Annotated in this window: 51 protein-coding genes (1 of these 51 running past the window's edge); 18 read left to right on the top strand and 33 right to left on the bottom strand. The window is 34.3% G+C overall.

The genetic code is table 11. The features are described 5' to 3' along the window. Positions 1 to 38: 38 nt before the first annotated feature. Both AC1Q5Z_RS04945 and AC1Q5Z_RS04940 read right to left on the bottom strand, forming a co-directional pair. Complete coding sequence (locus tag AC1Q5Z_RS04945) at positions 39 to 1,058, bottom strand: LLM class flavin-dependent oxidoreductase (protein WP_492443966.1); 1,020 nt, start codon at positions 1,056 to 1,058, stop codon at positions 39 to 41. Between the two features lie 150 nt (positions 1,059 to 1,208). Then, positions 1,209 to 2,825, bottom strand: a complete 1,617-nt coding sequence (locus AC1Q5Z_RS04940) for an arylsulfatase (protein ID WP_492443965.1) — start codon at positions 2,823 to 2,825, stop codon at positions 1,209 to 1,211. Between the two features lie 241 nt (positions 2,826 to 3,066). Here AC1Q5Z_RS04940 and AC1Q5Z_RS04935 point away from each other — a divergent pair, with 241 nt between their 5' ends. Both AC1Q5Z_RS04935 and AC1Q5Z_RS04930 read left to right on the top strand, forming a co-directional pair. Continuing rightward, a complete protein-coding gene (locus AC1Q5Z_RS04935; protein WP_343587792.1) occupies positions 3,067 to 4,065 on the top strand; it encodes an aldo/keto reductase in 999 nt (332 codons plus the stop codon). 18 nt (positions 4,066 to 4,083) lie between these two features. Further along, positions 4,084 to 4,983 (top strand): helix-turn-helix domain-containing protein, encoded by a 900-nt coding sequence (locus tag AC1Q5Z_RS04930; protein ID WP_492443964.1) that lies wholly within the window; start codon positions 4,084 to 4,086, stop codon positions 4,981 to 4,983. A 153-nt stretch (positions 4,984 to 5,136) separates the two neighbouring features. Here the strand turns inward: AC1Q5Z_RS04930 and AC1Q5Z_RS04925 are convergent, their stop codons facing one another. Beyond that, positions 5,137 to 5,985, bottom strand: coding sequence for an SIR2 family NAD-dependent protein deacylase (locus AC1Q5Z_RS04925; protein ID WP_492443963.1), 849 nt, complete (start codon positions 5,983 to 5,985; stop codon positions 5,137 to 5,139). A gap of 12 nt (positions 5,986 to 5,997) precedes the next feature. Next, on the bottom strand, positions 5,998 to 6,930 hold the full coding sequence (locus AC1Q5Z_RS04920) for an NAD-dependent epimerase/dehydratase family protein (protein ID WP_492443962.1): 933 nt from the start codon (positions 6,928 to 6,930) through the stop codon (positions 5,998 to 6,000). A gap of 170 nt (positions 6,931 to 7,100) precedes the next feature. Here AC1Q5Z_RS04920 and AC1Q5Z_RS04915 point away from each other — a divergent pair, with 170 nt between their 5' ends. Further along, positions 7,101 to 7,919 carry a helix-turn-helix domain-containing protein gene (locus tag AC1Q5Z_RS04915; protein WP_492443961.1) on the top strand — a complete coding sequence of 273 codons (819 nt, stop codon included), beginning with the start codon at positions 7,101 to 7,103 and terminating at the stop codon, positions 7,917 to 7,919. Here the strand turns inward: AC1Q5Z_RS04915 and AC1Q5Z_RS04910 are convergent. The 6 genes from AC1Q5Z_RS04910 to AC1Q5Z_RS04885 form a co-directional block, all read right to left on the bottom strand. After that, complete coding sequence (locus AC1Q5Z_RS04910; RefSeq protein WP_492443960.1) at positions 7,916 to 8,368, bottom strand: YybH family protein; 453 nt, start codon at positions 8,366 to 8,368, stop codon at positions 7,916 to 7,918. The two genes, AC1Q5Z_RS04915 and AC1Q5Z_RS04910, sit on opposite strands and share 4 nt — an antisense overlap. A 442-nt stretch (positions 8,369 to 8,810) precedes the next feature. Then, positions 8,811 to 10,235 (bottom strand): SusD/RagB family nutrient-binding outer membrane lipoprotein, encoded by a 1,425-nt coding sequence (locus AC1Q5Z_RS04905; protein ID WP_492443959.1) that lies wholly within the window; start codon positions 10,233 to 10,235, stop codon positions 8,811 to 8,813. A gap of 12 nt (positions 10,236 to 10,247) precedes the next feature. Further along, a complete protein-coding gene (locus AC1Q5Z_RS04900; RefSeq protein WP_492443958.1) occupies positions 10,248 to 13,439 on the bottom strand; it encodes a SusC/RagA family TonB-linked outer membrane protein in 3,192 nt (1,063 codons plus the stop codon). Positions 13,440 to 14,104: 665 nt separating this feature from the next. Further along, a complete protein-coding gene (locus AC1Q5Z_RS04895) occupies positions 14,105 to 14,548 on the bottom strand; it encodes a hypothetical protein (protein WP_095929165.1) in 444 nt (147 codons plus the stop codon). A 173-nt stretch (positions 14,549 to 14,721) separates the two neighbouring features. After that, positions 14,722 to 15,357, bottom strand: coding sequence for a hypothetical protein (locus AC1Q5Z_RS04890; RefSeq protein ID WP_198855858.1), 636 nt, complete (start codon positions 15,355 to 15,357; stop codon positions 14,722 to 14,724). Between the two features lie 178 nt (positions 15,358 to 15,535). Further along, positions 15,536 to 15,739 (bottom strand): hypothetical protein, encoded by a 204-nt coding sequence (locus AC1Q5Z_RS04885; protein ID WP_308070064.1) that lies wholly within the window; start codon positions 15,737 to 15,739, stop codon positions 15,536 to 15,538. Positions 15,740 to 15,943: 204 nt separating this feature from the next. Here AC1Q5Z_RS04885 and AC1Q5Z_RS04880 point away from each other — a divergent pair, with 204 nt between their 5' ends. From AC1Q5Z_RS04880 to AC1Q5Z_RS04870, 3 genes are all read left to right on the top strand, one after another. Next, entirely contained in the window at positions 15,944 to 16,927 is a 984-nt protein-coding gene (locus AC1Q5Z_RS04880; RefSeq protein WP_492443957.1) for a hypothetical protein, read from the top strand. 57 nt (positions 16,928 to 16,984) lie between these two features. Further along, positions 16,985 to 18,400 (top strand): FAD-dependent oxidoreductase, encoded by a 1,416-nt coding sequence (locus AC1Q5Z_RS04875; protein ID WP_492443956.1) that lies wholly within the window; start codon positions 16,985 to 16,987, stop codon positions 18,398 to 18,400. Positions 18,401 to 18,590: 190 nt separating this feature from the next. Beyond that, positions 18,591 to 18,794, top strand: a complete 204-nt coding sequence (locus AC1Q5Z_RS04870; protein WP_492443955.1) for a hypothetical protein — start codon at positions 18,591 to 18,593, stop codon at positions 18,792 to 18,794. A 47-nt stretch (positions 18,795 to 18,841) separates the two neighbouring features. Here AC1Q5Z_RS04870 and AC1Q5Z_RS04865 read toward each other — a convergent pair whose 3' ends face one another. The 7 genes from AC1Q5Z_RS04865 to AC1Q5Z_RS04835 form a co-directional block, all read right to left on the bottom strand. Next, positions 18,842 to 19,090, bottom strand: a complete 249-nt coding sequence (locus AC1Q5Z_RS04865) for a hypothetical protein (RefSeq protein WP_198855863.1) — start codon at positions 19,088 to 19,090, stop codon at positions 18,842 to 18,844. A 173-nt stretch (positions 19,091 to 19,263) separates the two neighbouring features. After that, positions 19,264 to 20,280: a cytochrome-c peroxidase gene (locus tag AC1Q5Z_RS04860; protein WP_343587819.1), complete on the bottom strand. Its 1,017-nt coding sequence runs from the start codon at positions 20,278 to 20,280 to the stop codon at positions 19,264 to 19,266. Positions 20,281 to 20,482: 202 nt separating this feature from the next. Beyond that, complete coding sequence (locus tag AC1Q5Z_RS04855) at positions 20,483 to 21,349, bottom strand: MbnP family protein (protein WP_492443954.1); 867 nt, start codon at positions 21,347 to 21,349, stop codon at positions 20,483 to 20,485. A 175-nt stretch (positions 21,350 to 21,524) separates the two neighbouring features. Continuing rightward, positions 21,525 to 21,893, bottom strand: coding sequence for a hypothetical protein (locus tag AC1Q5Z_RS04850; RefSeq protein WP_198855866.1), 369 nt, complete (start codon positions 21,891 to 21,893; stop codon positions 21,525 to 21,527). Positions 21,894 to 21,899: 6 nt separating this feature from the next. Further along, a complete protein-coding gene (locus tag AC1Q5Z_RS04845; RefSeq protein WP_492443953.1) occupies positions 21,900 to 23,879 on the bottom strand; it encodes a TonB-dependent receptor plug domain-containing protein in 1,980 nt (659 codons plus the stop codon). Between the two features lie 4 nt (positions 23,880 to 23,883). Next, complete coding sequence (locus tag AC1Q5Z_RS04840; protein ID WP_492443952.1) at positions 23,884 to 24,807, bottom strand: hypothetical protein; 924 nt, start codon at positions 24,805 to 24,807, stop codon at positions 23,884 to 23,886. Between the two features lie 297 nt (positions 24,808 to 25,104). Next, the gene (locus tag AC1Q5Z_RS04835) at positions 25,105 to 25,482 is read right to left on the bottom strand and encodes a hypothetical protein (protein WP_233074072.1); all 378 of its coding nucleotides are present in this window, start codon (positions 25,480 to 25,482) and stop codon (positions 25,105 to 25,107) included. 245 nt (positions 25,483 to 25,727) lie between these two features. Between AC1Q5Z_RS04835 and AC1Q5Z_RS04830 the strand changes: the two genes are divergently transcribed. From AC1Q5Z_RS04830 to AC1Q5Z_RS04795, 8 genes are all read left to right on the top strand, one after another. Beyond that, positions 25,728 to 26,711: a hypothetical protein gene (locus AC1Q5Z_RS04830; RefSeq protein ID WP_343589969.1), complete on the top strand. Its 984-nt coding sequence runs from the start codon at positions 25,728 to 25,730 to the stop codon at positions 26,709 to 26,711. Positions 26,712 to 26,714: 3 nt separating this feature from the next. Then, complete coding sequence (locus AC1Q5Z_RS04825) at positions 26,715 to 27,344, top strand: hypothetical protein (RefSeq protein ID WP_492443951.1); 630 nt, start codon at positions 26,715 to 26,717, stop codon at positions 27,342 to 27,344. Positions 27,345 to 27,670: 326 nt separating this feature from the next. Then, entirely contained in the window at positions 27,671 to 28,486 is an 816-nt protein-coding gene (locus AC1Q5Z_RS04820) for an alpha/beta fold hydrolase (RefSeq protein WP_198855872.1), read from the top strand. A gap of 108 nt (positions 28,487 to 28,594) precedes the next feature. Beyond that, on the top strand, positions 28,595 to 28,885 hold the full coding sequence (locus AC1Q5Z_RS04815) for a GNAT family N-acetyltransferase (RefSeq protein WP_492443950.1): 291 nt from the start codon (positions 28,595 to 28,597) through the stop codon (positions 28,883 to 28,885). A 65-nt stretch (positions 28,886 to 28,950) separates the two neighbouring features. Beyond that, a complete protein-coding gene (locus AC1Q5Z_RS04810) occupies positions 28,951 to 29,571 on the top strand; it encodes an alpha/beta hydrolase (protein WP_198855874.1) in 621 nt (206 codons plus the stop codon). Further along, positions 29,571 to 29,921: a cupin domain-containing protein gene (locus AC1Q5Z_RS04805; RefSeq protein WP_492443949.1), complete on the top strand. Its 351-nt coding sequence runs from the start codon at positions 29,571 to 29,573 to the stop codon at positions 29,919 to 29,921. Before AC1Q5Z_RS04810 ends, AC1Q5Z_RS04805 begins: the two co-directional genes overlap by 1 nt. A gap of 280 nt (positions 29,922 to 30,201) precedes the next feature. Beyond that, positions 30,202 to 31,140 (top strand): ring-cleaving dioxygenase, encoded by a 939-nt coding sequence (locus tag AC1Q5Z_RS04800; protein WP_492443948.1) that lies wholly within the window; start codon positions 30,202 to 30,204, stop codon positions 31,138 to 31,140. Between the two features lie 273 nt (positions 31,141 to 31,413). Then, positions 31,414 to 31,803 (top strand): hypothetical protein, encoded by a 390-nt coding sequence (locus AC1Q5Z_RS04795; RefSeq protein ID WP_492443947.1) that lies wholly within the window; start codon positions 31,414 to 31,416, stop codon positions 31,801 to 31,803. A 185-nt stretch (positions 31,804 to 31,988) separates the two neighbouring features. Here the strand turns inward: AC1Q5Z_RS04795 and AC1Q5Z_RS04790 are convergent, their stop codons facing one another. The 8 genes from AC1Q5Z_RS04790 to AC1Q5Z_RS04755 all read right to left on the bottom strand — a co-directional run bounded on the left by AC1Q5Z_RS04790 (position 31,989) and on the right by AC1Q5Z_RS04755 (position 43,462). After that, the gene (locus AC1Q5Z_RS04790) at positions 31,989 to 32,771 is read right to left on the bottom strand and encodes a hypothetical protein (protein WP_492443946.1); all 783 of its coding nucleotides are present in this window, start codon (positions 32,769 to 32,771) and stop codon (positions 31,989 to 31,991) included. Positions 32,772 to 32,851: 80 nt separating this feature from the next. Further along, the gene (locus AC1Q5Z_RS04785; protein WP_488753764.1) at positions 32,852 to 34,261 is read right to left on the bottom strand and encodes an efflux transporter outer membrane subunit; all 1,410 of its coding nucleotides are present in this window, start codon (positions 34,259 to 34,261) and stop codon (positions 32,852 to 32,854) included. 2 nt (positions 34,262 to 34,263) lie between these two features. Next, complete coding sequence (locus AC1Q5Z_RS04780) at positions 34,264 to 37,419, bottom strand: efflux RND transporter permease subunit (protein WP_492443945.1); 3,156 nt, start codon at positions 37,417 to 37,419, stop codon at positions 34,264 to 34,266. Positions 37,420 to 37,446: 27 nt separating this feature from the next. Then, complete coding sequence (locus tag AC1Q5Z_RS04775; RefSeq protein WP_343586033.1) at positions 37,447 to 38,580, bottom strand: efflux RND transporter periplasmic adaptor subunit; 1,134 nt, start codon at positions 38,578 to 38,580, stop codon at positions 37,447 to 37,449. 516 nt (positions 38,581 to 39,096) lie between these two features. Continuing rightward, a complete protein-coding gene (locus AC1Q5Z_RS04770) occupies positions 39,097 to 39,852 on the bottom strand; it encodes a LytR/AlgR family response regulator transcription factor (protein ID WP_343586031.1) in 756 nt (251 codons plus the stop codon). 5 nt (positions 39,853 to 39,857) lie between these two features. Further along, positions 39,858 to 40,952, bottom strand: coding sequence for a sensor histidine kinase (locus tag AC1Q5Z_RS04765; RefSeq protein WP_198855881.1), 1,095 nt, complete (start codon positions 40,950 to 40,952; stop codon positions 39,858 to 39,860). A 38-nt stretch (positions 40,953 to 40,990) separates the two neighbouring features. After that, on the bottom strand, positions 40,991 to 42,037 hold the full coding sequence (locus tag AC1Q5Z_RS04760; protein WP_198855882.1) for a beta-ketoacyl-ACP synthase III: 1,047 nt from the start codon (positions 42,035 to 42,037) through the stop codon (positions 40,991 to 40,993). 591 nt (positions 42,038 to 42,628) lie between these two features. Further along, positions 42,629 to 43,462: a universal stress protein gene (locus tag AC1Q5Z_RS04755; protein WP_198855883.1), complete on the bottom strand. Its 834-nt coding sequence runs from the start codon at positions 43,460 to 43,462 to the stop codon at positions 42,629 to 42,631. Between the two features lie 221 nt (positions 43,463 to 43,683). Here AC1Q5Z_RS04755 and AC1Q5Z_RS04750 point away from each other — a divergent pair, with 221 nt between their 5' ends. Together AC1Q5Z_RS04750 and AC1Q5Z_RS04745 are read left to right on the top strand one after the other, a co-directional pair. Next, complete coding sequence (locus AC1Q5Z_RS04750; RefSeq protein ID WP_492443944.1) at positions 43,684 to 44,739, top strand: NAD(P)H-dependent flavin oxidoreductase; 1,056 nt, start codon at positions 43,684 to 43,686, stop codon at positions 44,737 to 44,739. Positions 44,740 to 45,200: 461 nt separating this feature from the next. Next, positions 45,201 to 45,596: a DoxX family protein gene (locus AC1Q5Z_RS04745; RefSeq protein WP_343586025.1), complete on the top strand. Its 396-nt coding sequence runs from the start codon at positions 45,201 to 45,203 to the stop codon at positions 45,594 to 45,596. A gap of 207 nt (positions 45,597 to 45,803) precedes the next feature. On the opposite strand, the gene AC1Q5Z_RS04740 is transcribed toward AC1Q5Z_RS04745, so the two are convergent. The 8 genes from AC1Q5Z_RS04740 to AC1Q5Z_RS04705 form a co-directional block, all read right to left on the bottom strand. Next, the gene (locus tag AC1Q5Z_RS04740; protein WP_338839065.1) at positions 45,804 to 46,571 is read right to left on the bottom strand and encodes a LytR/AlgR family response regulator transcription factor; all 768 of its coding nucleotides are present in this window, start codon (positions 46,569 to 46,571) and stop codon (positions 45,804 to 45,806) included. Next, positions 46,552 to 47,568: a sensor histidine kinase gene (locus AC1Q5Z_RS04735; RefSeq protein WP_278021855.1), complete on the bottom strand. Its 1,017-nt coding sequence runs from the start codon at positions 47,566 to 47,568 to the stop codon at positions 46,552 to 46,554. Before AC1Q5Z_RS04735 ends, AC1Q5Z_RS04740 begins: the two co-directional genes overlap by 20 nt. Before the next feature lie 221 nt (positions 47,569 to 47,789). Further along, entirely contained in the window at positions 47,790 to 48,524 is a 735-nt protein-coding gene (locus AC1Q5Z_RS04730) for a DUF1223 domain-containing protein (RefSeq protein ID WP_492443943.1), read from the bottom strand. Between the two features lie 117 nt (positions 48,525 to 48,641). Then, on the bottom strand, positions 48,642 to 49,052 hold the full coding sequence (locus AC1Q5Z_RS04725; protein WP_343586016.1) for an organic hydroperoxide resistance protein: 411 nt from the start codon (positions 49,050 to 49,052) through the stop codon (positions 48,642 to 48,644). A 92-nt stretch (positions 49,053 to 49,144) separates the two neighbouring features. After that, entirely contained in the window at positions 49,145 to 50,131 is a 987-nt protein-coding gene (locus AC1Q5Z_RS04720; protein WP_492443942.1) for an alpha/beta fold hydrolase, read from the bottom strand. Between the two features lie 410 nt (positions 50,132 to 50,541). Next, positions 50,542 to 50,952: a cupin domain-containing protein gene (locus AC1Q5Z_RS04715; protein ID WP_492443941.1), complete on the bottom strand. Its 411-nt coding sequence runs from the start codon at positions 50,950 to 50,952 to the stop codon at positions 50,542 to 50,544. 731 nt (positions 50,953 to 51,683) lie between these two features. Then, positions 51,684 to 52,940: an aspartyl protease family protein gene (locus tag AC1Q5Z_RS04710; protein WP_492443940.1), complete on the bottom strand. Its 1,257-nt coding sequence runs from the start codon at positions 52,938 to 52,940 to the stop codon at positions 51,684 to 51,686. Positions 52,941 to 53,112: 172 nt separating this feature from the next. Continuing rightward, positions 53,113 to 55,629, bottom strand: a complete 2,517-nt coding sequence (locus tag AC1Q5Z_RS04705; protein WP_492443939.1) for a dermokine domain-containing protein — start codon at positions 55,627 to 55,629, stop codon at positions 53,113 to 53,115. 548 nt (positions 55,630 to 56,177) lie between these two features. On the opposite strand from AC1Q5Z_RS04705, the gene AC1Q5Z_RS04700 reads away from it, so the two are divergent. Both AC1Q5Z_RS04700 and AC1Q5Z_RS04695 read left to right on the top strand, forming a co-directional pair. Further along, positions 56,178 to 56,411: a hypothetical protein gene (locus AC1Q5Z_RS04700; RefSeq protein WP_095931884.1), complete on the top strand. Its 234-nt coding sequence runs from the start codon at positions 56,178 to 56,180 to the stop codon at positions 56,409 to 56,411. A 176-nt stretch (positions 56,412 to 56,587) separates the two neighbouring features. Next, positions 56,588 to 57,671 carry the start of a hypothetical protein gene (locus AC1Q5Z_RS04695; RefSeq protein ID WP_492443938.1) on the top strand. Its footprint extends 2,462 nt past the window's final position, so 1,084 of the gene's 3,546 nt are visible here — the first part of the coding sequence; it begins with the start codon at positions 56,588 to 56,590; its stop codon lies off the right edge, out of view.

The raw sequence follows: 57,671 nt of genomic DNA, 5'->3' as shown, positions 1-57,671 counted from the left end.
CCATAAACAGAGGGCTTTTTTATTCTTTTTTATCAAAACTATCGCCAACCTAATGCAGGTGCAACGTGTTCTAAAATAGACGATAAAATATGAATATTGTAATCGACTCCAATGGTATTCGGAATAGTTAACAACAAAGTATCGGCTTCTTGAATCGCTTCGTCTTGAGCCAATTCTTCAATTAGTTTATCAGGTTCTGCAGCATAGCTTTTACCAAAAATTGCTCTTTTATCTTGCTCGATATAACCAAAGCTGTCATTGCCTTTAGCTTGTCCGCCAAAGTAATATCTATCTTGCTCATTGACCAATGCAAAAATCGAACGGCTTACAGAAACTCTAGCTTCACGCTGATGTCCTGCTTTTTTCCAAGCTTCTTTGTATATTCTTATCTGCTCGGCTTGCTGAACGTGAAAAGGTTTTCCGTTTTCATCGTATTTAAGCGTCGAACTCTGAAGATGCATTCCGTTTTCGGCAGCCCAAACCGCCGTTGCATTAGATGCTGCTCCCCACCAGATTCTTTCTCTTAAACCTTCAGAATGAGGTTCAATACGTAACAATCCAGGCGGATTTGGAAACATTGGATACGGATTTGGTTCTGCAAATCCCCCTTTAAGCTTATCCAAAAATTCTAGCGCTTTTTTACGTCCCATATCGGCATCGGTTTCACCCTTATCAGGTTCGTAGCCAAAATAACTCCAACCGTCAATAACTTGTTCTGGAGATCCTCTGCTTATTCCCAATTGTAAGCGTCCTTCTGATATCAAGTCGGCAGATCCAGCATCTTCAACCATATATAATGGATTCTCATAGCGCATATCAATTACGCCCGTTCCGATCTCAATTTTACTAGTCTTAGCACCAATAGCTGAAAGCAAAGGAAAAGGCGATGCTAACTGCTGCGCAAAATGATGCACGCGAAAGTAAGCACCATCAATGCCAATTTCTTCAGCAGCTACAGCCAAATCAATAGACTGCAATAATGTATCTGCCGCTGTACGAGTTTTATATGATGGATGATTAGCCCAATGCCCAAATGATAAAAATCCTATTTTCTTCATAATGGCTTTATTTTTTTATTCTCTCAAATATACGCATCACAATTGAGTAATACTAGATTTTACTGCATAATTGCCTCGTAAATTAATTTAATGTTTTAAGAACTTTTCGTGCTCTAAAAAAGAAAGTCGGACAGTTGTCCGACTTTCTTTTTATTGTTTAGAATCAACACTCAAAGGAGGAAGACTAACTTTCTTTTCATTCATCATTTTTTTCACCTGTTCAATAGTTCTATAGCGTTCTATCTGCATCTCGCCAGTAAATGTTTCGCTCTGCGGAGCTCTTGGCGGTATTTGAGCATACGTTTTCATCAAATCGGCAATAGCCTGATTAAAAATTATGGCCGTCCAAGTTTTTTCTGTCCAGCTGTTCATAAACAAATCATAGCGTTCCTGCGGATCCTGCCACAAATTGTAAATGGCTGGTACGGTAGCTACGTAAGTTTCGTCGCCTCTCCATCCTAACTGTTGTCCTGGTGCATCACTACCTGCAATAGCGCCATTATCTCCTCGAGTATTAAATACCGCTTTAAATTTACCAATACGAACCGCACCTGGAGAAAGTTCTGCTTCTGTAAAATAGAACCATCTGTCGCGAAGCGGCGTTCCTTTTTTAAACAATACATTAGACATATCGTAACTGTCAAATACCATATCAGCACCTGCTCTATCTTTTTTAGGAAGTTCAACTCCTGCAAGGCTGGCAAATGTTGCCATAAGGTCTAGCCCTCCTACAATATCGTGGCTTTGACTTCCTGCTTCAATTTGTCCTGGCCACCAAGCAATTGCAGGCACACGGCTACCGCCTTCTCTATCAGTTCCTTTGGTACCTCTAAACGGAGTATATCCAGAATCAGGATGTACATCTTGCCAAGCACCATTATCTACTGTATAAATAACAATAGTATTCTCGGCAATGCCTAAAGAACGAATCTTATCCATAATACGGCCTACATTATAATCCATCTCTACTACAGCATCAGAGTATTTACTTTTTCCTGGTGATTTTCCAACAAATTGTTTTGAAGGAAGGTTTGGCTGATGATTTTTAGCAAAATTAATGCACATAAAGAACGGATCTTTGCTTTTTCCATATTCATCAAGCTGTTTCAGATTGTTCTCTACCATCATCATATCTAGCTCGGCAATATTCTCTTCTGTAACTTTACTAACTTCACGGGCTTTGCCACCTGCTTCACCTTCAAGTATTCCGGTCGTTACTTTTTTGAAAAGATCTAGCATTTCTGGAGACATCTCTGGATTCCAAGACTGAAAAGCATAAGTATAAGCATTCAAATGATACAGCACCACATTCTGCATTTTATCAAAACCGTGTGCTATGGGCATAGAATAATCTGCTTCTCCTAGATGCCATTTTCCAGAAAAATAGGTTTTATAATTGGCTTTTTTTAGCACAGAAGCCAATGTCCATTCTTCTTTCGGTAATCCGCCTCCTTGCCCCTGAAAAGCAACAGTAGTCATACCGCTACGATTTGGGATACGTCCTGTAAGCATGGCAGCTCTTCCGGGAGTACAGCTTGGCTGTCCGTAAAACGACCAAAATTGCATGCCTTCTTTTGCCATTCTATCTAGATTTGGTGTTGGCATACCGCGACCAACTCCTCCTCCATAAACTCCTAAATCTCCCCAACCCGTGTCGTCTGAGATTACCATTATGATATTGGGTTTCTTTTTAGTTTGAGCTTCTATATCAGAAAATACCAATAAAGTTAAGCCTGTTAAAAGTACTGCTAGAGCATTTTTCTTCATAATTTCTAATTTTTAGTATGAGTATTGATACTAAAATTAATTTTTTGCCTTCTAACTCTACGGTATATTTATTTGTTTGATGTTCCATTTTATAACATGAAACCAAGTTGTTCAAATGAAACAGTAGTAATCAATTGAAACCAATCTAATCATATGTAATTTAAATACAATCTTCCGTAATTAGCAAACCTATATGTCTTCAGTCTTTCTCGAAATTTGTATGCAACTAAAATTATAAAAGATGAAACAGATTAAATTAGGAAATCAAGGATTAGTTATTCCGCCAATTGGTTTGGGGTGTATGGGAATGACAGGTTTTGAAGAAGGAAATATGTACGGTCTTGCAGACGAAAAAGAAGCGATTCAAACGATTCATCGTTCACTTGAATTGGGTGGTAATTTTTTGGATACAGCAGATTTGTATGGTCCTTTAAAAAACGAACAGCTTATAGCTAAAGCGATCGGAAAAGAACGTGATAAATATATAATAGCTACAAAATTTGGCTGGGAAATAGATGATAGCGGAAAAGTAACTTGGGCCATAAACGGAAGCAAAAAGTATATCAAAAAGGCAGTAGAACGTTCACTTAAAAATCTAAATACAGATTATATCGATTTGTATTACATGCATCGTTTAGACAAAAACACTCCTATAGAAGAAACTGTCGACGCGATGAGTGATCTTGTTAAAGAAGGTAAGGTAAAATATATTGGACTATCTGAAGTATCTTCTGAAACCATTAAAAAAGCACATCAAGTTCATCCCATAACGGCTGTGCAAAGTGAGTATTCTTTATTTGAAAGAACCGTAGAAGAAAGAGGAATCTTAAAAACATTAGAAGAATTAAAAATAGGTTTTGTCGCTTATTCGCCTTTGGGGCGCGGGTTTTTATCTGGGCAGATTCGTTCTATTGATGATCTTCCTGAAAATGATTTCCGCAGAGCTATTCCTCGTTTTCAGGAAAACTATTTCCATAAAAATATTGAATTGGTAAAAGCGGTTGAAAAAATGGCTGAAGAAAAAAATGTCAATTCATCTCAACTGGCTTTAGCATGGATTATCAGTAAAGGAATTGTACCTATTCCTGGAACTAAACGCAGAAAGTATCTTGAACAAAATATTGGCTCTACTGCTATAGAATTGAGCCAAAACGATCTTTTAAAATTAGAAAGTATTGTACCTTTGGGAACAGATACTGGGGCTCCGTATGATGAGTTCAGTATGGGACTTCTTGACTAAACTAAAAAATCCGTTGTTATGAATACTATAGTATCTGTATCTGCTTTTCACCGTTTACTTTCTCTTCCAGAACCTAAACACCCAATGGTTAGTGTTATCAATTTATCTCAAAGTGTTTTTCTTGATGATGAAATCTGGAAAGGATTTACGAATAAATTCTATTGTGTTGCTTTAAAAAAAAATGCAAAAGGAAAAATCAGATACAGTCAGGGACATTATGACTATGATAAAGGCGTATTAAGTTTTACGGCACCCAACCAAGTCCAGTATTTGGATTTTCATACAATGGAATGTGGCGAAGGCTCTCTTCTTATATTTCATGAAGATTTTATTTTAAAACATCCTTTAGCACAGAAAATATTTGATTTTGGATTTTTCTCGTATGCCGTCAATGAAGCACTGCATTTATCTGAACAAGAAGAAAATTATCTGATTGAAATTTTAGATAGAATTGACAAAGAATGCCAGCATATTGATCACCATACACAAGATATTATTCTGTCACAAATTGATTTACTTTTAAACTATTCGAGCCGTTTTTACGAAAGACAGTTTATAACCCGAAAAAACAGCAGTCATGCTCTGCTTACAAAATTCGAAAGGTTTATTAATGAATATTACAATGATGACTCAACAGAAAAAGGTCTTTTAAGCGTTGGTCTAATCGCCGAAGCACTCAGTCTTTCCCCAAACTATCTCAGCGATTTCTTGAAAATACATACAGGAAGAAATACAAAAGAGCATATTTATGAAAAGCTCGTTAATAAAGCTAAAGAGAAACTGTCTGTCAGTGAATTATCTGTCAGTGAAATTGCCTACAATCTTGGTTTCGAACATCCGCAGTCATTCAGTACGTTTTTTAAAAAACGAACACAAATGGCTCCTTTAGAATTTCGGGAAAAGATTCGAAACAATTAAAATTCTATAATAAAAAGAAAGAGCTGTCCAATAATTGACAGCTCTTTCTTAATCAAAATAAATTCTATAAAAGAAGTGTTTTTTTGCTAAGTAGAAACAACACCTTCATAATAAACGTTGTAAATTTCTTTTAATTCGAGGTTTTTATTTCTTTTACTCTTGAACAACATTATGCAATATCTCATGTATTGTTTTTAAAGCTTCTGTTGAGGTTGCACGAATAGTAATTTTATTTTTCTTGTCTTTAAGCAATTTTGTAAACAAATTATCTTCTGTATTAATATCAACTATTGTTCCTCCATACTTTAAAGTTGTTTCTGCAATCGCCATTGGCAAATTAGTTGCTCCAGATGTACCAACAATAAAAAGAATTCCTGAGTTTTTTGCTACCTTTAAGGAACTAAATTTCTTATTTGTCTTTTCATCATAATATTCATCAAACCATAAAATATTGGGTCTCATCCAACTCCCACATTCTTTGCATTTCAGTAATTCAATATCTTTTTGGTTTAAATCTTCATCTATGTCTTTGCCCTCAATTTCTATTGGCAAATGGTGTATTTCTTTGCATCCATTCGAACATTTAATTTCTCTGTTATTGCCATGTATTTCGAATATCCTTTCTACACCAGAATGTCTATGAAGATTGTCTATATTTTGAGTAATCAAGTGAAACCTATCCTGTAAAAGTTTTTCAATTGCGGCTATTTCGTGATGGCTGTTATTTGTCTGAGCACTTTCAAACATTTTCTTTCTAAACAATGAATATTGCCAAACCTCTTCTGGATTTTCTTTAAAATAGGCAAACGTTCCAAATTCTTCTGGTTTATGAAACTTTGTACCTTTTACCCAAATTCCATCTATACCTCTATAAGTCGGAATACCGCTTTCAGCAGAAATTCCCGCGCCAGTCAAAAATGTGAAAAGATTTCTATTCTTTTTGTTATAAACCTGTTTTATGATTTCGGTAAGCTGTTCTTTCATAATTTCTTCATACGTCAAACAAATGTAATTTTATTTAGACAATTGCTCTTCTTTTATTTCTTCAATTCCTTTTCTATAGCTTGTTACAACGAAATCTGGAAAACGTTTTCTAAATTTTGAATCATCAAAAACATTGGCGTGTTCGTATCTTGGAAGCAATTCCTGCAATTCTTTTGCTCTTTTACTAAAAAACGCCCCTATTGAAAATACAAACTTCGGAATAACTTTATACTTTAATTCTTTGCCATAAATTTTAGAAGCCAACACAATGAATTCTTTATAGTTAAGATGGCTTTCGTCTACAGGCAAATGCCAAGTCTCATTAAAAGCATCTGGAGTATTCCCTATTAAAGCTGTGGCACGACTTGCGTCTGGTGTCCAAATTAAACTTCTTTTTTTTGTATCGCTTAAAGGCACTTTTAGCTTTTTATTTTCCTTAATCGCATTAAAAATTAAAGTATTTGTAATGCTTTGTGTTTTTGCTGGACCATAAAATTCGGGAGCACGACAGATTACTGCTTCTAATTTACCCGATTTTATTTCGTTTAAAACCATTTCAGCCATTTCTTTTCTAATTTCACCTTTTCTTCCAATGGGCTCAAAAGCAGTTTCTTCTGTAAGCACCCTACTATCTTGCGGATACATATAAGTATTATCAAAAAACACCAATTTGGCTTTATTGATTTTACAGGCTTCAATAACATTTCTCATTATCAATAGAAATTGCTTTTCCCATAAATCAGTATCCATCGGAAGTCCTAAAGTAAAATAAGCTATTTCACTTCCTTTTACAGCTTCTATTGCTTTTTCTTTAATAGTCAAATCTGCCGAAAAAACCATATCTGTATCATTTACTTTTTTCGCTTTACGGCTTACAATTCGTATATCTGAAGTATAATTTCTTTTCAGTTCTCTTGCCAATTCTTCTCCAATCTGTCCATTGGCTCCTAATATTGTCTGCATATTGATTCGCTTTTTTAATTGCTTGAATTCCCTCTGATACTTATTTCTAAATTATAGAAATTTATAACAACATCTCTACAGCTTTAACTCATTTATATTAGATTTTATTGCTAATTTAGAACTTGCTAAGAATCAGTTAATTTACTTCCTAAATTACAACAAAAAACGATATGCAGATTTTACCGTCCGCCAGTTTAGCGCCGTTTATAAAGAACTATACTGTTGTTACAATTGAAAAAGATCTTGACAATGAAGTATTTTATCCAAGCGGTTATGTCGATTTGATTATAAATATTTCTGGAGGATTTGCCGCAACCATTATCAACGGCAAACAGAAAAATACTCCTGCCATAGAATTATTGGGGCATCTAACGCTTCCAACTCGTCTTTCTGTAGCAAAAGGCACTTCGGTACTCATTGCAAGAATATATCCGCATGCCAGTGCATTATTTTTTTCTGATCCGCTATCAGAATTTACGAATTATGCCACCGATATGTATGATGTGGCTTTGGGAGAGAATAGAGATTTGTATGATAAGATTATGGAAACTGATGATCTTTTGTCTAAAATCAATGTTTTAGAAACATATTTTCTTCAAAAATTAAAGAAAAATGAAACCCGATTAAAAAAGGTTTCCATAATACAGCATTTGAGTCAAGAGTTATTTCGAAATCACCAGCAATTGGATTTACCTTTCCTTGCCCGAAATTCAGGATTATCAGAAAGGTATATCCAAAAACTTTATCTTGCTAATATTGGTATTAGTCCAGCTGCTTTTACATCAGTAATCCGATTTAATAAAAGCTTGAATTTGGTGCTCAATACGACAGAATCATTAACTACTATAGCTTACGATAATGGCTATTATGACCAAGCTCATTTTATAAAAGAATTTAAGAAGTTTACTGGCATTACGCCATCTGTATCCAGAAACTCGCTGCTTAAAAACGATACTGATTTACAACAGGCTGTCAACATTGGTTTTTAACCTTGTTTTGCAGGATGATTGCTGCTAAACATATCACGATGCATTTTCCAGCCTTCTTTGGTTTTCTTCCAGATTACAATTACTTTTCCGTCGTCTAGTTTTTTGCCATTCATATCGGTCATTTCATAAAAACTTTCTTCTGTAACAGCTGTTTTTGGATCTCCATAAAGATGCTGAATTGTGAATATAACATGCACTTGAGGTCCGCCTCTAAAAAAGGAGTCAATTTGCTTTGCTCCACATTTTGGTTCTCCATTTGGCGGAAACAAACAAGCGTCACCTGTATATCTAGCAACAATAGAACCGTCATTCTTATTGGTAAAATCGGAGAACGTTTTGTTACTCGCTTCAATAATTTTTTGTACTTCTTTTAAAGCTGAATCTGTCGTTTGGGCATTACACCAAAAAGTAAGCATCAAGAGTGTGCTTAAAATAATTTTTGTTTTCATGGTTTATATATTTTTTTACAAAGGAAATTATTCAGATAAGGCAAAAATTGTAAAATAACGAACAACTTTTTCTAATTCGTTTTACCTTTGAATACAATTCAATCTAAATAATGAACCGGAATCATATTGAAATACATCGAGATGAAATGCAGTTTCATATTGGAAACGCGGAAGTTCTGAAGAAGAATCAAACCACGAAAGACAAAAACAGCGAATGGAATAATACAAAAAGCCCTGTATCAAAAATAATACAGGGCTCTTTTGCTCTAAAAACTCATTCCGAAAGAATGTTTCGTTGGTAGAATTTTTCATTCCGTAGGAACGTTTGATTAAACGTTAAATATGTTGTTTCCTCAAAGCAGGTGTCCCTACGGGACATAATGCATAACAATTCTTTTTTTTTCTATCAACCAGATATTCCTACGGAATATTATTTGCAAATTTATTTGGCATCAAACCATAATTTGGTTGTCAATAAATCTTTTCCTTGATCTGCAACAGCTGCTTGGTAACTTGCTCCGTTAAGAGATTGTTCTGTTCCGGGATAAAAAAGACGCGAAGGTAATTTTCCGTCCAAAACAGTTGCAGGACCAGCTGTTAATACAGGGTAGTCTAGTCTTCTCCACTCTGTAAAGGCATCAAGACCTTGTCCGAAGAAAGCAATCCATTTTTGCGTACCAATCGATTTTGCATAATTTAATGCATCGTATTTCACACTTGCCTGATCAAGATAAGTTGAAATAGTTGTCGCATTTGTAATTCCAAACTGATTCAAAGATGCTGTAATAGCATTTTTATAATACTGTTCTGCATCTCCAGAAATATACCCGCGGGCTGCAGCTTCTGCAAGATTAAATAATGTTTCTGAGTAAGAAGCAATTACCGCAGGAGAAGCCGATGTTAAGAAATAAGTTCCTGGTTTTGATGTTTTAGCAAAACCTTGACTATTAGCATCACTATTTGACAATCCGTTAGCGCCACCAACATACTTTCCAACGCTTGCATCAGAAGGCAATTGAGCAAAAACAGGCAAACGAGGATCTGATAATGCGTATAATTGATCTACCATAGTTTTTGAAATACGGAAATCATCTCTAGTTTCAAACCAAGCCGAAGCTGGATTTTGCTGCGGTGAGCTTGTATAAACAAATTGAAATGTTTCAGAATTGCTGCTAATTAATCCGCCTGCATCGCTTGTCGCATCAATTGCTGCTTGTTTAGCCAAAACAGGTTCTTTGTCAGAAATTCTCAAAGCAATACGCAAACGAAGCGAGTTTACCAGTTTTTTCCATTTCAAAATATCACCTTTATAAGCCAAATCACCAGTAACCGAACCATTTGCTGGATTTAACAAAGATTGCGCTTGTTTTAAATCTTCAAGCAAACCGGTATATACTTCTTTTTGTGTATTGTATGCAGGTGTTACTTTCTGACCAGCTTCTTTGTACGGAATATTTCCGTAAGCATCTGTCAGCAATAAAAAGGTCCAAGAACGTAATGTTAATGCAATTCCTTTATAATTTGAATTTGCCTGAGCATCTGGAAATTTTAAAATCGTATTCAAATCTGTAATTAGAGTCGAATATCCCTTATCCCACAATGCTGTGAAAGAAGTATTCGAAACATCGTAACGATCTGGTTCTGTATATTGAATTTTAGCCCAATGCTGCACAAACAGCAAAGTAGAGTTAAAGTTGTTTGCGTCTCCCCAATACAAATCGGCACCTTGTTTTAGTGTACCTGTCAAAAGATATGGAGCAAGCGGCGTTTCAGTTGCATTTGGATTTTTATTAATATCGTCCAAAGTATCACTGCAAGAGCTCAGTGTCAATGCAAACAGTATTGTATATGATAGTTTTTTTAGCATGATTCCGAGTTTTTAAAATTTAACATTAAGATTTAAACTGAAATTTCTAGTTGTTGGCAAAGCTAAACTTTCCAATCCTTGTGCATTTCCAGTGTTGAAAGCTGTTTCAGGATCAATATTTGGCGCATCTTTGTAAATAAAGAATAAGTTACGTCCAGCAGCAGTAAGGCTTGCTCCTTCTAATCCAAGTTTTTTAACTAGCTTTTTATTAAAATTATAAGAAAGCTTTATCTCTCTCATTTTTACGAAAGTCGAACTGTAGATGTACGCCTCACTAATATTGTATGATGCCTTATAATATTCTTGAGCGCTAATCACTTTATTATTAGGCGTTCCGTCAGCAAATACCCCTCCGAAAATCATTCCATCATCATAAACTGTTACACCACTTGGAGCGGCACCGCCCGTTACTAAAGTTTTCGGATTAGCAGTATTGTCTCCTGGATAATAATAGCTTAAACCACCGTTTTCAGCACCACGTCCTGGAAGAGTCTGCGCTAAAACTCCTGTATAGTTTCCTGTTCTATTAGTTCCAGAGAAAAGCTCACCACCAACACTTGCATCAATAAGGAACGAAAGTTCAAGATTTTTATAAGTCAAAGTATTCGTAAGACCTGCTAAGTAATCTGGAGTATAATGTCCTAAAACTCTTTTTGTCGGATCTGCTTTTGGAAGACCATTTGCTCCTACTACAATATTTCCGCTAGCATCACGCTCATAAGCTGTACCATAAAGTGCTCCGTAAGCTTGCCCTACAGATGCCAATACATCTACACCTCCAGAAGAACCAATTGTATAGTTTTTAATGTCTCCTGCATAATCTAAGATTTCAACTTTACTTTTGTTTTTAGAATAATTTAAAGCCACATTCCACTTAAAGTTTTCAGTTTGAATAGGGTTTCCATCCAACTGTATTTCAACACCTTGGTTATTAATTTTCCCTGCATTGATTAACTGCGAAGTATAACCGCTAGCTGCTGTAGTTTTTATTTCTAAAATCTGATCAAAACTATTTGTGTTGTAATAAGCTACATCAAAATGAAGTCTGTTTTTCCAGAAAGAAGCTTCAAGACCTACTTCAGTAGAACGAGTTGTTTCAGGTTTCAAATTTTCATTTAGTTTTCTTTGAGACGATGTTTGAATCGGATTTCCGTCAAATGCAGTTTGGAAATTGTAAACCGTAGCCAATTGGTACGGATCTGCATCGTTACCTACTTCAGACCATCCTCCGCGAAGCTTTAAGAAATCGAGTGTATTACTTTTAATATTTAATGCATCTGTTAAAACCACACTTCCGTTAATAGACGGATAGAAATAAGAACGGTTGCTGCTTGGCAATGTAGATGACCAATCGTTACGTGCTGTAACGTTTAAGAAAGCATAGTTTCTAAAACCAAACTGAGCCGAAGCGTAAGCACTGTAAACTCTCAATTTAGATAATGAATTTGATGATGTTAACGGATCTCTAGAGTTTGTTAAAGTATACAAATCTGGAACTGCTAAACGCGGTGCTTTCTGATAGTTATTGGCATCACTATGGTTACGAATGTTAAATCCAGCAAGCGCATCTACAGTAAAATCGTCGTTAAGCTGTTTTGTATATTGAAATATACCTTCAGTATTTTGCTCATTTACTGTGTAAGCATCTTCTGCATACGATCCGAAAGGAGTTCCATTTGTACCGTATTTGATCGTGTATTTTCTGCGGTCGTTATAATAATCAACTCCCGTACGGAATCTAAAATTTAATCCTTCTGCCAATTTCGCGTCTAAATGGATATCTCCAATTAAACGGTTACGCTGTTGGCTTGTTGTATTATAATAGGCATTCCAATACGGATTACTATAATAGCTATTATTCCAGTTTTGTGTCCAATCTTTATTCAATTCATTAATATCAACCTGACGCCCGAACCATAAGAATTGTAGCATTACACCCGCAGCACGTCCTCCTGACGGACCACCTGGCAATTGTGGGGCATCTGTTACGATATAATTTGCATTAACCCCCACTTTTACGTTTTCAGAAATCTGATAATTGGTGTTAATAGAAAAGTTTGTTTTGTTTATTTCAGTGTTCGGTACAGTTCCAAGTTGTTTTTGGTTATTTACACCTAAACGGAAGTCTGATTTCTCGTTAGCTTTTGCAATAGAAACACTATTGTCATAAGTAAGTCCTGTATTAAAGAAATCTTTCACATTATTTGGATGTGCAACAAAAGGAACAGCTTCTCCTTTAGAATAAAATTGCGGAATAAGGCGTCCATCCAATCTTGGTCCCCAACTTTCGTCAACACCATCATTAACTCCTCCTCCTTTACCGTCAACGTAACTAAATTTTCCATTAGAACCCTGTCCGAAACTATTCTGAAAAGAAGGTAAAGTAGCTACTTGAGAAACTGTTATACCGGTATTAAAAGTAACTCCATAACCTCCTTTTTGTCCTTTACCCGATTTTGTCGTAATAAGCACAACACCGTGTGCAGCACGTGATCCGTATAGAGCAGCAGCGTTTGGCCCTTTCAAAACAGTCAACGTTTCAATATCCTGCGGATTCAAATCGGCAATTGCATTTCTGAAATCACGAGTAGCGCCACCAAAATTCAATTGCGAGTTATCTACAGGAACTCCATCTACCACAAAAAGCGGTTGGTTATTTCCTGCAATAGAAGTTTCTCCACGAATAATAATACGAGAAGATCCCATATCTCCTTGCGAGTTTGTAATACGTACACCAGCCACTTTACCAGAAAGTGCGTTCAAGAAGTTGGTTTCTTTTGTTGTTGCCAGTTCTTTTCCTTTTACTGCTTGAGTAGTATATCCTAACGATTTCTTTTCTTTCGAAATTCCAAGAGCAGTAACCACTACTTCAGATAAAGCATTTTGCTCTTCGGCTAGATCAATTGTAATATCGTTTTTGTTTACTACAACTTCTTGCTTTTTATATCCTAAATAACTAATTAAAAGCACATAAGGAAATTTTTGTCCAGTTTGAAAATAGAACTTTCCATCTGTATCTGTAATAACACCATGCGTAGTGCCTTGAATCGTTACCGAAGCTCCAATAATTGGCTCTTTTGTAACAGCATCAACTACTGTCCCTTCCAGTTTAGACTGGATTAGCGGCTTTGTCTCTTGAGCTGTAACCCCGATGGAAATCAACAAAATACATAGCCAAGTATATCTTTCTAATTTTTTTTTCATTACTTTGTTTTAGTTTAATAAATAAGGCGAGCAAAGACAGCTTTATGCTATTCTAGCTTTCCTTTTAGAGATGACAAATTTCTTTTAAGCTTCTACCATTTCTGCTGCAACAGAAATGGTTTTTTCTTTTATCTGCAGCACATTCGTTTTTTCATTTTTACTTTTTTTTGGATTACTATTATTTTAAATTGGCCTATAAAATTTTTAACCCCTATTTGGGATCATGTTTCTTAAAATTTATAATGAATTAAAAAAGAGGAATTTTAACCTTAGAATGCATCAGGATGAAAACGGCCTAATGCGTTTGCTTTTTTCAGAATGAAATATTGTGGTTCTAATCTCTGGCTTTTAACTTATTTTTTAAACTCTACTAATTTGATAGAACAAAGGTATGTTAAAAATATTAGTTCCCAAATTTTAATTAAACTTTTTGCAAAAAAAATGTTAACTACTTTTTAAAACACAACCTAAACACAACCTAAACACTTAATAACAAAACAGTTATTAAAAACAGCTGTTTTTAGGATTTTATAAGAATTGTACTAAAAGCATAAAAATTTGAAAGTAGTTTTTACCGTTTTTAAGTCTAGCTTAGTAAAGTTTAAACCAAAAAAAAACTCCAAGATCATAAGACCTTGGAGTTTCTATTTTTTATTTCTAATTTATTATAGCTCGTTGAACTCGTGTAGAGATTTCAATGTAGTTTCGTAGAATAAAATTGCGGCAATAAGATTTCCTTTATCAGAGTAAGGCATCATTTTTCTTTGAAACTCTACTGTAGTATCTAAGAAACTTGTTGTTCCTAATGCCTGTCCATCTAATATTTTTTTATTATCAGCTGTATCAGGAATACCTAAATCTGCCATTGTAACACCCGGTTTTGTAACCAAAGCAATGTAAGGAAGCGTTTTTACTAAAACTTTAATACGTTCAATGTACAATTCTAAAAGCTCTCCTTTTTGCATACCACTTAATTCTTTTTGATCATGGTATTTGCGAATTAAAGCTGTTGTACTAATGATACTTCTTGGTGCATTTTTTGCCTGTGCAGAGACAGCAGCAGTTGTCAAGAAGAAAAGTGCACATAATAAAATAATTTTACTCTTCATTTTCTTATAGATTTGGTTCTTGAATAAAAACAAAAATATATAAATTAACTTAAAATCCAACTTTTGGAGGTTGTTTTTGCCAAAATTATAATAATCTTTTAATCTGAATAAGTAAAATAGTACACCAAAACTATAGAATTAAAGGATTTTTAGTGCCAAAAATTCTTTTCTATTTACGTCTTAATAATTCTAAAACGTCCCGGATATTTTATCCAAATACTTTTTTTATTTCCGTAGTAATCCATAAAATCTTCACATACAAAAACAGCATGCGCTTTTGACCATGCCACAACACCGCAGTACTCGCTTCCAGATTGTCTTTTTAATTTCTGAATTTGCTTGCCTAATTTGAATCCTAAATATTTATAGATGGTTGGAGTATATACAGTACCTTCTTCTAATTCTTCTAAAGCTTTCTCAAAAGTAGGTTCTTTATCAATAATTTGCATGTATTTTGCCATTACAGCATATGTCAGAACAGCATAATCACGTATTTTTTCGCTATCGCAATTATCTTTAATATAAACAAAACCTGCCGATTTTCTAGCTTTTGTGACTTCGCTACTATCTAAATTAAAAGTTGCATTATTTTTTAGTGTAATTCGATAAGAATCATTGTTCAATTTTTCACTTTCAAAAAGATTATCTAAGCCGTATACATTTAAAGAAGCTTTAATAAATGCTATAGACGAACAATTTGTGCGTTCTCCTTGCTTAAAACTTTCAAATATTTTATCAGAACTCAATTGCGAGTAGGAACTTGAACAAACAAACATTAAAAGTAAAAAAACTGAAGTAAACGATTTCATGCCTTGTATTATATATTATTCTTCAATTATTATTGAAGAAACTGTATTAGATTTATACAAATCTATAAAAAACCAATCAATTTGTTTATATCTTCACTTTTATCTATTAAAAAAAGTCGCTGTAAAACAATAAAAAGCAAATAAAAAACGCCTCAAAATTAACTTGAGACGTTTTACTTTATTTTTTTTCTTCGTTATTCAACTTATCATCCAGTTCAGGTTCTTGACCTTTAAACTTTTTAGTGTCGACATCATAATTTTCATCATTTGTCAAAACTTCGTCATGTTCTTTATATTGATGTTTTCTCGTGTCATTTCGATGATCTCCTCCACCCTGTTGTTTAGGATTCGGGTTTTTCTGGGTTTGATTATTCTTTTCCATAATTCTTCGTTTTTAAATGATTATTAAAATTACCTCAAATACAATAGTTTGACTTATATAATCATTTTTAAAAATTATAAAATAAACCTTTTATTGTTTGAATTGAAATGTCAATTTCTCAAGAAAATTTTTATTTTTACTCTTAATCAAAAAGAGTATTTAAATTAAAAAGAATACTAACTAATATCATAACCAATTTATTCTATGTTCCCATATCTCGAAAAAAACTATCAAAAGACACAATGGTTTTACGGCTCTTCTGAAGCAAATATGCTAAAAAGCCTAAAGGGAAATATCAAATTCATGAAACAGACTGCTTATTTAATAAACAGTAATACTGACGAATTTGAACCTGTATTGGGAATAGAATCAATGTCTCTTGAATTTAATGAGCAGAAAGAAATTATTACAAAATGGAGTGTTGGGGATAGCTACGAAACTAAATACAAAAGTTTCATAGAAGATAAAATGCTCTCCAACAAGCATCACTCAGCTAATTCTGTAGAGTTATTTGAATATGATGATGCAATGGGACTTGCTAATAAGTATACTAAAATTAGCAGTGATGGAAGAAAAACTCAGCAAAATCTGAAAATAGAAATTCAAAAAGATGGATCGATTTATCATTTTGATAAAGACTATGATATTCAATATGATAATTATGAAAGAATAACTCGTAAAAAAGCGAATTACAGAGACTTTGAAATTGTAATTGATTATTTGTCTTTCTCAAAAAAAGGATATTATACTAAAACGTATTATATCGATAATCAAATGGATTCTTTCGAAAAATATAGTTATGATGATGATACTTTGATAGAAGAAATCATGTATCGTAATGAAGCTGTTAAAAGTAAAAAAATGTTTTTTTATGATGAGAAAAACAGATTGTTTCAATGTATTTCTTTTAACGATGAAGACTCTTTTGAAAATCACTACTATTTTTATAATGATAAAGATTTATTAATTGAAGACAAAATATCGTATCCTGGAAGAACAATGGGAACTTGTGATTTTTTTGAATATGATATTCATGACAATGTAATTCAATCGCGAGATAACAGTTTTCAATATACCTATGATCAATTTGGCAATTGGACAGAAAAACTGGAAATTTCTAATGAAAAGGTAGTTCAAAAAACAACTAGAGAAATTGAATATTTTGCAAATGGTCTGCACGTTGTCTAAAAAAAAAATCCTTCTAAAAACACTAACTTTGCCCCTATTACAATTACAGTAAAAATTATGTGGACGATATGTCAGGAATGCCAGGGACAAGGCAAAATAAATCGCGGACTTAGTAAAAAAGCTCAAAGACGTTATAAAACAGAATTGGCTGCATTTGAAAGTTCGCAAACTAAAGTTGCTCCAATACGCCCTAAAGCACATCTGCATTTGTGCACAAATTGCTCAGGATCAGGATTAATTCAGTCCGAAAAATATCTAGAACCTGATTTGACAAACCCCCACGTTGCTATTATTGGTGCTGGCATTGGCGGTGTCGCTTTGGCTGTGGCTTGTTTACATCGCGGAATTCCTTTTTCAATTTACGAAAGAGATACTCATTTTGACGCGCGATCTCAAGGCTACGGACTTACATTACAACAAGCCAGTAAAGCCATGAAAGGTTTAGGGATTACTTCTTTAAACGGTATAATTTCTACAAAACATATTGTTCATAATACAGAAGGAAAAATATTGGGCGAATGGGGAACCAGAAAATGGATTGAAACTGAAATTAAACCGTCTGCTACACGTACCAATATGCATATTGCACGGCAATCGTTGCGGCAAGCTCTTTTAGAACAGCTTGGAGGAAATAATACGGTGCAATGGGGACATCAATTGTTAGATTTTAAAGCTAATAATGATGGTGTAGAACTTAAATTTCAAGTAAACGGAGAAGAAAAAAACGTAAAAGCTGATCTTGTCGTTGGTGCAGATGGCATTAGAAGCATTGTGAGAAAACTAACAATTGGCGAAGACATAACACCGCTTCGTTATTTGGATTGCATTGTAATATTAGGAATTTGTCCTTTAAGTTCTCTCAAAGATATTTCGAGCCAATTATTAGATTCTGCAACAGTTTTTCAGACTGCAAATGGAAATGAACGAATTTATGTTATGCCTTACACGGGAGATTCTGTAATGTGGCAATTGAGTTTCCCGATGTCTGAAGAAGAAGCTAAAGAACTAAGCGCAAAAGGTCCGAAAGCACTTAAAGAGGAGGCTTGTCGCAGAACACAATGGCACACTCCTATTCCGCAAATTTTAGAAGCTACACAAGAAAGTTTAATTTCTGGATATCCTGTTTATGATCGCGAATTGCTTCGATCGGAATTATTAGAAAAGAATCAAAATATAACTTTAATTGGCGATGCAGCGCACCCAATGAGTCCGTTTAAAGGTCAAGGTGCAAACCAAGCTTTGTTGGATGCTTTAAAATTGGCTAGAAAAATATATAGAGGCTGTAATGCAAAATCTAATTGGAGAGAAACTGGTCTAAGAAAAAATGTCTTAAACGATTTTGAAGCAGAAATGCTGGAACGCAGTGCTACCAAAGTAAAAGGTTCTGCTGATGCTGCACAGTTCTTGCATTCTGAAATTATACTCCGAGAAGGTGATGAACCTCGAGGAAGATATCCTAAAAAAAGGAAATAAAGAAGAAAGATTTTAGAAGAAAGAGTAAATAAAAAATGCTAAACAGGTTTGTTTAGCATTTTTTGTAAAAAGTTATTTTTCAGTCATATAGATGCAAATTAAACAATAATTTAATATTATTTTATAACTAAGTTTGACTTGATCTTTTTAATTTTATAATCTCATTTACAAACAATTAAATAATCACGCCATGAAAAATACACAAATAAATTTCAGTCCAAACAATGAGACCTATACAGACCGCACTTTGGTTTGTGATGGTGATAATAACGAATTAATATTTCGTAAAACTTATGTAGGAGATTGGGGAGATTGGGACGAGAAACCAGATGATATTTTAAAAGATCAACATCTTTATCTGGATCAAAATACAAGTTTTACAAATGCAATTTAAACTTACGATTGCTTTATTTGGCATTACAATCTAGTATTCTATCTTGATTATGCTAGAACACTAATTGTATTGCTTAAATTTTCTTTGTTTATAAAATCTAGAATAAATTCTCTTACTTCTTTATTTGCCTCTGTTTTAGTAGCAAATGAATTAATATAGAATTCGTCGTCCTTGTCGCTAATATGGATAATTTCGGTGTAACCTTTGGTTATTAAACTACCTTTTAGCTTAATTATATTTACTTCTTGTTTTCCGTCAAGTTCTTTGCGAACCTGTAATTTTATAGCTCTTTCCATATTCAAAAATTTTTAAATAATTAACTATCATTCAGTTATAAATTTAAAACATTTAATCTATCGAAATAAGATTTTAACACAGTCCACAACGCATTATTTATCAACATATTATAAACATTTTCCCTTTTCTTAAAAAGAAACTCGAAACACCAGTAAAATCAAGTCTTTTCACATTAATTTCCTGTAAATTCTCTGTCGCTCAAGGTTTTCATAAACGCAATAAGGTTTTCTTTTTCTACTTCTGTAAGCGGAATTCTATTGCCATTATTTTTAAAAATAGGATCTAAATTGGCTGCATTCAAAACTCCGTTATCAAAATAATCCAAAACTGATTTTAAGGTTGCAAACTGACCAAAACTTCCATAAGGTGCTGTATATTCTACATTTCGTAGAGACGGAACTCTGAAACTCATAAAATCAGTTGCAATTCCAGTAACTCTTCCTCTTCCTGCTTCATTAGAATCGGTGTTTAACGGAAATCCAATATTTCTAAAACTTTGGTCTGTAAACAATTCGGTGCTATGGCAGCTTGCGCATTTTTGCTGAAATGTTGCATATCCCGCCGATTCGCTTTCTGTAAACTGACTTTCTTTTCGTTTTACTTTATCATATTTGCTATTTGCAGAAATCAAAGTGTATTCAAACTGAGCAATACTTTTGTAAATTCTGTCTGCTGTAATTTCCTGATCTCCAAATGCTTTTTTAAACATCTCTTTATAAGAAGCATCATCTTTAATTTTTCCGATAACTTCCAAAATCGAAGAATCCATTTCTTCATGGGTAATAATCGGAACCAAAGGCTGTGTTTCTAATTGCAGTCGGCTTCCATCCCAATTAAAGAACTTTAGAAACATTAAATTCTGAAGCGGTGGCGCATTTCTAAGCCCTACTCTTCCCTCAATTCCAATAGCTTGCGCATTATGATCGGCAAAGGCATTTGCTTGAATATGACAACTTGAGCAAGAAATTGTATTGTCCTTACTAAATCTTTTGTCAGAGAAAAGTTTTTCGCCCAACTCAGCACCATATTTTGTAGGTTTATTTAAACTCACATAGCTATTTACTTCTGGAAAATCTGCAGGAATATTTAATGAAAGTTCCGGATTATCAAAATAGGTTTCATCAGAATCGGTGCTGCTGCAAGAAGTTAAAAAGATTACGATTATGATGAAGCCGATTATTTTTTTCATTTTAATGAGTTTTAAAATAAAGCCGTCTTTTTAATTTCAGACGGCTCTGAATTTTTTTTAAATCAATAGGTTAGATTTAATCTGCCAAGATCTCCCTCAATCCTCTTTAAATCTGCGTGAAAAAATCTATACTTAAAAAGTATTTCACGCAGATTTTAAAAGATTTAAGCAGATTAAATAAGATTTCTACCAAAGAGTTAACTTAGTTTTCTACACTAGTTACAGAAAACATTCCTGAAATATCGTTTGTACCGTTTCCTCCTAGATTATCCACAAATTTTACCATTTGAGCTGCAGTATGAACATTTGGAGTAGCATTATCGCCCATTTCTGTCCCTGTAGATAAAGTAATGGTATTGATTTTTCCGCTCAATAATTTGTCGAAATCAGCCTTAATTTTGATTTTTGGAGCATTTTTACCTACAACTGCATTTACAGTAAGACTTAGCGTAATATCTCTATATGCATTTACACCTTGTGTATAAGCGCCTTCAGTTCCGGCAACAGTACTTCCTGTGTGAATAGACATCGTTTTATTATCAGTATCATAAAAACCTTCTACTTTTGTAAAACGATATCCTGTTCCCCATTCCCACATCATTGCTGTATCATTGGCTCCAGCCGCTGCGTAAAATTTAGGAAATCTTGTTTGGTCTAGAGTATTTTGCTCTGTTTTGATCCCCAAACCAAATTTAATCTGTTTGTATGATGCAGATGGCACATTGCTCAAAACATAGCTTAATGAAGCCGTTTTTGCCTGATCTATAACTGTTGCGCCTTTATCTAAATCATTTACGTTGTAAGGCACTTCGCTTCCGTCATCTTTTATTAGACGAATATTGCTAATCACATATTTCACTTCAGAAAAATGATGAACTTGTCCTGCCGCAGAAGTATTTGTTGTTGCCGACGCAGAAGTTGCATCTCCTAAAACAATTGTTTTGTCTTTAAACGTATTGTTGAATTCGAACGTTAGATTGTTTGCTGCTGGTGCATCGTCATCATTTGAACATGAAACAAAAGCCAAAGCGGCTGCTGATAATAAAAGGTATTTTTTAAAATTTTGCATTTTTATGATTTTAATTTTTGTACTGTCTTTAAACCATTGAGTTACACTATTCCAACACATAGAAACATAGTTTTCTAAATTTAAAAAAGGCGTTTTGCTAATTTAAATTCACATAGCAAACTATGCGTTAAAGTTCAATTTAACCAAATGGCTATTTTATTAATCGAAAGGAAGATTATAAAATAGGCGGCGGTACAAAAATTTCAAGGCAAGGTTCTAGCAGATCCAATTCTTTATAAATTGGCACTTTCTTGGATGTTATAATTTTTATTAGCGAAACCTGAAACTGTATATTTGTGTTTAAAGCAATATCAATCTTTTTGCTAATGCTTCTCAATTCCAGATCAGAATTTTTTTCCGTTTCCTGAAGCTCTTTCTTCAAATGGCATTTACCATGGCATTGCAATTCTGGCTTGGCTTTGTTAACACAAAATTCTTTTTCAATCGCATTTTGATTCAGTTTAAAGTGCACAACGATAAGCGCCTGCTGAAAAGAAACCAGCAGGAACAGAATTGTCATTGTGATACTAAAAACTTTTTTCATTTTTTCTTAGAAATTCAATTTTAAAGACGTGAAAAAATTGCGTCCCATTCTTGGAATATTGCCCCAATCGGCATACGTACTATAATATGCATTTAATAAATTCTCAGCTCCAACTTGTATTGTGCTTTGCACTTTGTTGATTTTAAAAGAATAATTAGCAGAAATATTCCAAATTGCATAAGCAGCCGTTAAATCTTCTCCATATTCTGGACTGTAATTAATTTGCTCAAAATCGCCATTAACAGAAGTCTGAATTCCAAAATTTTTATACATATAATTAAGTGAAGTCAAATAACTTAACGGACGTATAAATGGTAAATTTCCTCCTTTATTATCCATTCCGCGAGCGTAAGTCAACGTTCCTTTCCAATGCAAATGTTCCAAAATATCATAACTTACATTGGCAGACATATTTAAAAGCGTTGCATAATCTAATGATGTATATCCTTTTACACCAACAGATTGATAATTCATCGGACTTCCCATGCTTAAGATTTTACCAATAATGTAGTTCTGAATATAGAAATAGTTTATTTTTCCTTGAATGCTCAATTTTTCTGTTTTAAAACCTGCGCTTGCATTTCCTTCATACGAAATTTCATTTTTCAAATTCGGATCTCCAATGTAATCGTAACGGTCAAAACTATTATAGATATAATAGCCATAACCCTCAGAAACAGAAGGTGCTCTATGACCATAACCAGTTCCGACAGAAAAATTAAATTGATCAATATTTAAGTTGTAAGCGGCATTAAGACTTGGCAGAAATCTCGTTTTTTCTTGAGGCGCTCCAGGATGAAAAATCCAATTGAATTCTATGTATTTAGAATAATTGTAATTCACTCCTAAAGAACCGCCTAAATGCACTTGACTTCTTTCTGAAATATTCCAAGAATTATTCATAGAAAGTCCAGCATAACGAGTCGTAACCCAAGGCCAGCTGTAAGCAAACATCGTTCTTTCACTTCGATCTTGCGGATACATTCTCATTTCTGCAATAGACAAATTATCGTAAGCATTCAGCTGAATTTCAGAAGAGTAATCATTCTTTTTTAAATTAGCTTTAGAAACCAATCCGTAAGTTGTGCTCCAACCCGGCATGTCCATATGAACTAAATTTTCTGGTCGAGTTGTATCGTCCATATAATGCTCAATTGCATTAAAATATATTTTCGTATCTACTACTCTAACCAAACCTTCTTCAAACAATTGTTTATAAGAAGCAGAGGTAATAAGAGCGCGAGAAAGCCACAAATCCATTGGCAAAGCTGGATAACCAACATTTTTTGCCACATCAAAAATCGCGTCTAATCTAACCGATGACAAATCGCTGGTTTTGTATGCCAAACCTAACGAAGTATTGAATTTATTGTATTGAGAATGCTTTACTTCGTCATTGTTTCCGTCGTGATAATTATCTGCTGTTCGGTACGAAATGCTTCCATCTGCCACAAACTTAGTTCCCGAATAAGAGATATTTCCTAAATTGAAAAACTGCTTGTTATTAAACTCAAAACCAGTTTGATATGCTCCGTTCCATTTCTTTTGAAGTCCGAACGGCGTACTTTTTCTTTTTAAATCAATGCTTCCGGCAACAGTTGCTCCGTGCAAACTTCCTTCTTGACCCGATTTAATATCTACTGCAGCAAGATTATTACTTTCTACATAAGACGTAATTGGATCCATTTTATCAGTGCAAGCGCCAAAAACGTGCATTCCGTCAATTGTAACTGTCGAACGTTCTGTACTCATATTATTCAATAAAGGTTCCCAAGCATAAGCTCCACGTTTTATGAAACTGATATTGTCTGACGAAGACAAAAATTCATCAACAGAAACCGCCATTTTCATTTCTGTTTCAATCTTCTTTTTCGTCGCATTTTTTACGGTTACTTCTTCTAAGTTTTTTATGCTATCGTGATGTGCATGCTGATTTTGAGCTGTTACTGAAAATCCCAAGAAAAGCAGCATTATAATATATTTCATGTTTTTAGAATAAAGTATCAATATAAAGTTCACTTTTTACGCCTTCTACTCCAGGCGTATGATCAGTTGGAACAATGGTTCCTTTTACAATTAATCCGTTTTGGTTCATCATAATTAAGTTCAATGTCCAGTTTCCTGTCATCGTATAATTGACAACACCGTGATACAAACCGTCCTCTCCTTGCGTCAAGTCTTTATTATTTGGCGAAGAGTGATTTCCCATAGAAGGTTCTGGCATTCTTGGATCTAATTTTAAAGTATATCCCACAACTTCAGAATACGAAAACTGAGATGGATCTGGAAAAGTTCCTGCAGGAGTCGTTGGTTTATCGTATTTGTAAACACCAGCAATCAAAGCATTTTCTGAAACAGTTGGTTTTTGAGGCGAAATCAATGCAATTATATATTGTTCTCCATCACTTCCTGCAAAAGCAGTCATATTTAAGTTTTTATTGCTTTGTTTTTCTACAGTAACATCTTTATTGATTTCATATTTTTGACCATCTGCCGTAAAACTGATGTACAATTTCCAACTCGCTGTAGTAGAGCTTTCTCCTGTAAAAACAGAATACCCGCTGTAATACTTATTAGCAGAATCATACGCAACATTATACTCATGCGGACACGAACTTTTGCTTCCGTCAGCATTACTCATAATTGGCAGAAAAGTTACGGCAGCTGTCGTTAACTCTTGGCTGTTTTGAGTATTGACAATTCTTAGATGAAGCTCATTATATCCTTTATAGAATGTTCCGTTTAAAGCTTCAATGCTAACTTTATAGCTTCCGCTTGTAAGCGAAGTTGCTTCTTTAAATTCCAAGTTTTCAGGAACTTCAGAACCTGTTTCAGCTTCGTAATCTGTTTTGTCAATTGTACAGGAAGTAACCGCAAATAATACTGCGATTATCCAAAAATTAAAAGATTTCATTTGATGAATGTTATAAAAAAACGTTTAAAATTTAGCATTAAGCTATAAATTTTTGAATATCAAAAAATCCAAAATGCTAGTGAAAAGCCAAGAAAATGGCGAAAGTAAATGAAGTTAGAATACAGTTATTCTCTTCAATTACAAAAGAAGATCAATATCGTTTTAAAAGAATAAACTATGCGATTTGTTACTCAAACTTGGATTTAAAATCCGTATAAGCGAGCAATAAGACATTCAAAATTTCAATTATAAAAAATTGGAATTCGAGAATATTGGAATTAAAAAAAAGATTGATCCCTAAACTCTATAGAGAGGAGGGTGAAAAGTAAGATTAGAAGCTCCGATTGGTTTCTTATCAAATAAAATTGAAGCGTTATCTTTAGATTCGATAACTGGAATTGTGCTAAAATTGATTTCAGCAGTATTTTGAACATAAACAAGCTCTAATTTATCTTTTAAGCTGTCTTGCATTTTTCGTTCATTATCAGAATATTTTTTAATGCTTTTTTGAAGTTCGCATCGCCCATTACAACTGTTAAATGCTTGTTTACGCTGAACGCAAATAGTTTTAGCAATTTCTTTCTGGTTGATTTTAAAAGAAGCATAAACGAACAAGCTGCCAAAAGATGGCGAGAGAATTAAAATAGAAAGTGCTATGATGATTAACCTTTTCAAGTGCTTGTTCAATAGTTTGCTGGCAAAAGTACATACTATTTTGTATTTATTTTAACGAAATGCAATTTTTATTTCATTTAAAGAAGAGGTTGTTTTATTTCTGAATCATTTCTTGTTTTCGTAAAAAAATTCTTTAACATAAACAGTCTTGATATTTTGCATATTTTATCTAAATTTGAGTATTGTCGTTTTTTTATGACATTTTAATTCTAAAATAGCTACTAAATAACCCCAATTTACAGCGAATGAAAAAAAACTTAGCCATTACCTTTTGGGTACTCTACATGCTCTTTTTTGCAATCCCTTTTCCAATGATTTTGTATTATGCAATCAATAGCGATTTAGATATCAACGATTTAAAAACCAAAGATCCTTATTGGGCTTTAGGGATCGTTTTATTGTCTTTAATTCTCTGGCTGATCCTTTTGATTGGTTATTTCCAAAAATGGATCTTTCAGGTTTTTGTCAATAAAAATAATCTGGAGAAAATAAAATTAAACGGATTACGTCGCGAAGCTGAAATAATTAGTTCGAAGAAAGCTTCTAAATTCAATTCTAAATTTGACAATTACGAACTCGAACTGTGTTTTAAAAATCTTGCGAATACCGAAATCATTCATAAAACCAATATTACAGACACCAAACCCAATGAAAAACGGTTCGAAGCTGGAAAACAGATCAGTTTATTACTAGACAAGTACATGAAAAAACCTCCTTATTTTGTAATTTCATCTGCTACTCCAACTTTAAGCATCAGGAATTTAACAATTAGAATTTTAGGTTGGCTATTTTTTACGTTTACCGTTATAGGCTATTATTTGTTTTCCTATCAAACCGAAAGTCATGGTATGGGGTGGCGTTTTATGTCTTTTGGACATCCGTTATTAATAATTCCGTTAGTGCTTTTGTTCTATCGCGTTTTGGTTCAATTTATATTTAAAAAACTAACTGGCTTAGATCAAAATTCGGTTGCACTCAAATTTAAAGGAATAAAAACTCAGGCCAAATTAATCAATGTAAGCCAAACAGGAACATATATTAACGAACAACCAATGATGCGTTTTGAGTTAGAATATAAAGACACAAAAAATGTAGTGCATCAAAATAGCTTGAAAAAAGTTATTGGAATTTTAGATTTAGAAATGACCAAAAAACAATTCCTTGATATTTTTTATAATCCCGAAAATCCAAACCAAATTGCTTTTGCAAATGATTTAAACAAAATATAGCAAATGAAAAAGATAGTTATTTTGATGCTGTTTTGCACTTTATTTTTAAGTTGCGAAAAGATCTCAAAAAGTATAGATGAAACTTTAAAACCTAATGATACAATTGTAAATAAAAAATCCGAAAACGTCGCTTCACCGCCTTTGCAAAGCGAAAAAAAGGAAATTAATCTATTGACTAATATCGAAATATTAAAAAAAGCAGAAGAACAACTGAAAAATCTTCCTCAATACAATGGAAAAGAAATCTTTATTTACTCGATCTTATACTTTTATAATGATGGAAGAATAAATGCAATGTTGCAACATCCAGAAAATCCAAAATATGTAGACATTTATGAATTTAACGATGAAAAATGGTCGGGGCCAAAACCTGTTCAGCTTTCTGTTCGTGATGATGTTAAAGGACGTTTGGTTTCTTTAAATAAAATCAGTTTTATAAATGCGGCAAAAGTGGCTCAGGTTTATAACGAAAAAACAAAGGAAGTTGAAGGCGCACAACCTACCACAAGTGTTTATATTTCTATTTGGAATAATAAACTAAGATGGTATCCGTCATCTATAAGCGGAAGCCGAGAACGCTATTCGATAGAGTTTAATGATGATGGAAGTCTAAAATCATTCCAACAAGATTAACTGCCACAAATGCTAAACAATTACGTTTAGCATTTTTTTTATACTAAAATGAAATTCTTTCCAAATAAAGAAACTAAAAAACTTAACTTTATAAAAACTTAAAAATCAATAAATTACACTAATAAATCATTAATTTAACAGTACTTATCAACTTAAAATTTTCAGTTCTTAATCTAGATTAATAGATGCAGATTTTATTCTGTAATACATTTGTACCATAATCAAACAAAATAAAACAAAAAAACAAGTCATAAGTTTAAATTTTAAACCAATAACGAATTTAAACTTAAAATTAAAAAACAAATTAATCTTAAAATCAAAAAATTATGAGCACATTTACAGTAAAAGACGGAACACAGATTTATTACAAAGATTGGGGAAAAGGTCAACCAATTGTTTTTCACCACGGATGGCCTTTGTCAAGTGACGATTGGGATGCACAAATGATGTTTTTTCTTCAAAAAGGCTACAGAGTAATAGCACACGATCGCCGCGGACATGGACGTTCTAGTCAGGCTTCTGAGGGGAACAACATGGAAACTTATGCATCTGACATTGCTGAATTGACTGAAGCTTTAGATTTAAAAGATGCCATTCACGTTGGACATTCAACTGGAGGAGGCGAAGTAATTCGTTACGCTGCAAAATACGGAAAAGGGAGAATTTCAAAAGCGGTAATTATTAGCGCCGTTACTCCGATAATGATTCAAAACGAATCTAATCCAGAAGGCGTTCCATTGTCAGTTTTTGACGAAATTAGAAAAGGAACCGGATTTAATAGAGCGCAATATTTCTACGACTTTCCGATTCCGTTCTACGGTTGGAACCGCGAAGGGCAAACTGTTCAAGAAGGCATTAAACAAAATTGGTGGCGTCAAGGAATGATGGGTTCTGTTTTATCTCATTACGAAGGAATTAAAGCATTTTCTGAATCTGATTTTACAGAAGACTTAAAAAGTTTAGATATTCCTGTTTTGGTTTTACATGGAGAAGATGACCAGATTGTTCCTTACAATCAAGCTCCTAGAGCAGCAAAATTGTTGAAAAACGGAAAATTGATTTCTTATCCAGGTTTCCCTCACGGTATGCCAACTACAGAAGCAGAAACAATCAACAATGATATTCTTGACTTTATAAAATAAATACAGAAAGATTTAATTAAACTGTCTGTAGAACTATTTTATAGACAGTTTAATTTTCTTAAATTCAACTAAATAATTTTCTATCAAAAAATTGAATCAAAAAAATATATGGAAACAATAAAATTAGAATTGGACGAAAAAAAACATGGCGCTTTTAATCTTTATGTTGATGGCAAAAAATTAGGCGAAATGACAGTAAGCATTAAACCTGATTTACTGACAGTTTACCACACGGGAGTTGAGCCAGAGGGCGAAGGAAAAGGTTATGCTAAGAAACTTTTAGAAGAAATGGTTTCTTATGTTCGCACCAATAATTTGAAAGTTTTACCACTTTGTCCGTATGTTCACGCACAATTTAAAAGACATCCAGACGAATATGAAGATATTTGGAAGAAGTAAAAAAGATGAAAGAATAAAGACGTAAGACTCCAATCTCTAGACTAAAAAGTAAAGATTTAAATACTATGAATACAGAAATATTAACAGACGGTGTTCCTTTAAATGAAGCGAAAAAAGCTTTAATTATGATTCATGGACGTGGTGCAAGCGCACATGATATTCTTTCGATTGCCAAACATCTTAAGGTTGATGATTTTGCATTGATTGCGCCTGAGGCAGAAAATAGAACTTGGTATCCGTATTCGTTTTTAGCGCCGCTAAACGAAAATGAACCTTCGTTTTCAAAATCGTTGGAAGCAATACATCAAGTTGTGGTCGCTATTCAGCAAAACGGAATCGAAAAAGAAAATATTTATTTCTTAGGATTTTCACAAGGAGCGTGTCTCGCTTTGGAATTTACAACAAGAAATGCTGCAAAATACGGCGGAATCGTTGCTTTTACCGGCGGATTAATTGGCGATAAAGTCTATGAAAACCATTATGCAGGAAATTTTGAAAACACGCCTGTTTTTATCGGAACAAGCGATCCTGATTTTCACGTTCCTGTAGAAAGAGTAAATGATACTGAAACGCTTATGGAAAAAATGGGCGCAGATGTTACAAAAAAAATCTATCCAAATATGGGACATACCATTAGTCAGGATGAGATAAATTGTGCTAATGCATTAGTTTTCAATAAAAAGTAATGATTACGATAACTCGCATTTATAGCGATGCAAACGGAGAGAGTCATTTTGAAGATTTTCAAGTTCCGTTGAAAAACAATGGCGATATCGGATTTTTATCTGATGATGAACCCGTTAAATCTATCATTTTTAGAGAAGTTAATCCTTCTTACGATTACGATTTTCATAATGCTCCAGACCGCCAATATATTGTTTTGCTAGATGGCGGTGTAGAAATAGAAACTTCATTAGGAGAAAAAAGAACTTTCAACACGGGTTCAATTCTATTGGTTGAAGACACTACAGGGAAAGGACATAAAACAAAAAATATTGAATTTAAGCTTAGAAAATCAATATTTATCAAAATATAAAATTCATCAATATTTCATATAATTTGCTGTGATCAGTTATTGGTCACAGCAAAAAACAACGTCTGAAAACAGCATATACTGTTTTTCAGAATGTATTTCTATACACTGCATTTACTTTCGTGTTATGCAATTAAAAAAACATTGTTGTCGAAGGAAGAACTTAAAAAAACGACAAAATATCGTCCTCGCTTCTTTCTTAATCTAGGTTAATCGATAAACAGCGATAACGGACGTAAATTTGTAAAAGAAAAATCAAACAACTATTTAATATAAAAATACCATGGAAAATAAAATTTTAGGATTACATCATATTACTGCAATTGCAGGAGACGCTAAACGCAATTTTGACTTTTACTCAAAAATTTTAGGATTAAGATTCATCAAAAAAACAGTGAATTTTGATGATCCAGGAACTTACCATTTTTACTTTGGTGATGAAGTTGGAAGTGCAGGGACTATTTTAACTTTCTTCCCGTGGGGAGCAGGAATTCAACAAGGCAGAAAAGGTTCTGGAATGGCTACAGAAATTGGTTATTCTGTTCCAAAAGGAAGTTTAGATTTCTGGCAGAAACGTTTCGAGCAATACAATGTAATTTACAATAAACCAGCTGAAAAATTCGGAGAAAAATATTTGACTTTCTTAGATCCAGATGGTTTAAAATTAGAATTAATTGAATCTAAAACGGAAGATAACAGAAAAGCTTGGGAAACTGACGAAGTAAAAGCTGATGTGGCTACAAGAGGTTTTCACAACATTACTTTGACTTTAAATAACATTAAACCAACTGCTGCGGTTTTAACTGAAATATTTGGTTACAAATTGATCGATCAAGATGTAAACCGTTACCGTTATGCAACAGATGCTGTAGAAAATGCTGCAATTGTTGACTTGGTAGAATTACCAGAAGAAAAACGCGGTTTAAATGCTAATGGAACGGTTCATCACGTAGCATTCCGTGTTCCAAATGATGAAATTTTGATGAAATTCAGAGAAAAAATCGAAGATTACGGATTGTCTATTACTCCACAAATTGACAGACAATATTTTCACTCTCTTTATTTTAGAGAACCAGGCGGAGTTTTGTTCGAAATTGCAACTGACAATCCTGGATTTACTGTAGACGAAAGCTTAGAAGAATTAGGTCAGAACTTAAAACTTCCTGCTCAATATGAACCTCAAAGAGCGGCTATTGAAGCTCATTTGGTTAAAATTAATTAATTTAAAAACTAAACTGGGTTTATCCCGAATAACACAACTATTTTTTTGAAAAAGCTGTCCTGAATGGGATGGCTTTTTTTGTTTTGGAAATTAAATGGTTTGATTTTTTTATAGGAAAATATTTTATATTTGGGTGATTGTAAAAACTGATTTTTGTTACGGTTATTTATCCAAGTTTGGGTGCAATAGATCCAATATTGTCAGTATTATATGCTAGTTGTAGTTAATTTACTTATCGAAAGTGAACCAATAGTAAACTAAAAGAATTAATATATGAAAAATTACATTTACGCATTGTTATTTCCATTTCTGATAATTGGTTGTAATAATAGATCCTCAGACGCAGAAAAAGAATATATTAAAAATCTTGAGGAAAAAAATAGGCAATTAGAAATAGAATTAGAAAATAAAGAGAGTGAACTTGAAAGCAATTCTGGAGATAATGCTAAAAAAACTGCGACACAGTCCGAAAGTTCTAAAAACTATTTTACCATTGGATCAACAGAAAATGAAGTTTTAAATGTTATGGGCGACCCAACTTCATTAAGAAATATTGGCCCATATAAAACTTACTATTATGAACTTAGTAGTGTAACATTCGAAAATGGTAAAGTCAGAGATTATGATAATGACGGAAATTTAAAAGTCAGAGTCAGAAATTAAACCGATAGCGCGGATTTGCAATCCGTGCCTGTAAGGTTGTCTATTTTCCGTAAATACAAAAAATACATATTTAGTGTTATGCCTCACTGTTGCGGGCACGGATTGCAAATCCGCGCTATCGGTAAAAAGGAAGTATTTATGGCAGAGGGAATCCATTTAAAATATGTCACTCCGCTTGGATATTTTTAATCTTCTGCAGCCATTAATTCAATTTTTGCCATAATTAATGCAAGATTATTTTCTAAAGAAATTTTTCCTTCACGCCATTCTTTTTTGTTTGATCCTCTTGAAATTCTAAAAATGAAATCGCCAGTAAAAACATATCCAAAAGTTTCTCTTAAACCTGTTTTGGTTATTCTTTTTTGCGCTTCTCTTAAATCTATTTTTATTTCACTTTCGTTCTTAAAAACAATTGTATCCAAACCATCAAGACCTTTTTTAAATTCATGTCCGCGATAGTGAATGAGTTTGATCAAAGCATTCATAAACCGTAAAGCTCGATCTGCATTTTCTTTAGAAACATTCAAATTCAAAATCTCTAATTTCTCCAGATTGATATTATCGTTTAAGCCTTTGTTTTCCCAATAATTCTTTGTTGCTGTAATAATCTCCAACGAATTTTCGAGCTTATCGCTAATGCCTAGCGGAGCATGAACATCATCTTTTATGCTTTGAGCCAAATCGAGTAAAGGCGTCGATTTTGAAGGAACTCGAAGTTGCATTTCGTAAGTCTTTTTTAAAATCGAAATCTCATTATTTCCTTTAAAATCAATTGGTAACTGAGGAACATTCTTTCTCTTATATTCAGGTCCAATCCAATGTCGGCTTTTAGGGAGCGGAATATTCATTTTTTCGCAAGCATTTTTGATTCCCATACTAGAAACCTCATAAAGTTTTGCAATCTGCGGTATTGGAAATTTCCAAACCAAGCTGTAAAGTTCTGATCGGGTAAAAATAATTTTGTCCATAAATCAGTAAAATCAATTCAAAAGAAAATTCACCACCTCCATAATTGCTTACAGAAATGGTGAATTAAGAAAATTAAGCACTACTCTACTCCACCGCCTAAAGCACGGTACAGGTTAATTGCTGCATTCAGTTTTTCGAGTTTTATTGTTACTAAATCTAGTTCGTTCTGTAGCGAACTGTTTTGCGCTGCAATTACTTCAAGATAATTAGCCATTCCGCTTTTATAAAGCAAACCAGCATCTGAAGTTGCTTTTTCTAACGATTCTGCTTTCTCTTTTGCCAAAACAATACGTTCGTCAGCATATTTTAATCTTGACATAGCATCGTTTACTTCGCCAACTGCTGTTATAAAAGACTGTTTAAATTGCACAACCGCTTTTTCTTGTTCTAAAACAGCCACTTCATAAGCCGTTCTTAAAGCTTTTTTTCTAAAAATGGGTTGCGCTAAATTGGCTGCAATGGTTTTGGTGATTGAACCTGGAAAATCAAACCAATTTTCAAATTCAAAAGAATTTACTCCAATAGACGGATTCAAACTTAAAGTTGGATACATGGTTGCTTTTGCCAATCCTGTTTTTGCAGTGGCAGACATAACCGCGTATTCGCTAGATTTTACATCTGGTCTTCTGCTCAAAAGCGAAGCCGGAATTCCTGTTGGAAAAATTACCGAAACTTCAGCAGCATCAATGTTTCCAGCTCTTTCAATCTTATCTGGATATTCTCCGCATAAAATCTGTAAAGCGTTTTCTTGCACTGCGATATTTGCTTTCGCTAAAGGCACTAATAATTCAGCCGTTTTCTTTTGAGCTTCTGTTTGATTTACTGCCAAAGAACTAATCGATCCCGATTTGTATTGCAATTCCATCATACTCAAAGTATTGGTACTCAATTCGATGTTTTTCTCTGCAATTTTAAGCTGTTCATCTAAACCTAAAAGATTGTAATAAGCTTGCGCCACTTGAACAATAATTCGAGTTTTTAATGCTGAAAGATTCTCTTTTTGAGCAAAATAAGCGGCTTTGGCATCTCTTTTTTGCATTGCTGCTTTTCCCCAAATATCTACTTCCCACGAAAGACGCAGATTGGCACTGTAATCATCCATATAATCTTTACCAATAAATTGCTGGCTCAAAGATCCGTTTAGGGAATTTTTAGAAGGATAAGAACGGCTCGCTCCAGCATCGAAATCTAGTGTAGGTAATAACGATAATTTGGCTTGTTTATAACTGAGGTCGAGCTGTTCCATGCTTTTCATTGCAATGATCACTTCGTTGTTTTTTACTAACGCTTTTTCAATCAAAGCAACCAATAAAGGATCTTTATAATAGTTTTTCCACGGAAGCAAAACTGTGTCTCCAGTAACCGCGATTTCATCACGGTATTTTTCTGGAGCTTGTAAATCTGTACGAGAATATTTTTTTCCTACCACACACGATGTCATGATCGCTCCAGTAAGTAAAACCATTCCGATTTTATATAGTGTTTTCATTCTTATTCTTTTATCGTTTGAACTTGAGTTGCGATCTTTTTCCTTGATACTTTTTCTTGTAAATATTGGAATACAATGAAAAGCAACGGAATCACAAAAATTCCCAAAACAACACCGCTAAACATCCCTACTGCCGCACTCACACTGATCGATCTGTTTCCAACTGCAGTTCCTCCAGAGGCAAACATTAACGGAATCATACCTACAATAAAAGCTAGCGAAGTCATGATAATTGGTCGTAACCTTGATCTTGAACCTTCAATTGTTGCTTCAATTATTGTTAATCCGGCAAGACGTCTCTGCAAAGCAAATTCCACAATCAAAATGGCGTTTTTAGCAAGAAGTCCGACCAACATGATTAATCCAACCTGAACGTAAATATTGTTGTCTAAACCAACTGCTTTAACTCCTGCAAAAGCTCCTAAGATTCCCGTCGGGATAGAAAGCAATACCGCAAGTGGCAATAAATAACTTTCGTATTGTGCTGCCAATAAGAAAAATACAAACAAGAGACACAATCCGAAGATGGCAACAGTTTGACTTCCTCCTGCTTTTTCTTCCAAACTTAAACCAGTCCATTCGTAACTGTAATCAGACGGAAGTTTATCTAAAACTTGCTCTAGATTAGCCATAATTTGTCCGTTACTGTAGCCAGGCAAAGCCATTGCTGTAATATTTACCGAATTATAAAGGTTATAACGATTCACTGATTCTGGACCGTAAACTTTATGGAATTTCACAATCGATTTTACTGGAACCATTTGCATTTGAGCATTTCTCACAAAAATTTCATTAAATGCATCTTCATCCATTCTAAAAATACCATCAGCTTTTACATTTACTCTGTAAAACTTACCAAATCTTGAAAAGTCAGCTGATTGATCTCCTGCAAAATACGTCTGAATATTTCCTAAAAGTTCCTTGATATTTACGCCCATTTGACGTGCTTTATCTTCGTCAACTTCCAATTCCAATTGCGGATAATCGGCTCTAAAAGTGGTATATGCGTATTGAACTCCTGGCTGTTTCATAATCTCTGCGATCACTTTATCAGACATTGCTTTTAAAGTTTCCGGGCTTCTGGCCATTCTGTCTTGCAATACAATCTCAGCACCACTCGTTACCCCGAATCCTTCAACAGGCGGCATTCTGAAAACCATAATCTGACCTTCTTTAATTTTAGCCAGTTTTCCGTTTACGATATTCATGATTTCCTCAATATCTTTTACCGCTCCTCTTTCTTTCTTAGGTTTCAATTTGATAAATCCTAAACCATAAGCAGGGCTGGCACTATTGCTCAAAATATTGAATCCTGTAATGCTTGTATTAACATCAATCGCTTCTATTGGAGCCAATTCTTTCTCTAATTTTTCAATTACAGCAGTAGTTCGATCAAGAGCTGTTCCTGGTGGCATAGACAAACTATAAACCATGAAACCATCATCTTCTAAAGGCACAAAACTTTTTGGAGTAGACATCATCATGTAAACCGCAATTGCCGTGATTCCTGTTACTAATCCTGCAGCAATCCATTTTCTTCCAATTAAGAAACGAACGCCTTTAATATATCTTCCCGTTAAATTGTCGAAACTTGTATTAAATCCAACGAAAAAACGATCTTTAAAACTCGTTTTATGTTCATGATCACCATGTTTACCTCCATGATTTTTTAGCAAAAGCGCACATAATGCAGGCGTAAGCGTCAAGGCATTTACAGCAGAAATGATAATCGCAATGGCCAATGTATAAGCAAACTGTTTATAGAAAATCCCTGAAGATCCCGTCATAAATCCGATTGGAATAAATACTGCCGACATCACCAAAGTAATCGAAATTACGGCTCCTGTAATTTCTGCCATCGCACCATGAGTTGCTTCTTTGGCTGAAATTTCTTCATCTTCTTCCATTTTACTGTGAACGGCTTCGACAACAACAATGGCATCATCGACTACAATTCCTATCGCCAATACCAAGGCAAAAAGCGTCAAGATGTTAATCGTAAATCCGAAAACCAGAAGGAAGAAAAACGTTCCTACAATCGCTACAGGCACTGCAATAGCTGGAATAATCGTCGAGCGAATGTCCTGAAGGAAAATAAACACCACAATAAATACCAGAATGAAAGCTTCAAATAAAGTTGATTTTACCTGACCTGTTGCTTCGTCCAGTCTTTCTTTGGTACTCATTACGTTTACGTATTTAATACCTGGAGGAAAAGATTTCGATAATCGTTCTACTTCTTTATTGATTCCGATTTCGATGTCATTGGCGTTTGAACCCGAAGTTTGCAAAATCGCCATCGTAACGGCATTTTTACTATTCGATTTATTATCACCACTGTACGAAATAGAACCAAATTCAACTCTCGCTACATCTTTCAATCTTAAAACATTGCTGCCAACATTTTTAACTACAATATTTTCATATTGTTCTGGTTTGTTCTTTTTTCCTTTGTAACGAATTACATATTCTAAAGCTGCTGTAGATTCTTCTCCCAATTTACCTGGAGCCGATTCTAAACTTTGTTCTGCAATGGCCTGTGTTACATCTGAAGGCACTAAACCTGCATTTGCCATTTTACGCGGATCCAACCAAACACGCATCGAATAATCTTTCTGTCCAAAAATCTGAACTTGTCCAACACCCGGAACACGTTTCATTTGAGGAACTAAGTTGATATTGGCGTAATTCTGCAAGAACAACTCATCGTATTTGCTATTATCATCTGTATATAAGTTGAAAATAACAATCATACTATTTTGCTGTTTCGAAGTTGTTAATCCCATTCGGATAACTTCTTGAGGCAGTTTTGGCGTTGCTTGCTGTACTCTATTCTGAACGTTTACAGCCGCTTGATCTGGATCTACTCCTTGTTTAAAAATTACGCTGATAGAGAAAGATCCGTCATTACTAGCAGTCGATTTAATGTACTGCATGTTCTCTACTCCGTTAATCTGCTCTTCTAAAGGTGTTACTACCGAACGAATAACGGTTTCACTGTTTCCTCCTGGATAAGAACCGCTTACCATAACTGTTGGTGGCGAAATATCTGGGAATCGCGTTACAGATAATCGGGTAAGACCTATGATCCCCAGTATAACCAGTACAATAGAGATAACTGTGGCCAATACTGGCCTGTCTATTATTTTCTTTAACATGGAAATGTTATTTTATTAAATGAAAAATTATTTACTGCTTGTGTTTTTAGCAGCGATTTTTGGAACGACTTCCATTCCATCATAAAGTACATCGATATTATTCAGCGCTACTTTATCTCCAGATTTTAATCCGGATTTTACGAAATAATCTACTCCTGCACTTCCTGCAATTTCGATTGGAACCATAGCTACTTTATTGCCGTCCTTTAGAATAAAAACAAAGAATTTATCTTGAATATCTTTTACGCTCGCCATCGGAACTGTAATTACAGATGACAAACTTTTGTTCAAGACAATTCTCGCAGAACCTCCCGCACGTAATTCTTTTTTGGGATTTGGAAAAATAGCTTTTAAAGCAATTGTACCCGTTGCACGATCGACGTTTCCACTCGCAACTTCCAATTTTCCTTTTTGATCGTACTCGCTGTCATCGGCCATAATTAAACTTACAGTCTGATTACTTTTTGCATCTTTAGAAAAAGCTAAATAATCTGCTTCTGTTAGCGAAAAATAAACGAAGACGTTGTTAATTTCAGATAAAACAGTCAGCGGAACAGCATCTGTCGGTGTAACTAAATTTCCAATTCGGTTTGGAATACGGCTAATATAGCCGCTTACAGGAGCTTTAATCAAAGAGAAATCGGCATTTAACTGAGATGATCCTAAAGCGGCTTTAGCTTGTGCTACTTGTGCAGTTGCAGCTTCGTAATTGGCCTGTGCCGTTTTTAACTGCATGTCTGAGAAAACTTTTCCTTCTACTAAAGGTTTAATTTTTTCTACTTCCAGTTTCGCATTTGCTTGATTTGCCAAAGCGCTTTTGTAAGCTGCACGACTATTGTTTACTTGTTCGGCATAAACATCGCCTTTAATTTTAAAAAGAGATTGACCTTTGGTTACATAATCTCCTTCTTTTACATAAATTGCTTCCAAATAACCTGATACTTGTGCTTTTATATCAACGTTTACAGAACCTTCAACTGTTCCTGGATATTTCTTTTCAACTTCTCCTGTTGCCGAATTGGTCTGAAGAAAGTCTACTTCTGGCTTTGGAGGAGCCATCTGCGCATCTCCGCTTTTCCCACATGATGCAAGAGAAATGGTTATCAATAAAATTGCAATTCTGCCAATTGCTTTATTATTTTTAAAAAACTGTTTTGTCATTTTACTTTTCATTTTTAAATGAATTACCTCAAATTTGGCAGCAAAATAACAGCGTAAAACCGCTTTTTTAAGGAAGAAATTTACCCAAACGACATTTTTTGATACTGAAACGTTGGCTTGGGCTTATGCCACGAAGGTGCAAGGGCGCGAAGTTTTTATGCCACGAATTCACGAATTTTCTCCAATTAAATTCTTGTGTGAAATACTGCAGATAATTTCTCGAATTTTTATCGCCAAGTTAGTAAAACGCAACGTTTGTCATTTCGACGAAGGAGAAATCTCCGCGAGAAACTCTACAAAGATTGGCTATAGATTGCGGAGCTACTTGTGGAGATTTCTCCTTCGTCGAAATGACAAAAATGAGAGCAAAACATCATAAACACAGGAAAAAATTAGCGGAAATTCGTGGAATTCGTGGCAGAAAAAAATTCGCATCTTCGTATCAAAAAAATTCGTGAATTCGTGGCAAAACAAAAAAACTTAGAATCTCAGCATCTTAGAAACTTAGCAACTTTCTTATCTATCCATCCACTGCTTAAAGAAAGGCGTTTTTTCTCTACTGATGATTACCTCGCGTTCTGGATCTAGTTTTAGTTGAATTTTGAGTTTTGCGTTGAAGTAGTTCGCAATAGATTTGATGCTTTCGGCACGAATGAAAAACTGGCGGTTAGCGCGGAAAAAGATATTCGGATCTAATTCTTGCTCCAGTTCTTCCATAGTTTGCGGAATTGAGATAATGGCACCAGATTTAAGAAACAAATTACTGGTTTTAAACTCAGAATATATAAAGTCGATATCTGAAACGTCTACACTTTTATAGCCGTCACGATACGTTACCAAAAAACGCATTCTAAAAACTGGTTTTTCGATCAGTTCTTTTAGGATTCCAGCGATATTGGTTACACTAGATTCGTTTTTATTTAAAGATTTGAATTTAGCTAGGGCAAACTCCAACTCCGTCTTTTCAATGGGTTTCATCAAATAATCGATGCTGTTTACCTTAAAAGCACGAATTGCATATTCGTCATAAGCTGTAGTAAAAATTACAGGACAAGTGATGTTGATTTCATCAAAAATAGCAAAACTAAGTCCGTCTGCTAAACGAATGTCCATTGTAATTAAATCGGGTTTTGGGTTAGATTTTAGCCATGAAACAGTATCGACAACCGTGTCAATTATGTCCAAAATTTCACAATTGGGTTCTAGTTCTTCCAACAGTCTCTTTAACCTGCTGGCGTTAATGCTTTCATCTTCTACAATTAAAATTTTCATAATTCTTAAATTAATGGCAGATGCACTTCATAATAGCCATTTGATTCGCTAAAAGTTGGCATTCTTTCAGATAAAATTTTATAACGAAATTCAATGTTTTTATTTCCAATTCCTGTTGAAACCAGACTTTTTCCAGCTGTTTGCTGCAAGTTATTTCGAACAATAATATCTCCAGAATTAGAGAAAACAGTAATCGTAAGCGGATTGGCCAAAGTTGCCATATTATGTTTTACGGCGTTTTCTACCAATAATTGCAACGTTAAAGGCGGTAAATGAAGTGCAAGCGAAGCAGCGTCAACCTCAATTTTTAAATCTATTTTTTCGCCCAATCTTTTCTTCAGCAAATAAAAATACGCATTCAAGAATTCGATTTCCTCTTTTACTGTAATGGTATCTTTATTTGAATTAGAAATCATATAACGATATACTCTCGTTATATTTTCTAAGAACGAAGCTGCTTCTTTCTGATCTTCATAAATCAGCTCTGTCAAAGTGCTGAAATTATTGAATACAAAATGCGGATCTAACTGCATTTTAAGAGATTCTAATTTTGAACGCGTTACCGCTTCTTGAAGTTCAGAGGCTTTAACCTTTAATTCTGTAGTTTCTATAGCATTTAAACGCCATCTGTTTAATAGAAATATTCCGGTATGAATGGCACTTATAAAAAGCGAAATAATTGCAGCCATAATTTTAGACTGCCATATTACAACCAAATCATTTTCTTCTAAAGCAGTACAAGGATATAAATAATCCCAAAGACAAGAGAAAAAATAGTTTAAAAGTATATTTCCGGCAATAAGACAAATAAACTGTGCTATTGCTCTAAAAGCCGGATTTTGTTCCCAACTGATGTAGTAATTTAATTTGCGTCCAACAAACAAAGTTAGTTCTGTAAGGATGGCGCAATACAATAAAATAATGAAGATATCGAAGGTCTGATCTAAATCGAGCAAACCTTCTTCTTCAAAATTTCGGTACGGATTTAGAAAATAATACGAAGAAAGATAGACCAAAAAAACGGCTGGAATTACTATAACCCTGTAGTATTTATAGAAAAAATTCTTGCCCGATTTTTTATTTTGGTTCTTTCTACCCATTAATTCCCTCAACTGTAAAATTGAAAAATCCTATCTTATTAGTGTTCAACAAGAACACCCTCTTCTTTTTTGTTTGCTTTTATGGTAGCAACTGGATTTTTCTCACGCATAACGCCCCATTTCAGACACGTTGCACCCCAAGAAAAACCTGCACCAAAAGTAGTAATCAATACATTTTGACCTTCTTTGAAATCAGCTGCAAAATCCCATAAACATAAAGGAACTGTTGCCGATGTTGTATTTCCGTAACGGTCAATATTTACTTTTACTTTATCAGAATCAATATTTAAACTTTCGCCTACAGCATTAATAATTCTCAAATTGGCTTGATGTGGCACAACCCAATCAATTTGAGTTGCTTCCAAATCATTCTTTACCAAAGCATCTTGAGAAACTTGGCTCATTGCTGCAACAGCTCTCTTAAATACAAAAGCTCCGTCTTGTTTTAAATAATGCGTTCTGTGCAAAAGACTCTGCATAGAAGTTGGGTTTCTAGAACCTCCAGCCGGTACAGCCAAAGAAGAAACTCCGCTTCCGTCAGTTTTTAAAATCGTTTTCATTAAACCGTACTCAGATTCTGTTTTTTCTAACAAAACCGCACCTGCTCCATCTCCGAAAAGAATACAAGTATTACGATCTTCATAATCTACGATAGAGCTCATTTTATCAGCCCCAACGATGATTAATTTCTTATAACGTCCGCTTTCGATCATATTTGCTCCCATTTCTAGCGCATATAGAAATCCGCTACAAGCTGCGTTCATGTCAATCCCAAAAGCATTTGTAAGTCCGCTTTTATCACAAACAATACTTGCAGTTGGTGCTAAAATGTGATCGGGAGTTGCCGTTGCGACAAGCAAAGCTTCAATCTCATTTCGATCTACGTTATAATTTTCGAAAAGATTTTCAATCGCTGCCGCAGCAAGATCAGATGTTGCTGTGTCGTCGTCTGCGATTCTACGTTCTTTAATTCCAGTTCTTTTAATGATCCATTCCTCCGATGTATCAACTGTTTCTGAAATCTTTTTATTGGTCAGAATTGATGATGGTACGAAACCACCTATTGCTGTAATTACTGCGCTCATTGTTTTTTATTTTTTTTAAGCTTTGTACCCTTAGAACCCAATGCTTAATACTTTTCTCTTCTTTTTACAGTTTCTTTAGAACTGACGCAGGAAAGATAAATGCATTCCTAAAAAGCCGATTAAATCTGCTGACAATAACTTTTCTGAGAAATATTGTTTTAAAAACCTGAACAAACCAAAAAGATTATACAAAATCCAATTAAAATAAATTAAAAATATACACCAAGTGTTCTCTCGGTATTACTTGGTATATAATCTTTAATTTATCTTATTTTTAAAATCATATAATGCTGTTTCAGTTTGTAGATAACTCTCAATTGTAGCCGTTGCCATACTGATAAAAAACCTATTTGCATTTAAGTTTTTAGAGTGCCACAAAATTAATTTAAAAAAATCTGAAACTAGCAGACAATTAAGAATAATTAACAAAACTGCCTCAAATGTTAAAATATAATTTTGAAATTCGGCAACAAACGCTAAAAATTATAGAATCCCTAAAATCAAAAAAAATCTGTTAAAATTTATTCTGATAAAATTTCTTCAAAAAAACCTTGTAATTTTTATATCATTATTTTTAAATCAAATCAATCTTTAATAATTCGGAAACGACAATAATGGAATATCAAGCCCTGCTGCCAAAATCCTAGTTTTACTTCTATGAACCAAAGAATCCCAAAAACCGTATTTTTGAGGCACCATAATCAGTAAATCGGCCTCGTAATTCTTAATTTCTTTTCTGATTTCGTTAATAACAGCGTTCGATCTTACCGTTTTATAAAGATATTTTACATCTTCAAATTCTTTTTCGATATTCGAATTCATTAAAACCCTGTGTTGTTCTTCTTTTAAATCGTCTAATTTTTCGTCTACACTAAAAAACTCAATTTCTGCACCAAAATCTCCCAAAGCATTTTTAATCCAGCTGAATTTCTTAATAGCCGAAAAACTCAAACTATCGCATGCATATAATACTTTTTTGATATTTAAGAAATGTGCATTTTCAGGAACTGCCAAAACGGGAATTTGAAGATTCTTAATTGCCGTTGTAGTTGAATTTCCTAATAATTCCTGTTCAAAAGAACGTTCGGCCATTCCCATTACAACTACATCTGCGTTTGTTTCTGCAATAATTTTCGGAAGTTCATCTTCCAAAAAAGAATACGTACAGATTGCTGCTGTTTCGATTTTAAACGAATCGGCCATTTCTTTAGCTAAGTTTTCTAGTTTAGAAATCGCTCTTTCAATCTGCTTTTGCATTGCATCTGCAGTTATATGAGAGTTAGCACTGTGCACACTCAATGAAAATGAATTAAATAAAACCAATTTTGCGCCTGTGGCTTTGGCAAGTCCAGCGGCATAATTAACTGCATTAGTGGCGATGGCAGAAAAATTTGTTGCGGCGATTATAGTAAGAGGTGAATTCATAGAATATAATTAAACTTTCTCGCAAAAGTGTTCAAATAAAGGCTTCAATCTTTTTTTATATAACCGAATAATCATTTTTAACGACTCAACCGTAAAATATCATTCCTGAAAAAACAGCCTTTCCTTTTTTGTTTCTTACTTTAAAAAACAATAAAAATTATTGAAGCGAACCGTTTTAATATTTAGTAATTTTACTATTCGTATAAAAATTAGGTTCATGCATGAAAACCAAAATAACAGAATTACTAGGCATTGAGCATCCCATTTTACAAGGCCCTATGGGAGGCGGATTTTCTACAGCTTCACTTTTGGCAGCTGTAAGCAACGCAGGTGGATTGGGCAGTTACGGCGCTTATACGCTCACACCAGAAGAAATTCGACAAGCCGGAAAAGAAATCAAACTTGCCACTTCTAAACCTTATAACATCAATTTATGGGTTAATGATGTTGACAAAAGTCTTATAAATTATCCAAAAGAGAAATTAGAAAAGTTAAAACATAATTTTAAACCTTACTTTGATGAATTAGGAATTTCGCTTCCTGATTTATCTTCTGATATTCCTTCTAAATTTGAAAAACAAGTAGAAGTTTTATTCGAACTCAAACCTGCTGTTTTTAGTTTCATTTTCGGAATTCCGTCAAAAGAAATCCTTCAAGAAAGCAGAAAACTTGGAATAAAAACCGTTGGTGCCGCCACAACATTAGAAGAAGCACTTGCACTAGAAGATGCCGAAGTAGACGCAATTGTCGCCGCAGGATTTGAAGCTGGCGGACACAGGCCATCGTTCTTAAAACCTGCTCAAGATTCTTTTACAGGATTATTTAGTCTCATTCAGCAATTAAAAGCAAAAACCAAAACGCCAATTATTGCTGCTGGCGGAATTATAGATGCTAAAGGAATCGCCGCCGCAATGACTTTAGGTGCCGATGCTGTCCAATTGGGAACTGCTTTTATGGTTACCGACGAATCTGCTGCTGTGCCTTTACATAAAGAAACATTGTTTGCAAATCCCAATATTCCGACAACAATTTCAAAATCGCTTACAGGAAGAATGGGCCGAATGGTTTGCAATAAAATATCTGACACTGTTCCTTTTGAATCTGAAGTGCTTCCTTTTCCGCTTCAAACTAGATTAATGGCTTCTTTAAAAACTGCTGCTTTAGCTCAAGGAAGAACCGATTTAGTAAATTTCTGGTCGGGACAAAACACAAGCAATTTAAAATACCATAAAGCCAGCGAGTTGATGCAGGCTTTAATTGCTGAAATGTCTGCTTAGTTTTTTTAACGCAAAGTGCGCTAAGGTTCTTTTTTATGTAAATGCTGTAGATTTTAAGTTCGCAAAGGTCTTACTAGCTGTTAAGCTTGTGCTTAAACTTTTTTAATCTCGCAAAGTCGCAGAGTCGCAAAGTTTTTTTTAAAGCCACAGATTAATAAGATTAAAATGATTTTGTTTCACACAGATCCTGCAGATTTTAGCAGATTTTAATTTTTAAGCCTTAAAAAAATCTGCGCTTATCTGTTTAAATTATTTAAAATCTGCGTGAAATAAACCTTTGTGAACTTAAAATCTCCAATCATTTATATAAAAAACCTTAGCGCACTTTGCGGTAAAAAAAACACCACCTCTCTCCCTGTCCAGTTCGCCTCAAAGTTTGTCCGTTTCAACAAGTTTCTGATTTCGTTTTTAAGGCTTTCAACGCACATTTGTACCGTTAAATAACTTTAAATATCAAAATCATGAACTCAAAAACAACAAAAATTATCTATTGGACAGGCGCAGTATTAACTTCTTTATGGTTTGGCGCAAGCGGTTTCTTCGAATTAACAAACAATCCATTGGTTTGGGGAATTACACAACAATTGGGTTATCCATCACATTTCATTTACATCCTTGGCGTTTTTAAAGTAGCTGGTGTTATTACACTTTTAATTCCGAACAAATTATTACGATTAAAAGAATGGGTTTTCGCAGGCGTATTTTTCGATATCATTTTTGCCTTCTTTTCAAAAATTGCCGTTTTAGGTTTTGGCGCAGCAACAGATGCCATTATTGCCTTTGTAATGGTAAGCGTAACGTATGCTATGTACAGAAAACTGTATACAGCAACTTATACTCCATCAGCAATCAATTAAAACAAAACTACATTAAAATAAAAATGCCTAATAATTGATATTAGGCATTTTTATTATTTCTTACTCTAATACAAACTAAGATGAAAAAGATCATTCTAATTCTCTGTTTTATACTTTCAGCTTTGTTTTTCATAAGCTGTTTTATGTTTCCAGGATTATAAAATCAAGCCAATTAGTTTATCTCAGAAAATGGTAAATTAATTGGTTTTATCGGTTTTCTAACCAGCTTAAAAATGCGGTTGCTTTTTCTTTTCCAACCAATATTTTTTCTTCTGTCGGAACACTTAATTTCACGATTATTTTACGCGAAAAATAATGTTCTGCTTCGCGAATAGCCGAAAAATTAACCAAATATTGTCTATTGATTCTAAAGAACTGAATTGGCGATAAAAGCTTATGAATTTCATCTAATGACTGCGTTAATGGATATTCATTTTTATCTAAAGTCATAATCGTTGGCGTTTCGTTTTTGATAAAGAAAAACGCAATATTCTCGGTTAAAACGGTTTGATATTTATTGTTTTTGAAAACTAAAAAACTGCTTTTTCCTTTATTTTCTCCATTTCGCGTAAGCAAGTAATCGAAATCGGGCATTGCCTTTTTGTTTCTCTGAAAGAAATTTTTCAGTTCTCCAGCTTTCTTTAAAGCTTGCGAAATACTATCTCTAGAAAAAGGTTTCAAAACATAATCAATTCCGTTTGATTTAAAAGCTTCAATCGCATAATCATCAAAAGCGGTGCAGAAAATTACAGGCGACAAAACCTCAACATTCTTAAAAATCTCAAAACACTGACCGTCTGCCAGCTGAATATCCATAAAAATAAGATCTGGCTGATCGTTTTCTAAAAGATAATCTACTGCGCCGTCAATGCTTTGTATATATGACAAAATCTGAACATCGGGTCTGATGCTCAGAATTAATTGGCCAAGCGCTTTGGCTGTTTTTACTTCATCTTCAATTATTATGATAGTCATAATTTAGGGGTATTTTTACTTTAAAGGTAGTTTCGTCTTTGTCAATTTCGATTTCTTTATGAATCAGGTGCATAAAACGCTGATTGATATTATCTAAGCCAACACCTGTAGACACGGCGCCTCTTTTGAGCTGAATTTTATTTTCAACTACCAAAAATTCGTTTTCTGTATAAAGTCTTATTTTTAAAGGTTTATCTAAAGAAACGACATTGTGTTTGATGCAGTTTTCGATTAATAATTGCAAAGTAAAAGGCGGAATTGCCGAATCGTACTGTTTTGGATCAATTTCATTTTCTAAGACAAATCCGTCCTCAAAACGTGCTTTTAGCAGATATACATACGAATCTAAAATTTGTAGTTCTTCGCGAAGCGGAATCAAATCCATTTTTCGGCTTTCTAGTGTAAAACGATAAAAATCGGATAATTTCAAGATAAAATCAGAACTCTGCGGATCTTGGATATCGACCATCGATTTTAGTGTATTCAAACTATTAAACAAAAAATGCGGATTTACCTGCTGTTTCAATAATTCGTATTGAGCGCCAAGATTTACGGCTTTTGTACGTTCTAGCTCAACTCCCATTTGCTGCGTTTGATAATTTTGAAAAAGCAAATGCAAAAACATATAGACAATAAGGTTAATCAAAACACCGCGAAGTTCAAACATGATTGGAGCATCCATTTTTGAAACCTGAAATAGTTCCTGATGCGCGATTACCAGAATCACCATTAAGACAATTCCTAGAATAACACTCAGTAAAAGTTTCCAGTTAAAAAGACTTTTATTGGCATGATTGGCAGAAAATTTTGGCAAACTGTAAATGTTGTAATACCATATAAAAAGGGAAAACAACAGCGTAATCGAAGAATTTATAATAAGGTCTCCAGGTGTAGAATCGGCATCAAATAATTTAGGTATCGAAGCCATAACTGCCAATGCAATCGAACTTCCCCAAATGACTTTGAGCGAAACCTGAAAACGTTTTGTTTTTTCCATATTTTAATTGGTTTGTTATGATCAAAGATAAGTTTATTTGAAAAAGATTTCACGCAGATTTTTAATGATTTTAGGAGATAAATTTTAATCTCGCAAAGTCGCTAAGACGCAAAGTTTTCATTCTCATTTTTGTGGAATGAGAAAATTTCTCCCGCAGATTTGGCAGATCTAGCAGATTTATTTTTATCTGCATAATCTCCAAAATCTGCGAGAGAATTAATCTAAGCCTTCTTAACTCCCAAAATAGCACCTGAATTCATATCCTGAACAAAGCCAATAATTTCGAAATCCTGCGCATTATAATTTTTAGGAAGATGAATAGATGTTGTTCCTTTTTTGGCTTTATTTAAATCTACAGATTGCAGATTACGAACAATTTGATAATGCGATAAAACTCGATTAGCATTCTCGCCTCTTTTCACATTGCTTTTAGCTTCTTTCTGAACAACTGCAAGCAATAGACGGCTGTTTCTTGAAGTGCCTTCTACATTATAATTTACAGAAAGTGAATTCTCATTTTGACTTGCCTCTAAACTTAAACTCGCTAAAGCTGGTTTAGAAAGTGCCGATTTAATTCCGTTTCGCAGGCTCGTTTCCTGAGAACCGATATAATCAGTTTTTCCGTTAATGATTACTTGAGGCGTGTAGATTGGTTCTTTTCCTAGAAATTGAGCATAATCGTATTGTCTTTTGGTGAAATCGGCATTGCTGAAAATATCTTTCCAGCCCTGTTTGTCCCAATAATCTACATGATACGCCAATACATAAACGTTTTTATCACGATATTCATTCTGAATTTTTCCCAACAATTCATCTGCTGGCGGACAGCTCGAACAGCCTTCTGAAGTATATAATTCTAAAAGTGCAAAACCTTTTGAATTGTTTTGACTAAAAACGCTGTTTCCAATTAAAAAAAACAGCATAACAAAGCCACTTAAAATTTTTATCTTTTTCATAATTCTATTTATTTCCTGCAAGGTTTTCAAAACCTTGTAGGTCTGATTATAAGATGTGCTAAAAATAATTTAAACCTACAAGGTTTTGAAAACCTTGCAGGTTATACGATTTGGAAATTAAAGAATATTAATCTCAACATTTATATTTCCTCTCGTTGCTTTAGAATATGGGCAAGTCTGATGTGCTTGTGCCGCCAAAGCTTCTGCAGTTTGAATATCAATTCCAGGAAGGCTGATATTTAATCTTGCCTGAAGAGAATATTCTCCTTCTGTTACGCATAAATCTACTTCGGCGTCTACAGCGGTTTCTGCTGGAAGTCGAACCCCAAGTTTAGAAGCCGCAATTCCTAAAGCTCCAATAAAACAAGCTGACCATCCCGCAGCAAACAACTGCTCCGGATTTGTTCCCGGACGCGAAGATCCCGGTGCGCTTAATTTAATATTCAATTGTTCGTCTGAACTTTGAGAAGCTCCTTCTCTACCACCTGTTGTATGTGTTTTTCCTGTGTATAAAACTTTTGTGTCCATGTTTTTTTGTGTAAAATGTTATTTGTAAAAAGTGAAATGTTTTTTGTGAAATGTTTTTTGTGAAATGTAAAAAGTAAAAAAATGATTCACCATTATTTAGATACGTCGATTATCGCTTGTGCAAACGCTTTTGGATCTTCTTGCGGAACGTTGTGTCCGATTCCTTTTAAAACTCTGTGTTCGTATTTTCCTGTGAATTTGTTTGCGTACGCTTTTCCATCCGCGAAAGCGCCATCAAAATCACTTCCTATTGTAATGGTTGGAACTTTAATCTCTGGTTTTGCAGCAAGGCGTTTTTCTAGATTATCGTATTTCGCTTCACCTGCTTCTAGAGATTGTCTCCATCTGTAATTGTGAATCACAATTGCTACGTGATCTGGATTATCAAAAGATTGAGCCGTTTGATCGTAAGTTGCTTTATCGAAATTCCATAAAGGAGAAGCAATTTTCCAGATTAATTTATTGAAATCGTAGGTATTTTGAGTGTAACCTTGTCTTCCTCTTTCGGTTGCGAAATAATATTGGTACCACCATCCTAATTCAGCTGTTGGAGGAAGCGGTTTTAAATTTGCTTCTAAATTCACCACCAAATAACCACTTACTGAAACCAAACCTTTTACACGTTCTGGCCAAAGTGCCGATACTACAACAGCTGTTCTAGCACCCCAGTCGAAACCGCCAATTACGGCTTTGTCTATTTTCAGTGCATCCATAAAAGCGATAATATCACTTGCTAAAGCCGCTTGCTGACCGTTTCTAAAAGTTTCTTTAGAAAGAAAAGTCGTTGTCCCGAATCCGCGTAAATAAGGTGTGAAAACATGGTATCCTTTTGCAACCAAAATCGGAACGACTTCGTTATAACTGTGAATATCATAAGGCCAGCCGTGAAGCAAGATTACAGGCGTTCCGTTTGATGGACCTGCTTCTGTATAACCTACGTTTAATAATCCAGCATTAATTTGTTTTAGAGTTCCTAGTGAACTGCTTACTTCAATTTTTTTTTGTTTTGAAGTTTGTGCTTGAGTGAAAGATGCATTCATAAAAAGAATAGCGATTAGAATATTTGATAGTGTTTTCATAATTTTTATTATTTTATTAGTTGATTATCAGTTAATTTCTTTGTCAAAGGTATTTTGACAATGCTTATTTTAAAAGGCAAAAAAAGGTGAAGTGGACAAACTTTAGGTTGAAATGGACAGGCTTTAATTTTAGATCATTTTTAACGCAAAGAGCGCAAAGGATTCGCAGAGAACACAAAGATTTTTTTGAGTTGAAACTAAGTTTTTTTTAAGTTCACAAAGCTGTATAAATAAAACTTTGCGACTTCGCGACTTTGCGAGATTAAAAAGCCCAAGATTCACACAAAGCTTTGCGAACTTAATGTCTATTGACATTCTCCTTAAACAGAACTTCGCTTCCTTTGCGAATCCCGATAGCTATCGGGATTGCCATCTTTGCGTTAAAAAACTACCCGCATTTCAACTTGAAACTATTTTTTCATAGTCAAAATGGGTTTTCCTTTTTCTACGATATAAGTCGCCAGTTCTGATGCTTTAGCATTTGTATTATTTTTAGCCGAATGCACTACGCCCGCTGGAATAAAAAGTACTTCTCCTGCTTTTAGTGTCACTGGTTTTTCACCTTCGATCTGATATTCCAGCGAACCTTCAACTACGTAAATCACTTCTTCGCCTGGATGAGAATGTTTGCCGAACGCTGAATGTCCTTCAAAATCGATTCGTGCCTGAACCATTTCTTTCCCCAGAGTACTTAGATCATGTTTTTGCAAATCGACGCGTTTTACTCCTTGTGCCGCAATCTGATTCGGAACTAAAAAGGCAATGATTCCTAAAACTATAATTGCGATTATAACCCATGTTTTTTGTTTTTTCGTTTCCATAACTTCTGATTTAAATTATTTGTTTTCGTTAATTTCTTTGTCAAAAGTATTTCGATAACCCTTCTTACGAAATCAGAAAATAGGTGAAACGGACAAACTCTAAGGTGAACTGGACAGCGTGTGAGTTGTGATTTGCGAGATACGAAATGTGAATGGTAAAATGTGAAATACAAAGAATTTTTAACGCAAAGAGCGCAAAGATTTTTTTAAGCATAACCTAGTATAAACGCTAAGAACGCAAAGCTTTGTCTTTATTTTTTTGCCACAGATTATTAGGATTATAAGGATTTTCTAATCTGTGTTAATCCGTGAAATCTGTGGCTAGAATAAAAATTCGCAAAGCTTTGTCTTTATTTTTTTGCCACAGATTATTAGGATTAAAAGGATTTCTAATCTGTGTTAATCCGTGAAATCTGTGGCTAGAATAAAAATTCGAAAAACTTTGTCTTTATTTTTTTGCCACAGATTAAAAGGATTAAAAGAATTTTCTAATCTGTGTTAATCTGTGAAATCTGTGGCTAAAAAAATTACAACTTCGTAAAGTTTGATCCACAAAGCTTTGCGTTCTTAATACTTGAAATAAATTAACTCTAAAAATATCTTTGTGTACTTTGCGTATCCCGATAGCTATCGGGATTGCGAACTTTGCGGTTAAATAAGCAGTTATCAAAAAAAATCAGGTATAGTATGTTATTACTATCCTGATTTATATAATTCTTCTATGGTTAATTCTAATTCTCTAATTTCAAATAATTGCCTTCAAAACTAATCACAACCTTTTCAAATTGGCCGAGTACATCTTGACCAATATTCCCATAGTTTACTTCGCCATAAACGCCGTAATCCTTTGGGGCAATTTCCATCTTTGGAAGCTGAATTGTTTTGTTACCGAGTGATATTGGCTGATCTTTTAAAACCAAAACTTCAGTCGAAACAACTTCTGCACCAGCGCTAGATGATTTTGTCGTTTCTAAAGTGCCTATGGAATCAAGATCGGTTTTGAACGTTTCGTAAAAAGCTTTATTAAACAAACTTACTTTTGCGCCGCTGTCAAAATTAAATGGTAGGGTCTTGCTTTTATACTTCAGCATTACAATCGCTCTTAGTTCGTCTACAAACAAGTTTTTTTCGTTTGTACCTGATTCTGATTCTTTAGAAAACGTCAATTTATCTTTTTCAAAAGTAATTGTTCCTAACTCTTTTATTATCGGAAAACCAATAATTCCGTTAATCACATACGCTCCATCTGCAAAAGTAAAAGCCTTATCAGGATATACTAAAAACACCGCGTTATGAATTTTCAATTCTCCTAAATTAATCTCCGACGCAACACCAATACGGACTTTATTTTTCTGTCCTGTAAAACTCTCCACCGAAATATCATTGTCTGGAAGAATTTTAATTCCCATTTTCTTTGCAATGCTTTCGGTAATACAGCTAATTCCTGCCCCAGTATCAAAAACAAAATGAGACAGCGTATCTTTTGCTTTAACCTCTGTTGTAATCAAACCCGCTTTGTCTTTTACAGCGGCAACAGTAATTTTAGTAAACTTATCTATAGATTGTGGCCTAGTACCTCTAAGCGTCTTCCAAATTTGCTGTGTATTTATTTCATCCTGAAGTTCTTCTTTGGTAAAACGCTGCTGAAATTTCATCGTCAAAATTTTAGAAGCCATATAAGCCGAATTATAACTAAAGAGTTTGATGTAATTATCATCTTTTAGCTTTGTAAATTCATAACTATTTATAAGTTCGTTATTTTTCAGACTGTCCAAATACTGATTTGACAGCTTTGGTTTATTGCACACATTGGCATATAATCCTTTATAGAAATAATAATCTTTACCCTTTTCCTTGCTGTTAAGACTGTCCATTTTAGCAAACTGATGCTGTTTACTCAGCTGTTTTAAAATAGAATCTGATTTCGTCTGCCCTAATACTATTTGTACCGCAAATAAAAGCCCCAATAAAAGTTTGTTAGAATTCATCTATCTGATTTTTTGAATGTTAAATATAAGGAAAATCGGAAAAAAATTGAAGTTCAAAATTCCGATTATTTGATTTGGAATTTGGGTTTTCAAAAATTAAAATTTCAAAAAAAAAATCAGGATTAGCATTTCACCGCATCCTGATTTTCTGAATTAAAATTAACCTTCACTTTTATCTTCTTCCTCTAAAGCCTCCGCCACCTCTAAAACCACCGCCGCCGAAGCCACCGCCACCGCCATTAAATCCGCCGCCGCCTCTTTGGATATTTTGGAAATTTCGCGTTTGCATTTCACCGCGATCTCTCGAAATAGCCGAACGGTCTAAATCATGTGTAACATCAGGACGACCCGCTTCACCAAGCGGTTTATTTGGCTGTCCAAGCGTTTGATCTGCTTTCGGGAAATTGTCTCGTTGTATTCCGTCACCCATTCTAGTTTCGCCTCCTAGATTTTGGTTGTCGCGCTGCATACGTTCTCCTGCTCCATTTGCACCAAGACCTTGATTATCGCGTTGAATTCTCTCTCCTGCTCCGTTTGCTCCAAGGCCTTTATTTGCTCTATTCTGAATCCCTTCACCTGCTTTTTTGGATGAACCTAAAGTTCCCGCTTGCGTCCAACCACCGTTTCCGTTATTATAATGGCTCCAGTTTCCGTTGGCGTCTCTTTTATAAACATGTCCGTCGTGACCAGCATATAAGTTATTATTCGTATGAATTGTAGTTCCTCCACCTCTTCTGTGTGTAATTACACCTTTATTTCCGCCCGAAGTTTCATAACCAATTGCTGTCCCGCGTCGTGTAGTGATATGCCCTGTCTGCGCCCACTGATTTCCGTTTGTCGCTGCCGAATGTCCCCATTGTGCATACGCATTATGTCCTTGATTGGTTCTCGCATAATTTCCCGTCCACGGATTATATGTACTTGCAGCTGTGCGTCCGCCATACCATCCTTGCACACTTGCAGAACGTCCGTATCTTCCCGTTGCAGGATTGTACCAAGCCGAAGTTCCAGCCGCGCCATAAGGTCCGTAAACGCGTCTTCCTGCGGCATAACCTCCCGTCCACGGATTGTAAACCGCTCCTCCTCCGTACGCATAAGGCCACGGACGATAAATTGGATACAGTCCGCCGTAATACATATAAGGCGGATAATACCATCCTGTGCCATAAGTCAAAATAGCGCCAAATGTTGCTCCAATAATAAAAGCACCCAAATAACCCGCTGTTGCACTACTTTCAACTGTTGTGTCGGTTGTGGTTTGCGTTACATACGTAACATTATAAACTGGCGAACTTGGCTGAATCGTATAAATTTCTTGCGGAACAGAATCGCATGTTTTCCAAGGTCCGTTTGGACTTGTCGACATAAACCAAACCGCCTGAAAGCACAAATAATACAAATCTCCCACTTTTATAATCTTCTCCTGCGTATTGCTTGCGTATTGCATTTTCGTTCCATCGATAGGTTTAAATTGAGGCGTTCCACCATCATACGATACTTTTACTTTCGCTTCAGCATCCGATTTCTTTAAAATAGCCGTTGTCGGAACTTGCGATAACATTACAGCATCATTCGCTTCCTGAGTTCCCGGTACCGATGACAATACATTGGCACGCGGAGAATCTTTCGGAATTTTAGCAAAATCGGCAGGAAGGCTATTACTGGCATAACTCCACGGTCCAGTTAATTCTTTAGACTTAAACCATCTTCCAGACAATAATACATAATACTGGCCTTTGTTTTCATCAGCAAAAACATCATTCTCGGTATTGTCAATATATAACAATTTAGTTCCTGGAATTTTAACGAATTTCGGACTTCCGTTTATCGCAATCAACTCTGCAGGTTTATTGCTGTAGAAAACCTCTGGAGCTCCACCAGAAGACGGAGGCGGAATCATTTTCTTAACATCATCAAAATTCTGACCCGAAGGCAGATTACTTAAACCCGAAGGCAATTTGGTTGTTTTAGTCCATTTGCCCGCCACATTTTTCGAAGTCAGCCAGATATTTTCCACCAATAAATAATAATCCTTTGTCGTTTTATCAAAAAACAAATCCCAATTGGTATTTACCACATATTGAATATCCGTTTTTTCTACAGGCACCAAAACTGGTTCGCCTTGCACAATAAGCAAAATCGACGGATTCGTGCTGTAAAAAATCGCAGGAGGATCGTTTTTAGCCGCAATTCCCTTTGGCGGACTTTTGGTATGACTCAAATCTGCCAAAATACGATCTACCGAAATAGGATCTCCACTATGAGGCAGCGTTTCTTTAAACAGCTTTTCCATTTCAGGAACTTTCTTTTCGTCAAGAGCTGGAAACCGGATATCGGTTACCTGAAGATTTTTGATAAAAGCACTTCTGTTGTCTTTGTCTACCAATGTTTCCGCTTTCAAAGAAGCAACTCCCAGAACCTGTTTTCCATCTTTTGGAGTCAGCGAAAAAGCCACTCTAGCAGTAATTTCTTTAAAATCTTTCCAGTCGTCTACCTGAGGCTGATAATAAACCAGTTTTGTCCCGTTATTTTCGGCTTCGCGAGGCCAACCTCGATCGGCAATTAATGTCGAGTCGGCAGTTTCAGACTTTCCAGTTTCAGAACTTGACTGCTCCGTATTTTTATCTTTTTTGCAGGAGAACAAAATTGCACTCAAACAAACTCCAATTATTAGAAAAGCATTTCTCATAAATTTAAAAGTTAGATTATTCATTGAAAATTTATTTTCTCGATCGTCGTATAAAATTCTTTCCTATAAAATTAAATTCACCGAATAAATAAAACTAAAAATCAGTCGCTTACTTTGTTTCACATTATAATTTGAAACCAAATAAGTGCCTAAATGACCCTTCTTTTCTAGAACCAAAATTTTAATCTGCACCAATAAATTGAGCTAAAATGAAGCATTGATATTAATTAGGAGCTATTTCCCGCTATCCGTTACAATCTTTTGTGCTGAACCCCAGCACAAAAGGATTTTCACTTCTATCGGGGCTAGGGCACTCATTTTCAAAAGGAAGTTTTTAGGAAATTATTCTTTAAGAATTGTATTACTTTTTACAGTAATAAACCAACTTCTTTTTTAATATATTTGCGCTTCCTAAATTACAGAATTATGATACTTAAAAAACTTCTTGCCCATGTGGTATGGTGGCGGCATTGGAAACAACCGTAACGCTTCTGTAAGCGTAGGACACCTAAGCTACATGGGTTTTATATTTCCTAAATTACAGAGTTATGAGTACCAAAACCCTTTCAAAAGAAGCCGAAATCGGTCTAATGAATTTCTTCAACGACAGAATTGACCCACTCGATATGGCCAGAGCCATAAGACAGGTAAATCTAACCCTCGCTTTGGGCGTTCTAAACGATCAAGAAAACATTCAGCTAAACGCTGCCAAACTTGGAGACAGCTTCTATTGGCTCAATGAACTAGCCGAAATTTTAGATCCTTATCTGGATTTGGAGTAAGGTTTATTCTTTTTGAAAAAATTAAAACCCTTGGTCTTTGAGATTGAGGGTTTTGATTTTTGTTTCTCTCTAGAATGCTAATAATATACAAAATGAAAGAATCTTTTTTACTTTATAAATTTTCTAATTAATTAAATATTTTTTATTGTATATTTCGTGTTAAAATCATCTAACCAATGTCAAATAGATCTACTCGAAGAAAAATAGAACGTGATATAAAAAATCAAAAGAAAAAAAATAGAATTCCCGTTCAGCAAATATTGCATAATTTAAAATATTCATACGATGATGAAAGTAAGCAACTGCAGGTTTTAAACTCTTTTACTCTTGACAATTTTAATGCAATTAATGGAAATCCTTTACCAAAAACATTTTCTCAATTAGGTGAAAGTGGGCACACTTACTCACATAATGATATTATAAAAGAAATTAGATGGTATACTTATAACATTAAGAAGTATAAAGAACAAATTAATTTATACATAGAATTAAAAGATGTTCTTTACTCAAATATTCTTCTTGGTAATTATGATGTTGCAAAAGAAATATTAAAAAAAATTAATGAAGAAATTTGTATTTCACATTGGTCAATAGAGCAAAATTTTATAATTGCAGAATATCAAGGTGGTTTCAAAAAAAACAAAGAAATCTTGGCTGAATTAATTAATTCTGAAAACCAAGATTTAACAAATATATTCGCAAGATACCAAAGCATACGAGTTGAAAAAAATTTATCGTTTTTTACGTATGAAGAAATTTTAGAGCAATATGTAAAAAAACATCCATCTTATCTACAGGATCTACTAAATTTTAAATTAAATTTTTTTAAAAGTGATCCCGTTACAAATAGCGGTTTTATTCTTGGTTTTCTCAATGGGTTTAGTATTATAGATAATTACAACTTATATATTGATTTTATAAGTTTAATATTGTCACTTAGAGAAAAAAATCCTTTACACATTGAATCAATAAAAAAATCTTTAATCGAGTTAAGTAGTTTAGTAAATGATGCAAGAATAAGTAATTTATTAATTTATCTTGAAGAACCCATTGATATTAAATTTTCAGACGATAATATCTTATATTTAAAAATTCTCGATTATTATACAGAAGGTCAATATTATGAAGTAATTGATAAAACAAAAGAATTATTATTGAAGAATAGTCTTTTCTTTGAAGTTTACCACCTATACATTAAGTCATTAATAAATTTGGGACTTGATTTTGAAAATTTTTTCAATTCCAATTCTATTGCAAATC

This window comes from Flavobacterium sp. GW823-FHT06G12, assembly GCF_058794775.1.
Note: the sequence above shows the minus strand (reverse complement) of the source record. Positions and strands in the feature narration are given on the sequence as shown.

Bases quoted from the DNA above. Each gene is read 5' to 3' on its own strand.
- AC1Q5Z_RS04795 (WP_492443947.1), top strand. From the start codon at position 31,414: ATGAAAAATTACATTTACGCATTGTTATTTCCATTTCTGATAATTGGT.
- AC1Q5Z_RS04945 (WP_492443966.1), bottom strand. From the start codon at position 1,058: ATGAAGAAAATAGGATTTTTATCATTTGGGCATTGGGCTAATCATCCA.
- AC1Q5Z_RS04775 (WP_343586033.1), bottom strand. From the start codon at position 38,580: ATGACAAAACAGTTTTTTAAAAATAATAAAGCAATTGGCAGAATTGCA.
- AC1Q5Z_RS04865 (WP_198855863.1), bottom strand. From the start codon at position 19,090: ATGGAAAGAGCTATAAAATTACAGGTTCGCAAAGAACTTGACGGAAAA.
- AC1Q5Z_RS04840 (WP_492443952.1), bottom strand. From the start codon at position 24,807: ATGAAATCTTTTAATTTTTGGATAATCGCAGTATTATTTGCGGTTACT.
- AC1Q5Z_RS04770 (WP_343586031.1), bottom strand. From the start codon at position 39,852: ATGAAAATTTTAATTGTAGAAGATGAAAGCATTAACGCCAGCAGGTTA.
- AC1Q5Z_RS04875 (WP_492443956.1), top strand. From the start codon at position 16,985: ATGTGGACGATATGTCAGGAATGCCAGGGACAAGGCAAAATAAATCGC.
- AC1Q5Z_RS04755 (WP_198855883.1), bottom strand. From the start codon at position 43,462: ATGAATTCACCTCTTACTATAATCGCCGCAACAAATTTTTCTGCCATC.
- AC1Q5Z_RS04905 (WP_492443959.1), bottom strand. From the start codon at position 10,235: ATGCTAAAAAAACTATCATATACAATACTGTTTGCATTGACACTGAGC.
- AC1Q5Z_RS04910 (WP_492443960.1), bottom strand. From the start codon at position 8,368: ATGAAAACAAAAATTATTTTAAGCACACTCTTGATGCTTACTTTTTGG.
- AC1Q5Z_RS04715 (WP_492443941.1), bottom strand. From the start codon at position 50,952: ATGGAAACGAAAAAACAAAAAACATGGGTTATAATCGCAATTATAGTT.
- AC1Q5Z_RS04765 (WP_198855881.1), bottom strand. From the start codon at position 40,952: ATGGGTAGAAAGAACCAAAATAAAAAATCGGGCAAGAATTTTTTCTAT.
- AC1Q5Z_RS04850 (WP_198855866.1), bottom strand. From the start codon at position 21,893: ATGAAAAAAGTTTTTAGTATCACAATGACAATTCTGTTCCTGCTGGTT.
- AC1Q5Z_RS04735 (WP_278021855.1), bottom strand. From the start codon at position 47,568: ATGGAAAAAACAAAACGTTTTCAGGTTTCGCTCAAAGTCATTTGGGGA.
- AC1Q5Z_RS04845 (WP_492443953.1), bottom strand. From the start codon at position 23,879: ATGAAATATATTATAATGCTGCTTTTCTTGGGATTTTCAGTAACAGCT.
- AC1Q5Z_RS04705 (WP_492443939.1), bottom strand. From the start codon at position 55,629: ATGAGAAATGCTTTTCTAATAATTGGAGTTTGTTTGAGTGCAATTTTG.
- AC1Q5Z_RS04790 (WP_492443946.1), bottom strand. From the start codon at position 32,771: ATGGACAAAATTATTTTTACCCGATCAGAACTTTACAGCTTGGTTTGG.
- AC1Q5Z_RS04785 (WP_488753764.1), bottom strand. From the start codon at position 34,261: ATGAAAACACTATATAAAATCGGAATGGTTTTACTTACTGGAGCGATC.
- AC1Q5Z_RS04825 (WP_492443951.1), top strand. From the start codon at position 26,715: ATGAAAAAGATAGTTATTTTGATGCTGTTTTGCACTTTATTTTTAAGT.
- AC1Q5Z_RS04830 (WP_343589969.1), top strand. From the start codon at position 25,728: ATGAAAAAAAACTTAGCCATTACCTTTTGGGTACTCTACATGCTCTTT.
- AC1Q5Z_RS04880 (WP_492443957.1), top strand. From the start codon at position 15,944: ATGTTCCCATATCTCGAAAAAAACTATCAAAAGACACAATGGTTTTAC.
- AC1Q5Z_RS04920 (WP_492443962.1), bottom strand. From the start codon at position 6,930: ATGCAGACAATATTAGGAGCCAATGGACAGATTGGAGAAGAATTGGCA.
- AC1Q5Z_RS04810 (WP_198855874.1), top strand. From the start codon at position 28,951: ATGAATACAGAAATATTAACAGACGGTGTTCCTTTAAATGAAGCGAAA.
- AC1Q5Z_RS04885 (WP_308070064.1), bottom strand. From the start codon at position 15,739: ATGGAAAAGAATAATCAAACCCAGAAAAACCCGAATCCTAAACAACAG.
- AC1Q5Z_RS04730 (WP_492443943.1), bottom strand. From the start codon at position 48,524: ATGAAAAAGATAAAAATTTTAAGTGGCTTTGTTATGCTGTTTTTTTTA.
- AC1Q5Z_RS04935 (WP_343587792.1), top strand. From the start codon at position 3,067: ATGAAACAGATTAAATTAGGAAATCAAGGATTAGTTATTCCGCCAATT.
- AC1Q5Z_RS04710 (WP_492443940.1), bottom strand. From the start codon at position 52,940: ATGAATTCTAACAAACTTTTATTGGGGCTTTTATTTGCGGTACAAATA.
- AC1Q5Z_RS04870 (WP_492443955.1), top strand. From the start codon at position 18,591: ATGAAAAATACACAAATAAATTTCAGTCCAAACAATGAGACCTATACA.
- AC1Q5Z_RS04820 (WP_198855872.1), top strand. From the start codon at position 27,671: ATGAGCACATTTACAGTAAAAGACGGAACACAGATTTATTACAAAGAT.
- AC1Q5Z_RS04780 (WP_492443945.1), bottom strand. From the start codon at position 37,419: ATGTTAAAGAAAATAATAGACAGGCCAGTATTGGCCACAGTTATCTCT.
- AC1Q5Z_RS04890 (WP_198855858.1), bottom strand. From the start codon at position 15,357: ATGAAATCGTTTACTTCAGTTTTTTTACTTTTAATGTTTGTTTGTTCA.
- AC1Q5Z_RS04720 (WP_492443942.1), bottom strand. From the start codon at position 50,131: ATGAAAACACTATCAAATATTCTAATCGCTATTCTTTTTATGAATGCA.
- AC1Q5Z_RS04745 (WP_343586025.1), top strand. From the start codon at position 45,201: ATGAACTCAAAAACAACAAAAATTATCTATTGGACAGGCGCAGTATTA.
- AC1Q5Z_RS04805 (WP_492443949.1), top strand. From the start codon at position 29,571: ATGATTACGATAACTCGCATTTATAGCGATGCAAACGGAGAGAGTCAT.
- AC1Q5Z_RS04900 (WP_492443958.1), bottom strand. From the start codon at position 13,439: ATGAAAAAAAAATTAGAAAGATATACTTGGCTATGTATTTTGTTGATT.
- AC1Q5Z_RS04760 (WP_198855882.1), bottom strand. From the start codon at position 42,037: ATGAGCGCAGTAATTACAGCAATAGGTGGTTTCGTACCATCATCAATT.
- AC1Q5Z_RS04725 (WP_343586016.1), bottom strand. From the start codon at position 49,052: ATGGACACAAAAGTTTTATACACAGGAAAAACACATACAACAGGTGGT.
- AC1Q5Z_RS04800 (WP_492443948.1), top strand. From the start codon at position 30,202: ATGGAAAATAAAATTTTAGGATTACATCATATTACTGCAATTGCAGGA.
- AC1Q5Z_RS04750 (WP_492443944.1), top strand. From the start codon at position 43,684: ATGAAAACCAAAATAACAGAATTACTAGGCATTGAGCATCCCATTTTA.
- AC1Q5Z_RS04700 (WP_095931884.1), top strand. From the start codon at position 56,178: ATGAGTACCAAAACCCTTTCAAAAGAAGCCGAAATCGGTCTAATGAAT.
- AC1Q5Z_RS04855 (WP_492443954.1), bottom strand. From the start codon at position 21,349: ATGCAAAATTTTAAAAAATACCTTTTATTATCAGCAGCCGCTTTGGCT.
- AC1Q5Z_RS04895 (WP_095929165.1), bottom strand. From the start codon at position 14,548: ATGAAGAGTAAAATTATTTTATTATGTGCACTTTTCTTCTTGACAACT.
- AC1Q5Z_RS04740 (WP_338839065.1), bottom strand. From the start codon at position 46,571: ATGACTATCATAATAATTGAAGATGAAGTAAAAACAGCCAAAGCGCTT.
- AC1Q5Z_RS04940 (WP_492443965.1), bottom strand. From the start codon at position 2,825: ATGAAGAAAAATGCTCTAGCAGTACTTTTAACAGGCTTAACTTTATTG.
- AC1Q5Z_RS04915 (WP_492443961.1), top strand. From the start codon at position 7,101: ATGCAGATTTTACCGTCCGCCAGTTTAGCGCCGTTTATAAAGAACTAT.
- AC1Q5Z_RS04930 (WP_492443964.1), top strand. From the start codon at position 4,084: ATGAATACTATAGTATCTGTATCTGCTTTTCACCGTTTACTTTCTCTT.
- AC1Q5Z_RS04860 (WP_343587819.1), bottom strand. From the start codon at position 20,280: ATGAAAAAAATAATCGGCTTCATCATAATCGTAATCTTTTTAACTTCT.
- AC1Q5Z_RS04815 (WP_492443950.1), top strand. From the start codon at position 28,595: ATGGAAACAATAAAATTAGAATTGGACGAAAAAAAACATGGCGCTTTT.